This is a genomic window from Antarctobacter jejuensis (assembly GCF_052266595.1).
Lineage (GTDB): Bacteria > Pseudomonadota > Alphaproteobacteria > Rhodobacterales > Rhodobacteraceae > Antarctobacter > Antarctobacter jejuensis.
This window is the reverse complement of record NZ_JBQQXJ010000007.1, coordinates 167432-221459: the sequence shown is the minus strand read 5'-3', so window position 1 is coordinate 221459 and position 54028 is coordinate 167432. Positions and strand designations below refer to the sequence as shown.

Sequence of the window (54028 nt, the reverse complement as noted above, 5' to 3'; positions counted from 1 at the left end):
ATCGCAGCCTGGAAGGAGCGTCTGGCATGAGAGCTGTTGCCATCCTCGCGTTGCTGGCGCTGGCCGCCTGCGGCGCCGACGGCGAACCGGAGCGCCCGCCCGCCAAGACCGGTTTCACCGTGACCGGCACGGCGGAAGTCGGGGTGCAGGTCCGCAACTGATGCTGCGCTGGCTCTGGCTGGCGCTGGCCCTTTGGGGGGCCGTGCATCCGATGGTCTACTTCGTCCGTTTTCTGTCGGCCAACGGCTGGGATCTTGGGGCGCTGATCGACGCGTGGTACGTCAACGACAGCACGCGCGGTCTGACATGGGACCTCACCATCGCCGCCGTTGCCCTGACCATCTGGGTCCTGGCCGAGGTGGCGGTGCGGCGGAACTGGATCGCGCTGCTGGCGATCCCGGCGACCTTTTGCATCGGGGTCAGTTGCGGTTTGCCGCTGTACCTGTGGTTCCGGTCGCGTCCGGTCTGAGGGGGCGGCGGGGTGAACCCCGCCCTACGATTTCAGCCAGTGTTTGAAGGCTTCGGCATAGTCCGGATGCCAGCGTGACAGCGGCGCGCGATTTTCCGTGATGTCCTGCGCCGCCCAGAGGATGCGCTTTTCATCCGTCGCGCGGTCGACGTCATTGTCGGGGCAGAGGATGTAGAAATCCGCCTGCTCCAGCGACTGCAGCAGGAAATCCACCACTTGTTCCGGCGTCCATGCATCCGCCGGTTTTTCGGTCCTGCCCCGCGCGGTCAGCGGCGTGTAGACAAAGCCGGGAATGAACAGCCGCGCCTCGGTCTGGCAGCCTTCGATGTTGCGCAAGGCGTTCTGCAAGGCCTCGGTAAAGGTCTTTACCCCGGATTTCGAGACATTGTAGGCCGGATCGCCGGGCGGGGTGGTGATGCCCTGTTTGGAGCCGGTGTTGATGATTAGCCCGGGGCGGCCAGAGGCGGCCATATCGGGCGCAAAGACCTGACTGGCGCGGATGATCCCCCACATGTTCACGCCGATGATCCTGTCCCAGTTGCCCTCGGTATCGAAGATCGAACTGCCCGGTTGAATACCGGCGTTGTTCATCAGCAGATCCACTGGGCCAAGCGCGGTCTCCACCTGTGACTTGAGCGCCCGCAACTCATCCGCGTCCGACACATCGACACCGATCCCCAGCGCCGCACCGGTTTCCGCCACCGCGCTGGTGAGCGTCTCGCCGGGCAGATCGGCAATGCAGACCTGCATCCCGATCTCCGCCAGCCGGCGCGCCATTTCCCGCCCGATGCCAGAGGCCCCGCCGGTGATGACGGCCACGTTTCCGCGTTTGATGGTCTGATGCACGGGTCCTCTCCCTTTTCTTTGCAGAGTAGGCGTGACCCTTCGGAACCTTCAAGAGGGGGCGACGGATGATCCTTGCCCCCGACGCTTGCGCAGGTCCGAAACCTCCCCATATTTTTCTCAGTTCCCCACCGAAAAGTCCGGGAGACAGAGATGGGCTATGTGAAAACAGCGATGCTTATGGCGGCGATGACCGCGCTCTTCGTGGGCGTTGGTTATCTGATCGGCGGATCGGGTGGTGCGGTAATCGCACTTGTCTTCGCGGCAGGAATGAACGCCTTTACCTGGTGGAACTCGGACCGCATGGTCCTGCGCATGCACAACGCCCAGCCGGTGATCCGGGGTGATCGCATGGGCCTTCATGAACTGACCGCGGAGCTGGCGCGGAACGCGGGCCTGCCCACGCCGAAGGTTTACCTGATCGACACGCCGCAGCCCAATGCCTTTGCCACGGGGCGCAACCCCGCAAATGCCGCTGTGGCCGTGACCTCTGGCCTGCTGCGCAGCCTGTCCAGAGAGGAGTTGGCCGGGGTGATCGCCCATGAACTGGCGCATATTCGCAACCATGACACCGCGATCATGACCGTGACGGCAACCTTTGCCGGTGCCATCTCGATGCTGGCCAACTTCGCGATGTTCTTTGGCGGCTCGCGAGAGCGGATGGGGTTTGTCGGCACATTGCTGATGATGTTCCTTGCCCCGATGGCGGCGGCATTGGTGCAGATGGCAATCAGCCGGACGCGGGAATATGCCGCCGACAAGGCGGGGGCAGAGATTTGCGGTCAGCCTCTTTGGCTGGCCTCGGCGCTGGAAAAGATCGCCATGGGGGCGGCCCGGATCGACAACAATGCGGCAGAGCGCAACCCGGCGACGGCGCATATGTTCATCATCAACCCGCTGCACGCGCACAAACACGACAACCTGTTTGCAACCCACCCCGCGACCGAAAATCGCGTGGCCGCGCTGCGCGCGATGGCGGGGCGCGGCGGACAGACCGCGCGTCCTGTCAGCCAGCCGATGTCGACCAGCCGCATTCCCAAGACCCGGAAAAGCAGAGGGGCCGGGCCCTGGGCCTGACCCGTCACCCCTTACTCAGGACGCGGCGCGGGGGGTCATGTGCGGCGCTGGAACAGGATCACCAGCAGGGCCAGCAGCGACGACCCCAGCATCAACAGCAGCGAGACCGCGTTCAGCAGCGGCGTTGACCCTTCTTTCAGCCGGTCGAACATGGCGATGGTCAGCGGCGCGTCAGAGCCCACCAACATCAGCGTGGTGTTGAAGTTCTCAAAGCTCATCAGGAAAGCGACAACCACCGCCCCGATCATCGCGGGCGCGAGAAAAGGCAGCGTGATCGTGCGCACCGCCGTCAACCGGCCCGCGCCAAGGTTCAGCGCCGCCTCTTCCAGCGTTCGGTCGAACTTTTGCAGCCGGGCCGAGATCACCAGCGTCGCGATGGTGGTGATAAAGCTGAACTGGCCAAGGATCACCAGCAGCAGGCCGGGGCGCAGCGCCTGAATGTCCATCTGGGCCAGATCCCAGATGCCATTGGCCAGCGTCGAGGTGAACACGAGGATCGAGATGCCCAGCACGATGCCGGGGATCACCAGCGGCAAAAGCATCAGCACGTATAGCAGGCCCTTGCCACGGAACTCATACCGGTTGAACAGGAACGCATTCGTGGTGCCGACGCAGACCGACAGCACTGCAACGCAGGCCGCAACAAAGGCAGATGTCCCCACAGCCCGCAGGATGCCGCGTTCGTGGAACACGCCGATCTGCGGGCGTTCGTCCCCGAAGAACCAGTTCCAGGTGAATCCCTCCCACGGCAGAGAGGGGAACTGGCTGTCGTTGAAGGCAAAAACCGCCACCACGGTCAGCGGCAACGCAAGGTAGATGAAGAAAAGCAGGACATAGCCGCCGTAAAGGACGCGAAAGGCGCGGGATTGCGGGATTGTCGGGATCATCCCATCGTCTCCTTCAATGTCCGCCCGGTCAGCCGCAGCATCCCCCAGACAATCACCGACGACAGCACCAGCAGCATAAAGCCAAAGGCCGCCCCAAGCTCCCAATTGGAGCGTACGATGAACTGATTGTAGATCATCTCGGTGAACCACAGGCTGTCCTTGCCGCCCAGCATGGTCGGCGTCAGGTAGTTGCCCAAGGACAGCATGAAGACCACGATGCAGCCCGAGACGATACCGGGCATGGCGTGGGGAATGATGATCTCTCGCAGCACGGACAGGCCATTGCCGCCAAGGTCATAGCCCGCCTCGACCACGCTGTCGTCGAGGCTTTCAAGCGTGGTCACCAGCGGCACCACCATGAACAGCATCGAGGTGTAGACAAGGCCGACCATCATGGTCGCATCAGTGTAGAGCAATTCGACCGGCTGATCGGCGAGCCCCACCCATTGCAACAGGTTCGACACGATGCCGGTCTCGCGCAACAGGATCATCCAGCCAAAGGTGCGCACCAGTTCGGAGACGTAGAAAGGGATCAGGCACAGCATGAACAGCACCTGCTGCAATCGTCCCTTCGCCATCTTGGCGATGTAATAGGCCACCGGAAAGGCGATGAGCAGTGTGATGGCGGTGGCCAGTATGGACATGATCGCCGTGCGCCAGAAGGTCCGCAGATACAGCGGCTCTGTCAGGGCTTTTTCGTATTGCGCAAGGCTGGGTTCATAGACGCCAAAGCTGATGCGTTCACGCAAGCTGATCAGAGCCATGTCGATATGCGGAATGATAATCAGCAGGCCAAGCCACAGCACCAGCGGGGTCAGCAGCAGAAAGAACGCGATGCGGGACTGATGGCGCATCACGCGCCCCCGAAACAAGTGGCCTGACCGGCGGCCCAGCCGATATGCACCGTGTCGCCGCGTTTCAGCGCATCGAATTCGCCCGACTGCGGCAGCGTGACCTCCAGCGTTTCGCCCACGTCGTCCTGAACCAGCACGCGGCTTGCCGCGCCGTTGAACAGGATGCTGGTGACGGTGCCTTTCAACTGGTTGTCGAAAGGCGAAAGCGCTTCGGCGCTGGCGGCAAGACGGATCGATTCCGGGCGGACAAAGATCTCTGCCTTGGCACCCTCGGCCAGACCCGCGCCGCTGGCGCGCATGGGCAGACCGCTATCGGTGCGCAGTTGCATTGTGCCGCCCTCGGCGCGTTCGATACGGCCTTTCCAGCGGTTCGATTCCCCAATGAACCCGGCCACGAAAGGCGTATCGGGCCGGTAATACAGGTCCTGCCCGGTTCCGACCTGCTCGAACCGTCCAGCGTTCATCACGGCGATCTGGTCGGACATGACCAGCGCCTCTGACTGGTCGTGGGTGATGTAGACGAATGTGGTGTCGAATGCCGCCTGCAGCGCCTTCAACTCGACCTTCATGTGTTCGCGCAACTTCAGGTCCAGCGCGCCCAGCGGTTCATCCAGCAACAGCACGTCCGGCTCCAGCACCATGCAGCGGGCGATGGCCACGCGCTGCTTTTGCCCGCCGGAGAGTTCGTCCACCTTGCGGCTGCCGATCCCCGGCAGGCCGATGCGGTCCAGCGCCTCGTCCACCTTGCGGGCAATGTCGCCTTTGGCCATGCCGCGACGGCGCAGCCCGTAGCCGATGTTTTCGGCAATCGTCATCATCGGGAACAGCGCCAGATGCTGGAACACCATGTTCACGGGGCGCTTGTTTGGCGGGGTGTCCAGCACCGACCCGCCCTTGATCCGGATATCGCCAGAGGTCGGATCCAGAAAGCCCGCGATCATGCGCATTATCGTGGTCTTGCCGCAGCCCGACGGTCCGAGAATGGAAAAGAAGCTGCCCGGCGGCACCGCAAACGAGACATTGTCGACAGCCGTCGTTTCGCCGAACCGCTTGACGAGGTCGACGCATTCCAGATCAGGGGTCATGTGAAATCCGTAAAAAGGGGCGGCACCCGGCAAGGGGTGCCGCCCGGATGGTCAGTTGGCGGCCTGAACGCGGTCCAGCACTTCGCCTTCGATGGCTTCCAGCCCGGCGGGGACCGGCGGATACCACTTGATGTTGTCGATGGCCTCCTGCGGGAAGCTGGCCTGATACTTGGCCTTCAGCGCATCCTCGGCGAATTCATCCGCCCCGGCGGAGGCGGTGAAGTTGCCGGCCGCTGCGGTGATCATGGCCGCGACTTCGGGCTGCATGACGAAGTTGATCCACTCATAGGCCACATCATCGGCCTGACCCTTGGCGGGCAGAACAAAGGTGTCGATCCATCCCAGCGCACCGGATGCGGGCGCGACAAAGGTGATGTCGGCGTTGTCGTCGTTCAGCTTCCAGCCGCCGGTGTCCCAGGCCATCGACGCGGTCACCTCGCCGGAGCGGACAAGGTTCATCAGCTCGTCGCCGCCACCCCAGTAGGTTTTGACGTTGGCCTTGCACTCGACCAGCTTGGCCTCGACCTTGCCCATGATTTCCTTGTACTTCGCCTCGTCACCGTAGGCGGCAAAGGGGTCTTCGCCCATGGCGAAAGCAAAGCCGATCAGGGTCGGACGCTTCAGGCGGTAGGAGACCTTGCCCGCCACTTCGGGCGCGCACAGGTCGGTGTAGTCCTTTACCACGGCACCCGCCTCTGCGGTGTTCATCACAAGGCCAGAGGTGCCCCAGACATGCGGCACGCCGTAGACCTCACCGTTCACGGTCGTGTTCGTCATCGTGGCCATCAGCATCGACGGGATGAACAGGTCCTGGTTCAGTTTCGAGATGTCCATCGGCTTGTAGATGCCGAATTCCATCTGCGGGCCCATCACGCGGTCCTGGCTGGGCTGCACGAGGTCAAAGCCGCCGCCGCCGGTGGCGCGCAGCTTGGCGATCATTTCCTCGTTGTTGGATTTCGTCACTTCGACGGTGTGGCCGGTCTGTTTCTCGAACATCTCCACCACGTCATCGGGGGCGTAACCGCCCCAGGTCAAAAGGCGCAGCGTGTCGGCCTGGGCAATGGAAGCGAGCCCTGCCAGCAGGGTGCTGGCAAGCAAAATCGTTCTGGTCATGGGATGTCCTCTCTGTTGTGTCGTCTTTTTTCCGGTTCAGAATGCGCGCGTCGGACCAATTGGTCAAATTTTTGTTCGACGCGAAACGCGTCATTGTCACCCTACATTACGAAACCTCTGTGACAGACGGGAAAATCGCTGACCGCCCTGCGCCAGCTTGCGGGGAATTTGCGCAAGGCAGGAAAGGGGGCTCTGCCCCCGTCCTTGAGGGTCTCCCCCGAGGATATTTGGAAAACCAAAGAAGCAGGGCAGCACCCTGTCCGGATGTCATTCCCATTCCATCTTTTCATAGACTGTCTGCGCATTGCGGCGCGCCAGCGAATCAAACTGATCAAGATAGGAAAAGGCGGATTGGTCAATTTCGACCGAGCCGATGATGTCGCCGCCCTCATCAATGTAGAGGCGCATCCTGTCGCGCAGGTTGGACAGGTAGTCGCGCGTGTCCTTTTGCGCGGTGACAAGGTCGGTGGTCGGGCCGTGACCGGGTACGATGTGGGTCGGGTTCAGAGCTTCGATTTCGGCGAAGGCCTCCAGCCAGTGGGCGCTGTCCGAGACGGCGAGAATCCCGAGAACGCGGCCGATATAGACCACGTCGCCGGTAAAGAGCGTCCCGCTCTGCGGCAGCCAAACAAGGCTGTCGCCGGGAGTGTGGGCGGGACCCACGTGGCGGATTTCGATCCGAGTGCCGCCCAGTGTCAGGTCGTGGCGGTTGGCAAAGATCACGTCGGGGCGAGTGATCTCCGTGCGGGCGAGGTTGTCAGCACCGATCAAGCCGTTCAGGGCCGTCAATTGCAGCGCGCCGCGTGCCTGCTGATCCGCGTAGGCCGCGGCGGAGGTGAGGATATGGGCCCCCTGCGCCTGCCAATACCCGTTCCCAAGCCAGCGATGATCCTGTCCGCCTGTGTTGATCACATGCGTGACCGGGGTGTTGGTCAGGCCGCGAATGACTGCGTGCAGCGCCTCTGCTCCTTTCCAGCTGCCGCCGGGATCCACCAGAACCGCGCCGTCGGCGGTTTCGATCAGCCCGAAGGTCGCGTTGTTGCCAAGGTTCTGCGGATCGCGTTGCGTGGCGGGCCCGACAATCGCCCAGATCCCGGGGGCGACCTGTTGCGGCATCAGGATTTCGGCGGCCAGCGCCAGTGGCCAGAACAGGAAAGCCGTGGCGAGGGCGGCAAGGCGGGTCATGACACTCTCCGATACACTTTTTGTTTCTAAGGCGATGCAGGCTAGTCGGCCTTACGTGGTCTTGGAAAGGGTGAGCGCTGCGGCGCATCGCCCCTGCGTGTTTGGGCGAAAGCCCAGGGGCTGTTACACTGACGGCATTGCACAGGAGAGGTGTCCATGCCGCTGGAACTCAAGGACGAAGTCACGACACGCGCCCATCTGCGCCGGATCCTCGAACCTTGGGAGGGTAATTCGAGCCGAAAGGATCTGAACCATATCAACGCGGTGGGCCGTGCCTTTATTGCGCGGTCGCCTTTTGTGGTCCTGTCCTCTGTCGGGGCGGATGGACGGCACGATCTGTCCCCCCGCGGGGATGCTGCGGGCTTTGTCGAGGTGGTCGACGACCAGACGCTGATTATCCCGGATCGGTTGGGCAATCACCGGCTGGATACGTTCGAGAACCTTTTGACAAACCCGGCGCTTGGGCTGTTTTTCCTGATCCCGGGCTACAAGGAAACGCTGCGGGTGGCGGGGGCGGGGAGGATTGCGGCGGATGAGGACCTGCGGCAGCGCCACGCAGTGAACGGCAAGGTGCCGGATCTGGTGCTGGTCGTGACAGTTGAGCAGGCGTTCATGCACTGTTCGAAATCCTCGGTCCGGTCGCGGTTGTGGGTGCCAGAGTTGTGGCCTGATCTGGACGGGGTGCCGACGCTGGCCGATTGGGTCATGGCGGCGGCAGAGACCGAACAGTCGCTGGAGGAGGTTCAGCAGGTGCATGACACCGACGCCGCGACCCGGCTTTACTGAGGATCGCTGTCGGGCTCGGGCGGATCGTTGGGGAGGACCCTTTCGTTTTCCAGAAACCGCTCGAAGTCATCGAGGTTCACGGCCTCGAACTGTCCGAAGCCCTGCATCCAGATCGAGGCGTCCCGCAGCGCGTCGGGTTCCAATTTGCACCATTTCACCCGGCCGCGTTTTTCCTGGCTGATCAGGCCGGAATTCGTCAACACGGTGAGATGTTTGGAGATGGCGGCCAACGACATCTCGAAAGGCTCGGCCACATCGGTCACGGCCATGTCGTCCTCCAGCAGCATCGACAGGATGCGGCGGCGCGTGGGGTCCGCGAGAGCGGCAAAGACGGTGTCGAGGCGTTGCTCCATCCGGAGGGTTTGCGGCCCGGCCAGAGAAAACTCAACCGAAAAGTTGAATTTGCATTTGCAGCGATTTCAACCCTGTACGCGCCTGCGGCGGAATGACCGGTGGATATGGGGTGCGGATTTTTTCGAAATTAATCAAATGGTTGTCGCTGGTTTGGGGTCGCTTCCAAGCGTGTTGACTCAAACACCGGCGCGGCATAGCACCATGACAAACCTGAATGGAGCCTTCTCACACGTGAGCGACCAAGATCCCAAGCGCAAGCTGGACGACCTGGACGCCAAGCTGTCCGCCTACAAGGCGGGGCAGAAACCAGAGAAGGCCCATCAGGAGGAGCACTACAGTCAGGCCAATATTGCCTGGCGGATGGTGACGGAAATGGTTGCCGGTCTTGGGATCGGCTTCGGGGTCGGATACGGGCTCGATTACCTTCTGGGGACCACTCCGTTTCTGATGGTGGTGTTCTCATTGCTGGGCATCGCTGCGGGCATCAACGTGATGCTGCGGACGGCGAAAGAGATCCAGGCGAAACAAGCCTCCGCAGGGGGCACGGACACGAGCCCCGACGGGGGCAGAAAAGACAGCGCCCGGGGCACCGGCGCGGATGAGGGGAAAAGAGATGGCGACTGAAAGCGCAGATAAGGCAGACGGCGGCCTGGTGTTCCACCCGATGGACCAGTTCATCGTCAAGCCGCTGTTTGGCGACGGCGGTTCGGTGGGCATGTTCACCATCACCAACGTGACCCTGTGGCTGTTCCTTGCCATCGTCGCGGTTGTGCTGCTGATGGTCGTGGGCACCTCCAAGCGCGCCATCGTACCGTCGCGCAGCCAGTCGATCGCTGAACTGGCTTACGGTTTTGTCTACAAGATGGTCGAGGACGTGACCGGCAAGGACGGGCTGAAGTACTTCCCCTACATCATGACCCTCTTCCTGTTCATCGTCTGCGCCAACTTCCTTGGTCTGCTGCCGATGAGCTTTACCACGACGTCGCATTTTGCAGTGACCGTGGTGCTGGCCATGGCCGTGTTCCTGACCGTGACGATCCTGGGCTTCATCAAGAACGGCGCCGGTTTCCTGAGCCTGTTCTGGGTGTCCAGCGCGCCGCTGGCGCTGCGCCCGATCCTGGCGATCATCGAACTGATCTCTTACTTCGTGCGTCCGGTCAGCCACAGCATTCGTCTTGCGGGCAACGTCATGGCCGGTCACGCAGTGATCAAGGTTTTCGCGGGCTTTGCCGCCATTGCAGCGATCTCGCCGATCTCGGTTCTGGCGATCACCGCGATGTACGGTCTGGAGATCCTCGTGGCCTTCATTCAGGCCTACGTGTTCACGATCCTGACCTGCGTCTACCTCAAGGACGCGCTGCACCCGCATCACTGACACGGTTGCCGGGCTGAAGCCCGGCCTACCAACTGAACAACCCGAAATACCAACTTCCAATCGTAAGGAGAATTCACATGGAAGGCGATCTCGCACACATCGGCGCAGGCCTGGCAGCAATCGGTTCCGGCGCAGCCGCAATCGGTGTGGGCAACGTGGCAGGCAACTTCCTGTCCGGCGCACTGCGCAACCCGTCGGCAGCCGCCGGCCAGACCGCGACCCTCTTCATCGGCATCGCATTCGCAGAAGCGCTGGGCATCTTCGCCTTCCTCGTTTCGCTGCTGCTGATGTTCGCCGTCTAATCCACGGAACTTAACGATCCTTACGCGCGGGCGGTCAGGCACGCCTGACCGCCCGATGTAGAGACAAGTTCCGACGGAGGACAACATGGCGACCGAAACTCACGGGGCCGAAGCAGCCGTCAGCACCTGCGTCGACTCTCACGGCTCTGCCGTCGGGATGCCGCAGCTCTGCGGTGACTGGATCGGCAACCAGGTCTTCTGGCTGGTGATCACGCTGGTCGTGATCTATTTCGTTCTGGCCCGTATCGCCCTGCCGCGCATCGCGGCGGTTCTGGCGGAACGCCAAGGGACCATCACGAACGACATCGCCGCCGCCGAAGATCTGAAGCGCAAGGCCGAAGAGGCCGAAGGCGCATACCAGAAGGCGCTTGCCGATGCCCGGGCCCAGGCCCAGACCATCGCGCAACAGGCGCGGGACGAAATCAAGGCTGACCTCGACGTCGCACTGGCGAAGGCCGATGCGGACATCGCGGCCAAGGCTGCTGAATCGGAAAAGGCGATCGCCGAAATCCGTGACAGCGCGATGGCCAACGTCGAGGTTGTGGCCAAGGATACCGCTGCTGCCATCGTGGCCGCACTTGGCGGATCCGCAGACGACGCAAAGATCGCCGCAGCGGTCGACGCGCAGCTGAAGGGGTAAGGACATGACCAAATTCATCCTTCCCGCTCTTCTGGCTGTTGCCGCCTCACCGGCGGCGGCTGCCTCGGGGCCTTTCTTCTCGCTGGGCAATACCGACTTCGTGGTGACGCTGGGCTTCTTGCTGTTCATCGCGGTGCTGATCTACTTCAAGGTGCCCGGTATGCTGGGTGGCCTGCTGGACAAGCGCGCGACCGGCATTCAGGACGAACTGGACGAAGCACGCAAGCTGCGTGAAGAGGCCCAGTCGCTGCTGGCCAGCTATGAGCGCAAGCAGCGCGAAGTGCAGGATCAAGCGGACCGCATCGTGGCCCACGCCAAGCAGGAGGCCGAGCTGGCCGCCGAGCAGGCCAAGGCCGAGATCGAAGCCTCGATCACGCGCCGTCTGCATGCTGCCGAAGGTCAGATCGCATCGGCCGAGGCCGCCGCGATCAAAGACGTGCGCGACCGCGCCGCTGCTGTTGCCATCTCGGCAGCGCGCGATGTGGTGGCCGGTCAGATGACGGCGAACAGCGCTGGCAAGCTGATCGACGACGCGATCGCCGAAGTGGGCGCCAAGCTGCACTGAGGCCGTCCGTAAGGACAGTGGAAAGGCCCGGCCAACGTGCCGGGCCTTGCGCGTTCCGGATCGGAACAGGATCGCGACAAGACGGAATTAACGGACCGCAGGGCAACATGCGGCTTTCCAGGGGAATGGGGCAGGGACGTGGCGCATATCATCGTCGTTGGGAATGAAAAGGGCGGCGCGGGTAAGTCGACCATTTCGATGCATGTGGCGACAGCGCTGGCGCGCATGGGACACCGGGTCAACGCATTGGATCTGGACCTGCGGCAACAGAGCCTTGGGCGGTACCTTTCGAACCGCCGCGCGTGGCTGAAGAAAGAGGAAAAGGATCTGCCCGTGCCGGGCTATCTGCCCCTGCCAGAGGCCGATCCCAATGCCGTTTCCGCCGGTGAGCAGGCCCCTGACAACCGGCTGCGTCGGGCGGTGGCGCGGCTTGAGGAAAGCTCTGATTTCATCGTGATCGACTGCCCCGGCGCCTACACGCGGCTGGCGCAGGTGGCGCATTCTCTGGCCGATACGCTGATCACCCCGCTCAATGACAGTTTTGTGGATTTCGACCTGCTGGCGCGGATCGAGGGGGACGGCGAAAAGATCCTTGGCCCGTCGGTGTACTCGGAAATGGTCTGGTCGGCGCGGCAGTTGCGGGCGCAGGCGGGGCTGAAGCCGATGGATTGGGTGGTGCTGCGCAACCGCATCGGCTCTCAGCAGATGATCAACAAGGCCAAGATGGAAAAGGCCGTCGCCGCTCTGTCCAAGCGGATTGGTTTCCGCGTGGCGCCCGGGTTTTCGGAACGGGTGGTCTTTCGTGAGTTGTTTCCGCGTGGTCTGACATTGCTGGACCTCAAGGACATCGGCGTGCGCAGCCTCAGCATTTCGAACATCGCGGCGCGTCAGGAATTGCGTGACTTGGTCAAGGCGCTGGACCTGCCAGGGGTAAAGGTCAAGTTCTGACATGGTTTAGGCCGGACCCGAAGGTCCGGCCCACTTCCCGGCCAAACAGTTTTGGAGGAGTTACTCAGCCGGAATTGCGGTCGCCGTGTTGCGGGCAAAATGCTGACGATTGAGCCGCAGGACCAGCGCGATGGCGACCATTTGCGACGCGATGGCCAGTCCGGTGACACCCCAGTAGGCAAGGTCGAACTTGTCAACGACGCCGGCGGCAACAAGCCCCTTGTTGGCGAAGAAGTGGATCATCACCGACAGCGCGACAAAGGGGCAGACCAGCGCGTAGGACCCGGGCGAGGTCTTTTGGCCGATCACGAAATCCTGCAGATAACCCTGCGCTTTCAGCACCACGGCCCCAAGGCCAAGGAAAGCAAACTGGATCGCCAGCAGGCGGGTCAGGAAGACCAGTGTTTCACCGGCATTGCCATGCGCCTCGAATGTGGTGTGCAAGCCGTGATCCTGACGGATGAACATGATGCCCAGAACGGTGACGATGGGCACGATGATCATCAGCGTCGGCCCGGCCTCACGCGCGGTGCCATAGTGAAGCATCGAGGCAAAAGCGGTGATCGCGGCAATGGCGGCATAAACGATGGCGATGGTGCCAAGGATGGTCGAGATCACCAGAGCCGCGCCGACGGTGGTCGGGTTTGTGCTCATGGCAGCAGGGGCCGAGAACCCTACGGCAATCATCGAAACGGCGAAGGCGGGCGTCAGCTGCGCAAAGGAGTTGTGCGCGGTGACATCAAAGATCCCACCCGTGGACAGCACGCGGCCAAGAAAGGCACCGATCATGCGAAAGGCCAGCACTGCGATCAGACCAAAGGCGACCATGGCGAGGGGAAAGAGGTATTCGACCACGGTCCAGAGCTGCGGCACGAAAACAAGGCCAAGGATAAAGCCGACGTTGACCGTCATCGCCATGGCCAGCGGCATGGCCAACAGCGTGGACTCGCCGTTCGAGGTGCGCAGTGCCTCAAAGGCCGGTGTCTTTTTGAACGCTGCGTAGGATTGCAGGTTCCAGATCAGCGACTTGATGTTCAGGAATGAGAAGAAGGCAATCCCCGCAACGGCGATCGTAATGGCCGCCTGCAGCGCGGGTGTCCCGGTCGACCAGGCGGCCATGATGTCTTCGAAGATCGGCACGGGCTGGCCCTTGTGCGGGACCCAGAACATCAGGAACATGAAGAAGGTGACGGCGATGCCCCCTGCGCCCAACGAGGCAAGGAAATAAATGGGGGAATAGTTGTCGGCGGGGCGGTGCGATTGTGTGGCCATGGGGGGCCTCCTGTGTGACTCGCTTTGATATTCTATAATTGGAATGTAATATACATTCCGAAACACGAATGTAAAGCGAGTTCTGCGTCGCGCCTGTTAACTATCCGATAACCTTGTTCGGGCAGGCTGAGCCCATGCGTTGGTTTCCTATTGTATTCCTTATCGGCCTCGTCGCGTGCGATACGGCGGGGCCGGGCTTTTTGGGGGCGGAGAAGGCGACGCAAGAGGTGGAGGGATCGCGCTTTACCCTGCGATTCAGAGGGGACGTGGCCGAAGCTGTGCGCACCTCCCCCGAGTGGTTGCCCCGATTCGAGGTCATTGCCCGCCGCGCCGGAATCGCCGCGCAGATAGAAACGGGGTGCCGGGCGGCCTGGGTCGAAGGCGATCCCGCGATGATGTGGGTCGGTCTGTCCTGCGACGGCAAGCGTGCCCCCAAACGACCCCGTCGCCCGCGCACTCTTTTCTGTGAAATCAGCGACCTGCGGACCGGCGCGCATTCCGCAGACGCGACGCTCAGTTGCCTCAAGCTGCATCGGTGAGTCCGCAATATCTTGTGGACAACAAGCGCCGTGCCGCCATATCGGCCATGCCCTCCTTGACTCAAAGGGGGCGGAGCGCGCAGTTTGAGGGTCCCTGATGGAATCGGACCGGACCGTTGCGCTTTACCAAACTCAGACTGACCGGCTTCAAAAGCTTCGTCGATCCGACGGACCTGATCATCAATCCCGGCCTCACCGGGGTGGTCGGGCCGAACGGCTGTGGCAAGTCCAACCTGTTGGAGGCGCTGCGCTGGGTCATGGGTGAAACCCGCGCCAAGGCAATGCGCGGCGGCGGGATGGAAGACGTAATCTTTGCCGGGGCTGCCTCGCGCCCGGCTCGCAACTTTGCCGAGGTCAGCCTGCAGATCGACAACGGCGACCGTCTGGCCCCGGCCGGGTTCAACGATCAGGACACGCTGGAAATCGTCCGCCGGATCACCCGCGACGTCGGATCTGCCTACAAGGTCAATTCCAAGGACACGCGCGCCCGTGACGTGCAGATGCTGTTTGCCGATGCCGCGACGGGGTCAACCAGTCCCGCGCTGGTGCGGCAGGGGCAGATTTCGGAACTCATCAACGCAAAGCCGAAGAACCGCCGCAAGATCCTTGAGGATGCGGCGGGCATTGGCGGCCTGTACCAGCGGCGGCACGAGGCCGAGTTGAAGCTGAACAGCGCGGAACAGAACCTGTTGCGCGTCGATGACGTTGTCGAACAACTTGCCGGGCAGCTGGCGGCACTGGCCAAACAGGCGCGGCAGGCGGCGCGGTATCGGGCCATCGGAACGGAACTGCGGCAGGCCGAGGGCATGTTGCTTTACCGCCGCTGGCGCGAAGCGGATGATGCGCGCGCCACGGCAGAGGCCGCGCTGCGCGAAATGGTGACTAACGCCGCGCGTGCAGAAACCACCGCCCGCCAGGCAGAGAAACTGCGCGGAGAGCGCGAAGAGACCCTGCCGCCGCTGCGCGAGGAAGAGGCCATTGCCGCCGCCGTCCTGCAAAGGTTGATCGTGCAGCGTGACACGCTGTCGGATCAGGAAAAGCAGGCCGTCGCGCGCATCGACACGCTGAAGAACCGGATTACCCAACTGGCCCGCGACATGGAGCGCGAGGCCGGTCTGAACCGCGATGCCGGCGAAACCATCGAACGGCTGGAATGGGAAGCGCGCGAGCTTGAGAAAGCCTCGGAAGGGCATGACGAAAAGCTGGCCGAGGCGCATGAGGCCGCGCGTGAGGCCGCGACGATCCTGCAGGCGCGCGAAGCCGATCTGGCCCAGCAGACAGAGGATGTGGCCCGTCTGGCGGCGCGCCACCAGTCGGCGCAGCGCTATCTTGCGGATTGCCGCAAGACGGTAGAGCGGAACGAGGGCGATGCCGCCCGCGCACGTGAGGCCGTCTCTGCGGCCCAAGAGGCGCGGGAACGGTCGTTCGAGGCAGCAGAGGCGGCCCGCGAGCGTCTGGAAGAGGTCCACGAGGCCGCCGAAGAAGCCGAAGCGGCGCTGATGGAGGCGGAAACCGCCCGCGCCGACACGCAGGCGCGCGAAGCCGAGGCGCGTGGCGAACGCTCCGAGGCCGAAGGCCAGATGAACGCCCTGCGGGCCGAGGTGACGGCACTGGCCCGCCTGCTGGATCGCGATACCGCCGAAGGGGGCCAGATCCTTGACCGCCTTCAGGTGGAGCAGGGCTATGAAAAGGCGCTGGGTGCCGCATTGGCCGATGATCTGCGCGCGCCGCAGGTTGAGGGCGACGGGCCAACCGGCTGGGTCGTGCTGCCAGCCTACGACGTGACTCAGCCGTTGCCGCAGGGCGCAAGCCCGCTGGCGGGTCATGTTTCGGTCCCGGATGTGTTGGAGCGGCGGCTCAGCCAGATCGGTCTGGTCGAGGCAGAGGACGGCGCGCGCCTGCAACCGCTGCTGAAGCCGGGGCAGCGCCTCGTCACGCTCGAAGGGGATCTTTGGCGTTGGGACGGCTATCGCGCATGGGCCGAGGATCAGCCTTCGGCTGCCGCCTTGCGTCTGGAGCAGTTGAACCGGCTCGAAGGGCTGAAGCAGGAGATGGCCCGCGCTACCGCCCAGATGGAGGGCACGCAGGCCGCGCATGATGCGCTGGTCCGGCAACTGCAGGATCTGACAGAGGCCGACAAGGCCGCACGGGCCGCACGGCGCGCCGCCGATCAGGCGGTGACAGAGGCTGCGCGGGCGCAAAGCCGCGCAGAGGCAGACCGCGACATGGCCGAGGGCAAGCTGGAAAGCGCCAGCCTGTCGGTCAAGCGCTACGAGGATGAAGCCGGCTCGGCCCGGGCTCAATTGCTGGAGGCGGAGCGCGCGATTTCCGGGCTGGAAGACCTCGAAGAGGCGCGGATAAAGGCCGAGGACGTCAAGATGACGGTCGAGGCGGCGCGCATGACCATGATGGCACGTCGGTCCGCCCATGACGAATTGCGCCGCGATGGCGAGGCCCGCAAGGGTCGCGGGCAGCAGGTGACCAAGGAACTGTCCGGCTGGCGGCACCGTCTGGAAACCGCGGAAAAGCGCGCTTCGGAACTGGCGGAGCGCAAGGCCGAGACCGAGGACGAACTGGCCGAGGCGATGGAACGCCCCGAAGAGCTGGAAACCCAGCGCGAGGAGCTGACCGCCGCCATGGAGGGCGCGGAGGCGCGCAAGGCTGCGGCCAGCGACGCGCTGTCTGCCGCCGAAACCGCGCTGCGCGAGGCGATCACCGCAGAGCGCGACGCCGAGCGGCTGGCCGGGGAGGCACGTGAGGCCCGCGCCCGCGCCGAGGCCCGTGCCGAAGCCGCCCGTGAAACCGTGGCGGCGGCGGTCGAACGAATCTCGGACGAGCTGGAGACCACGCCACAGGCGCTGTTGGAGCAGTTGGACTCCGATCCCGATGAAATGCCCTCCTCGGACAAGATCGAGGCGGAGGTGTCACGCCTGAAACGGCAACGCGATGCTCTGGGTGCCGTGAACCTGCGTGCCGAGGACGACGCCAAGGAAGTGCAGGAAGAGCACGACGCATTGGTATCGGAAAAGGCTGACCTCGAAGAGGCGATCAAGACCCTGCGGTCCGGCATTGCCAGCCTCAATCGCGAAGGACGGGAACGCCTGCTGACCGCCTTCGAGCAGGTAAACAGCAACTTCACCATGCTGTTCACGCACCTCTTCGGCGGCGGTGAGGCCAGCCTGATGATGGTCGAAAGCGATGACCCGCTGGAGGCCGGTCTGGAAATCATGTGCCAGCCGCCGGGCAAGAAACTGTCGACCCTGTCGCTGATGTCCGGTGGAGAACAGACGCTGACCTGTCTGGCGCTGATCTTCGCGGTCTTCATGGCCAACCCCTCGCCGATCTGCGTGCTCGACGAGGTGGACGCGCCGCTGGACGACGCCAACGTGACCCGGTTCTGCGACATGCTGGACGAGATGTGCCGCCGGACCGAGACGCGGTTCCTGATCATCACCCACCACGCGGTGACGATGGCGCGTATGGACCGGCTGTTCGGCGTGACCATGCAGGAGCAGGGTGTATCACAGCTGGTGTCGGTGGACCTCAAACGGGCGGAGAGCCTTGTGGCCTGAGGTGTAGGGGGCGCTTATCGGCCGGTGTTTGCACCCACAGAAGGAACTTGGGTTGCTCCCCGCTCGAGCGCGTTGCCCATCACATGCTGACGCCAACTTTCTGAAATTGAAGTGCCAACGGGTGGCTGGGGCAAACTGCTCGCAGACTTGACGAGCAGGAAGAGCCCCGTGAAATCCATTTGGTTGCGATCTCGGAGTAGTTCGGCAAGGGCGTAGGCGGTTGTTTGCTGCGGCTACAGTTCGGCGCCGCGCCTCTGCGCAACGGATATTCATCCAGCTATCAACCAGCTTCATGGCCGCACCGCGGACGCGGGAACTTTTGACGCGCGCTTGCCGGATCCGCTCCCCGGTCGCGCGACTGATTGCCCGCAAACCCACCTTGGCAAACCGATTCCATCGGTGGCGGCGGTCACATCGTCAAATCCGAAAATACCCTGACGTATAGGCGCGCTAACCCGCGGCGTCGCAGGTTATCCCGAATCCCCGAAGATATATTTCAGGAGACATTTTAGAAAGTAGTCAGAAAAACCGTGCCTTAGCGAGTGAGTGAAAAGTGATCAATATTGGGTATCTAAATGTCACGCGTTCAACTGCGGTTATCCGAATTGATTCAGTCGATAAAGCCCGATGTCCATATAATGGCTACCGCCATTCGGTGTTTGGCGAACGGCCGCCTGGCAATAACCGATCCAAAGAAAAGGATTTGGGTGAATTCCGGATAAAGGGCGATGAGCGTGACCTGGTCTGTTCTCTGTTTGAGCGCGGAAGGGCAGATCCCACCAATACGGACAATACTTCGCCACCCTCGCTTCTATCTGTTTTCACGGCCGTTTTCGCGATGGTCGACATCGATGGAACAAGCCCAGTTACAGAGACGAAACATGTGAATTCCCGCTCTGTGAATTTGTGGAACTAGGCGGATGACACGTGCTGCAATGCGCTTCTCGGAAAGAGTTCGGAACCCCATGAAATTTAGTAACGTTCGCCATGCGATGTGCGTGTGCATGTTGGCTATTTTGTCTGCCAATGTTTCAGCGGCTCAAACAGCTTTTCAGCACGTTAGTTCGCCGACGACCTGGCAGTCGATTTACCGATCTGTTGATGATCCAACCATGACCATCACAGTGTCGGGGTCGCCCGAGGCTGCATGTGTGAACACGGACGAAGGTTCCGCCGGGCGCTGGCGGTTGCATGTCGAAGATGACGGTCGTTATCCGGCAGTTTGTATCGCATCAATGATCCTGACATTTGAAACCAGTGGTTTCGATATTGATCAGATATCCTTTTCGGGAATTGACGATTTTGATGCGAGCGACACGCGTGATGTGGCAGATATTGACCAGCCTGGTAGCTGGACGCCTCTGGGCGGCACGTTGACTGTTGGCAGCCTTGCGTCGCCGCCAGCTGGGTTTAATGCTATCAACAACCTCATTGCGAGCGGCGGTCAGGGCGACTTTCTTTACGGGACAATCAATAACCCGGTTGGTGATGCTGCGCGATTTGATTTTGTTTCGCCGACGTCCACGTTCAATTTCGTCTATGACGATGCCATTGAAAACGGCGCCGAAGGCCGCGGCGCACTCACTCGTATCGATCTGGACGGCATGATCATCCGTATCGTGACGATCACTCCTATTGCGGCGGTGGATGACGCGCCTGCGCCGGTGAGCGGCGCGGTGGAGAGCGTGCTCGCCAATATCGTGGCCAATGACAGCCTGAACGGGGCGACGGATCCGGCGCTTGGGACGGCGGTGACGCTGACCACGGCGGCGCTGGCCGGGGATGGCAGCGCGCTGGGTCTGGTCTCGGCGCCGGCGGCGGGGGCAATCACCCTGGATGCCGCGACGGGCACGCTGACGGTGGCGGCCGGGACGACGGCGGGCAGCTATGACTACCGCTACGAGATCTGCGAGACGGTGAACCCGGGCAATTGCGCGGTGGCCACGGCGCGGGTTGTGGTGACAGCCCCGGCGATCGCGGCGGTGGATGACGATCTCACGCCTTTGGTCGTCAATAGTGCAATTGGCGGAGAGATTGGCACGGTTCTGGATAATGACACAATCGGCGGCAGACCTGTTGCCAAAGATGGGTCAGACACCTTCATTGTCGTAATGGCCGATGGCGGCATTGCCGGCGTCACCATCCGCGATGACGGAACAATTTCCATCCCCAAAGGCACAGCACAGGGGGATTACACACTGGAATACAGACTGTGTTCGGAGTTGAACCCAGCCGTTTGTGACACCGCCTTGCTGAATATCAAGGTTTTGGAACCCTCCTTGCTCGATGAAATCGAAACGGATTTGATAGCCATCCTGGCAGAAGACCGCTCGATCGCAATTGAAAACCAGATGCGGGCAGCGGATGGCTTTGCCAAAGATGCGCTGCAACGCTTGCGGAAGCGGTCGGGCAGCCAATGCCAGGCAGCCATTGCCGGTCGGTTGGCAGAAGAGAACATCCTGTTTGCACCTGACAGCACGGTCATCCTTCAGGCAAGCTTTGACACGCTTGATGACATCGCGCGCATTCTGGACTCGTGCCTCGGCACCCGGTTTGAAATAGCGGGTCATACCGACAGTGATGCATCGGAGGCGTACAATCTGGATCTGAGCCAGCGCCGGGTCGAAGCGGTCATGCGTGCCCTGGACGCGCGCAACGTGAACACGAGAGGCTTTGTCGCACGTGGTTACGGTGAGAGCCGTCCTGTCGCGAGCAAAGCGACCGCGGCAGGTAAGGCGAAAAACCGGCGCGTGGAGTTTGTCCTGCTCGATGGGTCTGCCATTGATCAGCCGTGTCACGACACGGACCGGCTGGAGCGCAGCTTTGACCTGTCGGAAAACAACACCGACATTACTGCAGACGGCTCTGTCCTTAGCCGACGCCACCATTGTGGCTCGGGTATTACCAGCACGTTTGAGGGATACTTCAACGTCTTCGAGTCCGCCAAAGGGCTTTCACATAAGCAGTTGAACCTCTCGTACCGACGTGACCGTTTCGTGGGCGAAAACGCCATCAGCGGTTTCTTCGTTGGCCTTTATGGCAGCCAGAATTCGGTGGGTGGCCGCGCAGATGGCGAAATCTCGGGCCTGGGTGTCAATGCTGGGGTGTATGGCGCAAGAGGTTTCGACAACGGACTGTTTGTCGACTACTTCCTTGGCGTTGCCGCGGGACGACATGAGTTCGATCTCGATTTCGCCAGAACGCTTGGCACGATCAATGCAAAGGGTAACTACACCTACTTCGCTGGTTTCGCAGGCATCGGCCTGTCGGGTACCGTGGATTTCGAGACCTATTCGCTGTCGCCGCGGGTTGGCATTAACTATGCCTACTCCCCGTCAGCTGATGTTGATGTGGTGACCTCGCTCGGTGCCATCCAGCAGTCGGATATCGCTCAGCTTGGCTCGTTGAGCAGCACCCGCCTGTTTGCCGAACTCCGTTTCGAGACCGGTGTGAATGCGGGGGCGTCGATGTTCGCCTTCACGCCTCGCATTTCCTGCTACAGCGAACTCGCCGGGTCTGGGAAGGCCTGTACTGGCGGTGCGTCAATCGAATTCGCCAGCACGGACAAAAACGCAGACCTGACTTACTCCTTCGGTCTGGACGGTGATTTTGGTCGCGACTTTTCTGCGTCCACAGTCTCGGCCTCAGTTTCCCGCCGCCTGCAAAATGGTCGTTTCAGAGCCGATCTCGGCCGTAGTGGCAATGGTTCCTTGATCTTGGGGAGTTCGCTGGAGTTGGAGTTCTGAGAAGCAAGACTCGCCGGGTCCGGGAAGGGAATAGACTGGTTTTTATCTGCGCCTGATATGGGCTTTGGGCCAATGATGAATGACTATATCCGCTTTCCGGGGGCTCTGCTCCTGTCTCCCTGCGGTCGACTCCCCCGAGGGTATTTTCACAACCAAAGACGCAGGAAGGGCGCCTCGCGCGAAGGTGAGGCGCGGGTGATCCGCCGTTCCGCTAGGTTGCGGTCATGCGTATCCTTTTTGCCCTGCTGATTGCCGGTCCCGTGTTTGCCCAAGGCTACACCCTGCGGGAAGGTGACCAGCCCTTTGGTGCCGAGGCGCTGGAGGGACGGCTGTCCGGGCAGGTGCTGGTCTTTTTCGACGACGGGCAATCCGAGTATTATCCGGACGGTCGCTACACCTACACCTACGCCGGCGATGGCGGGACAGCCTATGGGTACTGGCGGGTGACCGGGGCGGGCGAGGTCTGCGTGGATTATGTGAATGGCTTTTCCCGCTGCGATCTTTACGTCATGAATGGCGGGCGGCTGTTGCTGCTGGATGACAAGGGCGCGCGGTATCCGGTGCGGCCCTGAAACGGGAAAACCGGAGGCCCGATGCGCCTGTTTCTGTTGATTGCCCTGACCATGGTGGCCTTTGCCGCCAATTCCGTGCTGAACCGGGCTGCGTTGACCTCGGGCGGGATCGACCCGGTGAGTTTCGGGACGATCCGGCTGTGGTCCGGTGCCCTGATGCTAGTCCTTCTGGGGGTGGTGTTGCGGCGGACTGTGGTTCTGGGCGGGCCCGGGCGGGTGGCCGGGGTGCTGGGGCTCTTGCTGTATATCTACGGGTTCTCCGTCGCCTATGTGGTTCTGGACGCGGGGCTGGGGGCGCTGATCCTGTTCGGGACGGTGCAGGTGACGATGTTCGGCGGCAGCCTGTTGGGGGGCGAACGTCCGCCGGTGTTACGCTGGGTTGGGGCGGGGTTGGCCTTTGCCGGGTTGGCGTGGCTGTTGTGGCCGGGCGGGGGCGTTGAGCTGAGCCTGATCCATGGCACGGCGATGGTTCTGGCGGGCGTCGGCTGGGGCGTCTATTCGCTGGCCGGGCGCAAGGCGAAGGATCCGCTGCTGGCCACGGGGGCGAATTTCGTGCTGGCCGCGCCCCTTGGAATCCTGTTGGGGCTGATGCTGCCGGTCAGTCCCGAGGCGGTGGCGCCGGAGATGGCGGGCGTGGTGCTGGCGATGGTTTCGGGGGCGGTGACATCGGGCATGGGCTATGCCCTTTGGTATCATGTCCTGCCGCATTTGAAGGGCAGCGTGGCGGCGGTGGCGCAGCTGACCGTGCCGGTCATTGCGATGGCGGGCGGGATGGTTTTCCTGGGCGAGACGCTGACCGGAGATTTTGTGATAGCGGCGGCCGTGGTGCTGGGCGGTGTGGGGCTGTCTGTTCTGCGGCGCTGAGGGGTGTCCACGCGTGGACAGCTTAGGGGGAATGCAGAATCAAGGGGTTACGAGGGCGTTTTTACGCCTTCTTAAGAAACGCGCCGCCCGGCGTTACCGTTTGATCGGCTCGAGCGGGTCATAAAGCAGCCCCGCGCCCCAGGCCGCGCCGGGCAGGCTGGAGGGTTTGAGGTTGAGCCTCTGGACCTCATCCCGGGCGAAAAACCGGCGCTTGTGCACCACGCCTTCGGGATCGCGCCAGTCGTCTGACAGCTCTCCTCCGGTGATGGTCGCGCGAAAGAAGACCTCGACCTGGTGGAAGGTGCCGCGCGGATCGTGGAATTCGTTGATCAGGCAGGGCGCGCCGATGCTGACCGAAAGGCCGCATTCCTCATGCACCTCGCGGGCGAGGTTGTCGGGCAGGCTGCTGCCGCGTTCGACGCCGCCGCCCGGCGCGCACCACAGATCGGAGCGGTGGCCGGGCCATGCATTGACCAGGAGCAGGCGGTCGTGATGCAGGATGACCGCGCGGGCCGCGAGGCGGGGGCTGGGCATTGGGGGGACTCCTTTGCATCTTTTCTAGGGCAGGGCGGAGGGGTAAGCCAGTGGCATGAAATGGCTCCTGTTCTGTTTGCTCTGCCTGACCCCCGCCGTTGCGCGTGCGCAGGCGGATTGCGTGATCCTGCTGCATGGACTGCTGCGGACCGAATATTCCATGACCGTTCTTGGCCTTGTGCTGGAGGCGCAGGGTTACAAGGTGATCGCTCCCGGATATCCGTCAGCCGAGGACCGGGTGGAGCGGCTGGCCGAGGAAACCCTGCCGCAGGCGGTGGCCAGTTGCGGCGACCGCGATGTGCATTTCGTCACCCATTCGATGGGCGGCATCCTGTTGCGGCACTGGTTTGCGGACAACCGGCCCGAGCGGCTGGGCCGCGTGGTGATGATGGGACCGCCGAACGGCGGCAGCGAGTTGGTTGATCTGCTGGACAGCTGGGAAATCGTGGTCTGGATCCACGGCCCGGCCTTTGAACAGTTGGGGACCGGGCCAAACAGCCTGCCGGTGCGGTTGCCGCCGGTGGATTTCCCGCTGGGTGTGATCGCGGGCAACCAGTCCCTGAACGCCGTGGCGAGCGTGCTGATCCCCGGGCCGGACGATGGCAAGGTTTCGGTGGAATCGACGCGGGTGGAGGGCATGGCGGATCACATCACCCTGCCGGTGACGCATACCTACATGATGCAGGCCCCCGAGGCGATGATCCAGGTCGTGAGTTTTCTGCGCGACGGGCGGTTCGATCCCGATGCGGACTGGACCGAATTGCTGGACGAGAAACTGTTGGACTGTGCGCTGGGGCGGTGTGATGACAATTGATCTGGACCTGCAGGGCGCGCGGGTGATGCGGCCCGGCGGGTGGGACAGCGGTGCGCTGTCGCTGGCGGGTGGGGTGATCGTGGACGGCACGGCGGGGCGTGCCGTGGACCTGTCGGGATACGATCTGCTGCCCGGCATCGTCGACGTGCATGGCGACGGGTTCGAACGGCACATGGCTCCGCGCCGGGGCGCGCTGCGCGAGCGTGACGCGGGCATGGTGGCCTGCGCCGCCGAGCTTGCCAGTTGCGGCATAACCACCGCCGTGCTGGCGCAGTTCTGGTCATGGGAAGGCGGGATGCGCGGGCCGGAGTTCGCGCAGGAGGTTTTTGCGTCGGTGGCCGAGGTGCGGGAAACGGTGCCGGTGGACCTGCGGCTGCAGATGCGGCTGGAGACGCATTACCTAGAGGCCCTGCCCGAAGCAGAGGCGGCGCTGGACCGCTGGGGCATCGGTTACGTGGTTTTCAACGATCATCTGCCGCATGTGCGTCTGGACGCGGGGCGGCAGCCCAAGCGTCTGGTCGGGCAGGCGTTGAAATCCGGGCGCAGCCCCGAGGCGCATCTGGCGCTGATGCAGCGGTTGCACGCGGCGGGGGATGAGGTGCCTGCGGCGCTGGACGCGGTCTGTGACAGGCTGGCGGCGCGCGGCGTGCGTATGGGCAGTCACGATGACCGCAGCGCCGAGGTGCGGGCCGAGTGGCGTGCACGCGGCGCGCGGGTGTCGGAATTTCCCGAAACGCTTGACGCGGCAGAGGCGGCGCAGGCGGGCGGCGATGCGGTGGTCATGGGCGCGCCCAACGTGGTGCGCGGGGCGAGCCACGAGGGCAATGTGTCCGCGCTGGAGCTGATCGGCGCGGGGCTGTGTGATGCGCTGGCCTCTGACTATCACTATCCGGCCCCGGCGCGGGCGGCCTGGCGCTGTGTGGAACTGGGCCTGCTGGACGAGGCGGGGGCCTGGGCGCTGGTGTCCGAGGGGCCGGCGCGCGTTCTGGGCCTGACGGATCGCGGGCGGTTGCTGCCCGGATTGCGCGCCGATGTGGTGGTCATGGACCGCGAGACCCGCCGGATCGCGGCGGTGATAGCCGGTGGGCAGGTGGCGTTCATGAGCGGGGCGGTGGCGGCGCGTTTTGTGACCTAGCGGGGCGCTGGCGCGCGCAGGTTGGTTTGCGTTCAGGCCACGCAGGCCTTGAGGAGGGCGCTGCCCTCCTCAAACTCCACCCGAGGTATTTTCAGCCCAAAGAAGCGGCGGGTCAGCCCTGCGCAATGAGGAAGTTGGCGTGGCCCATCTTGCGGCCCGGCTTGGTCTCTGCCTTGCCGTATAGGTGCAGCGCGCATTTCGGGTCTGCGGCGAGGGCGGGGACGCGATCCATGTCATCGCCGATCAGGTTTTCCATGCGGATGTCGCTGTGGCGCTGGCCATCGCCCAGCGGCCAGCCCGCGACGGCGCGGATGTGCTGTTCGAACTGGTCGGTCATGCAGCCATTCTGTGTCCAGTGGCCGGAATTGTGCACGCGCGGGGCGATTTCGTTGATGACGAGACCGCCGGGGGTGACGAAGAATTCCACGCCGAGGACGCCGACATAATCGAGCGCGTTCAGGATTTTGCCCGCCATCAGCACCGCGTCGGTCAGCAGGCGATTGGGGACGGCGGCGGGGATCGTGGTGGTGCGCAGGATGCCGCCCTCATGCACGTTCTGGCCCGGATCGAAGGCGGCGACGCGGCCGTCTGTTCCGCGCGCGGCGATGACCGAGATTTCGCAGCTGAAGTCGATGAAACCTTCGAGCACGGCGGGGGCGCCTTGCAGGCTGTCGAGCGCCTCTGTGGCGTCTTCGGGTTTGGTGAGGCGGGCCTGTCCCTTGCCGTCATAGCCGAAGCGGCGGGTTTTCAGGATCGAGGGGGTGCCGATGGTCTGCAGCGCCGCGTCGAGGTCTGCGGCGCCGGTGATGTCGGCGAAGGGGGCGGTCTGCAGGCCGAGGTCCTGCAGGAAGGTCTTTTCGGTCAGGCGGTCCTGGCTGATCCGCAGCACCTCGCGGCCCGGGTGAATCGGGCGCAGCCGTTCGAGGATGTCGAGCGCGGAGGTCGGGATGTTTTCGAACTCATAGGTGATGGCATCGACGGAATTGGCGAATTGTTCCAGTGCCTTGGCGTCGTCATAGTCGGCCCGCAGGTGGTGGTTGGCCACATGCGAGGCGGGGCAGTCGGCGCCGGGCTCATAGATGCAGGTCTTGAAGCCGAGGCGGCTGGCGGCGACGGAGAGCATGCGGCCGAGCTGGCCACCGCCTAGGATACCGATGGTGCTGCCGGTGGGGAGGGGGGCGGTCATGGGCGTACCTGCGGATTGTGGGCTGTCTTGGGGTGTGGTCCCGGGGGGCCTTGGGGTCAGTCGCGGACCGGTTCCTCGGCGATGGAGGCGGAGAGGTCGGCGCGCCATTGATCGAGGCGGGCGGCGAGGTCCGGGTCCTGCAGGGCGAGGATGCCAGCGGCCATGAGGCCCGCGTTTTTCGCGCCAGCCGCGCCGATGGCCATGGTGGCGACGGGAAAGCCGCGCGGCATCTGGAGGATGGAATAGAGGCTGTCGACGCCGTTCAGGGCGCGGGTCTGGACCGGAACGCCGATCACCGGCACGCGGGTTTTGGACGCCATCATGCCGGGCAGGTGGGCGGCGCCGCCCGCACCCGCGATGATGACCTGAAGGCCGCGCGACACTGCCGTCTTGCCGTAGTCCCAGAGCCGGTCCGGCGTGCGGTGGGCCGAGACGATGCGGGCCTCATAGGGCACCTGCAGTTCGTCGAGGATGTCGGCGGCCTCGACCATGGTGGGCCAGTCCGACTGACTGCCCATGATGATGCCGATGCTGGGGCTGGTCATTTGCGCCTCCGGATACGTGAGCGTCCGTTATACGGGATGCGCCGGGCGGTGCAATGGGCCGGACGGAGGGGGAGGTCAGGCGATGATGTCGGGGGTCAGACGGTCCTCGATCAGGGCGATCTTGTCCTTCAGCAGCAGCTTTTTCTTTTTCAGCCGTTGCAGGGTCAGTTGGTCGGCGGTGCCGCGTTCCTGAAGCGCGCGGATCGCATCGTCCAGATCGCGGTGTTCGCGTTTGAACACCTCCAGTTCGACCCGCAGAACATCCTCGCTCTTCATGGCGATATCCGTGGGCGCGTTCATGAGCCTGTCCCTTGATGACCTAACAGAGCGCCAACATAACAATTTACCAGCCCACGGCAAAGCCCCTTGCGCGCCTGCGGGCAGGTGCCCATATTTCCATGGAGCCGCGTTGCCTTTTGGGACGCGGATGTGACGGTCGCTTGTGCAAAGGACGTGTCGATGACCAAACTTACCCTGGGGTCCTATCCCCATATGCTCGGGTTTGAGCAATTGGAACGGCTGCTGGAACGAACCGCGAAGACCAGTGAAGGGTATCCGCCGTTCAATATAGAACAGACTTCTGACCAATCTTACAGGATCACCCTGGCCGTGGCCGGATTCCGGCAGGAAGACCTGTCGATCACCGTCGAGGACCGGCAGCTGGTGATCCGTGGCCGACAGCGCGATGACGGGGCGGAACGCATATTTCTGCATCGCGGCATTGCCGCGCGCCAGTTTCAGCGCACATTTGTTTTGGCGGATGGCGTCGAAGTGGGGGAGGCTGTGATGGAGAACGGCCTGTTGCACGTGGACCTGTCGCTGAGTCGTCCCGAAACCGTCGTGCAGACCATTCAGATCAGAAAGGGGTAAGACCAATGCATGCCAAGTATGATTTCGACAAGCTGGTCGAAGGCCGTACCGTCTATGTGCGTCCTGTGAAAGCGGCGGACCTGCCGGACGATCTGCGCCGTCAGGTGGCCGGGCGTGACACGCTCTATGCCGTGCACCGTGCCGATGGAGAGCGTCTGGCGCTGGTCAAGGACCGGTCGCTGGCCTTTGTGCTGGCGCGGCAGAACGATTTGTCCCCGGTGACTGTTCACTGACCTGCCGGGTTAGCCTGGGCGCGATGCGCCCAGACCCCGAACAGGACAGGCCAACGAAAAAATTTGGGTTCGGTATCCTGACGGGTGCCGGGCCCTTTCATTTGGGCAGGTCGGGCCACAGCCCGAAACGGCTGTTTATGAGAGCCGCGGCCTGAGCGTTGTCCTGCGCGCGGTTAGTTTCGTGCTGGAGGGCGGCGGGCAGGTCCAGCGGCGTCACTCTTTCCCGCGCTGCCGGGGCAAGGCGGAGCGGTGTGCCGCCAAGGGCCAGCATGGCGGACAGCCAGATGTCATCGACCATGCGGGCCTGATTCGGCGGGTCAAAGACCTGCGGGGCAAACATGCCCCGGGTGACGCGGACACCGGAAAATCCCTGCGCGATATCGGTAAAGGGCCACTCTGCGCCCTGCCGTTTCAGGCGGGTGACGGACCAGCCGGAGGCGGCGGTGGCCTCACCCGGGCGGGCGGCGGCGCAGAGGGAGTCCAGCCAGCCGTCAGCATAAAGGCAATCATCGTCACAATAGGTGACCGGCGCATCCGCGAAGGCGCGCAGCGTTGGCAAAAGCTTGGTCGCCGGACCGTCATCCCTGTCCGCCCACAGGAGGGTGACGCCCGCGGGCAAGGGGGGCGGCGTGACGGGACCGGGAAAGCGACGATAGCTGCGCGGCAGGCAAAGCACCACGCGGGCCGCCCCCTGTCGGGTGAGGCTGTGCAGGACGGGGCCAAGCCCGCCGAATCGCGGCGGGATGGAGGTCAGGCTGAGGATTGTCTGGGCGGGGTCAGAAATTGAGATTGTATTTCATCCGCAGGCGCAGGTCGCGCGTGTCTTCGAGGACGCGCCCGCCGTCGAGATCCAGCGAGAGGTTGCCCCGGCCTGTGTCATAGCTGAAGCCGGTGCCGAGGCGGGGGCTGGTATAGCTGGTTTCGCTGCCAAGACCGTCGTCGAAGCGGGTGAAATCCGCGCCGACGCTGACATAGGGGGCCAGCGCGGTGCCGGTCTGAAAGGTGGCGCGGGTGCCGATGGCCCCGGTGACAGAGCTGATGTCGCGGGCGGCAAGGCCCCCTGCCGCCGGGTGATCCTCTGAAAAGCCGGAGACGCCGATGAAGGAGCGGATGTTGGCACTGCCCCATGTGTAATCGGCATTGGCGTTGAGTCCGGCGGCGCGGCGTTCGGCCTGATAGGAGAGGCTGCCGACGTTGTAATCGGGCCGCGCCCAGAGCGCGTAGCCGGTCAGCGTGTAACGGTCGCCGAAGCGGGTCTTGAAATAGGGGCCAAAGCTGATCGCCTCACTGTCGACGTCGACCCCGTTCACCCTGAGGTCCGCGCGACCGGCAGAGAGGAAGAGGCCAAGGCGGGTGTCTGCGCCGACCTCGAAATCCATGCCGAAGGTCAGTTCGCGCGATGTGCCGTCCACATCGCCATCGTACCAACCGCCCTGCAGCGCCGCCCAGCCGATCATGCCGGACCCGGCGTCGCGGCTGGACAGGAACAGCCCGTCGCGCGTGACCGCCGCCGGGGCGCTGCTGCCGAGGGTGTTGTTGATCGCGCCGCCGATCATGCGGGTCGAGCCACCCGCCGCGACGAAGGCGCCGGTCCCCTGCGCCGCGGCCGTGCCGCCCGTGACGACCCCTCCGCTGCAGGTCAGGCTGAAGGTGTCGCCCGCCGTGGTGAAGGCATCGACGACATAGGGGCCGGTCCGTTGCGCGGTGTGGCTGAACCCGTCGCAGGAGGTGGCGGGGTTGCACAGGCTGTCATCCGTGCCGCCGGTGCCGGTGAATTCGGTCGAGACGGCAAGCGTACCGGCATCCGGGGTCGAGATCGTCAGCGTCTGACCCGCCTGCAGGGACACCGAAACGCCAGTTGGCGCCGTGTGCGTAACACCCGCGACGGTTGCGCAGTCAAGGGCGGCCAAGGCCGGCCCGCTGCCCGGCAATAGCGCCGTGATGGCAAGGAGGCGGTAAAGAAACATGGCACCATTTTAGCACGTAAATGCCTTAACAGGCTATCAACGGCATCGATTCCGGCCAACGGCGGTTTCGGGGTCCGCAGGCTTGACAGGTGACGGGGCAAGAGGCGTCAATACCGGGATATTGCACGCGGATTGGAGGGACGGATGCTGAGAGCAGTGGGTGTTGCAGCCCTGTCGCTTCTGTTCTGGCTGCCCGGTCTGCGGGCTGATGCGGCGGATGACCACGTGGCCTGCGTGCAGGGGCAGTTGGCTGCACTGGGCTTTGATCCCGGGCCGATGGATGGGTTGAGCGGCCCGCGAACCCGTGCCGCCTTGCGCGCCTATCTGGAGGGGGTGACATCGGCAGAGGATCGGGCTGTTTTCGACCGGTTGCCGGATTTCGTCGAACGCTCTGCCGTGGGCTGGTGCCGGGAGATCGGGATGCGCGCGCCGGAGGCGGCGGCGCTGATGCCCTCGCGCACGCCGCCGCAGGTGTTCGTGGGCGCGGATGTGCACCCCGAGCTGGAAGCGCATGTGCGGGTGGCCTTTCAAGAGGCGGAGGATTTCCTGCAGCGGCGCTACGGCGTTCAGGTCGCTAGTCAGGTCCGGATCATCCTCGCCACCAATGTCGAGGACTGGCACGATCTGGTGGGCAAGGCGGGCACGATGAGGTTGCAAAGCTGGGGTGAGATCCGCGCGCGCGGCAAACGGGACTGCGAGACCGAGTTCGGGCTGGGGGCAAGTGCCTCGCGCGACGGATTGTCGTTCTGCGGCAAGGTATTGGCGCTGAAGGAACCGGCGCTGGCAGAGCTGTACCGGCTGGTGCTGTCGGTGACGATGACGCATGAGATGGTGCACAACGCGCAGCGCGAATTCACCTTTGACAAGGTGGCGCGCTGGGTCACCAACCCCGATGCGGTGCGCCCGCGCATGGGGCCGGCGTGGATGGTCGAGGGATCGGCGCAGGTGATCGAACAGGCCTTCATGAAGGACCGGTACGGGCGCGGGCAGCCGACGCTGGACGGGATGCAGGCGCTGGCGGCGGCCTCGGAGCTGGACCTGCGCCAGATCCGGCTGGCGCGCGAGGTCCGGGTGGCCGAGGCCTATGACGTCTCTGCCTTTGGCGTGGCGCTGCTGATCGACCGCTTTGGCGAGGAAACGCTGTTCCGCTACTGGCGCGAGGTGGGGGAGACGGACAATTGGTTCACGGCTTTCCGAAACGTCTATGGCATGTCGGTCGAGGAGTTCGAGACGCTCTACCCGATGCTGCGCGACGATCAGACCGCGCGGGCGGAATTCATCGAGGACCGGGACGTGAATGGCGACCGGGCGCTGGCGCACCGGCCCCTGACAGAGGCGGAATTGATGGGCGGTCAGCCGGGACGGTGAGCCGGATTTTCCAGGTAAGGCTGCCCTTACTTGCCCGATTCGCCAAATTTCGGTCTCATATGCGTGAAATCCTGAGCCGGAGTTCAGCGCCATGCAATTGAAAACCGTGATCCTTTCTCTTGGCCTCGGCCTTGCGGCGGCTGCCGGACAAGCGGCGGCTTCGGATATGCATGTGACCTGTGTGCAGCGTCAGCTGGCCGCGCTGGGCTATAATCCCGGTCCGGCGGACGGGCTGGACGGGCAGGATACAAGGCAGGCGCTGTCGGACTTTGTAAGCGGGGTCATAGAGGACAGCGCGCGGAAGGTTTTCGACGGGCTGCCCGATTTTTCGCGCCGCGCCGCCGTTGGCTGGTGCCGCGAGATCGCCGCCTACAAGCCGGACGTGAAGACGTTGACGCCCGCGTCAGAGCCGCCGCTGATCCTGACCTCTGACAGCGTGCCGCCAGAGATTCGCAGCTATGTCGCGCGCTCCTACGAAGAGGCGCGCCGGACCTTTGCCGAGGAATGGGGGATCGAGACCGCCAGCAAGCCGGTTCTGATTGTCGCCTTCAATCGCGACGATCTGGAAGAGCTGCTGAAGCGCCCGGTGCCGGGTATTCCGGACCTGTCACCCAGCGCGGCCCGCGATACCGCCGATGACATGTGCATCGGGGTCGAGCGGGTGGAAGGCAGCGCCTATCGGCACCGCGTTTCGTTCTGCATGCCTCAGGAACATCAGCAGGCCATCACCTCTTACGAGATGTGGAAGAGCCGCTATCAATACGTGATGCTGCATGAGTTCATGCACCATGTTCAGCGTGAGATGAGCTACGACAAGGTGGAATACGACGAATCCGGCCGCCGCCGCATGGGGCCTGCATGGATGGTCGAAGGCACCGCCTACCTGGCCGAAATCAAGGCGCGCGGGACGTATAATCAGAAGGTCTCCATCCCCATGCTGTCCGCCCTGCGGGCGGGGGATGAGGATGATCCGCTGGAACTGGAATGGATCCGCAAGAAGCAGTCGGTGCGCAGCCACCGCGAATATTCTGCCTCCAACGTGGCCACCTCGACGCTGGCGATGCGCTATGGGGAGGACAGGATTGTCGATTTCTGGCGCGCCGTCGGAGAGTTGGACGATTGGGACCGGGCGTTCGAACAGACCTTTGACATGGAGTTGGAACAGTTCGAAGACCTGTTCGAAGAGCTGCGCACGGACAATGCCGAACTGGTCAAGTTCGCCACCGGCAAGGCCCCCTATGAGATCGGCAAGCCGCTGTTTGCGGTGGTCGACACCAATCGAAAGGGCCATGCGGCGCGGGGGCTGTTGCGCAGATGAGGGCGCGGCAGGCTTTGCGTTTCCGGTAGTCGGGAAGTTTTGTCTATCTGAACGAAGAGTGCCTGTTTGTTCGGACAGCGCAGGCCGGGTCAGGCAGGAACAAGATTTTCTTTCGGAATCGTTGCGTCTGATCGGCGGATGTGGGTTGCTGCTGCGTATCATCCTTGGAACGCATCAATTCCAAGGACCTTTACCATGACCTTCAAACGTCTCCTCATCGCGCTGGCCGTCACGACGGCTTCGGTTTCATCAATGATCGCGTTGAGGGTCGTCGCTCAGGAGTACACTCCGGCGGACACGTTTTATGACCTCAGCGAAATGCCCGCGACCGGCATGTATCCGCAGGGAGGGCCGAAACCCGGAGAGGGCAAACCTTCTGGTCCGCCGCCGCAACAGGAGGCTGTTCCGTCGCAGGATGTGGTCGTCGGCCCGGCGACGTTCACCGTCAACTACCCGATCTTCGCGGATTTCGCCTCATTGCCCGATGACGTGGTCTATGTCCGCCAGCCGATCCAGAGCTTTGAGCGTCCGGACGGCGACACCAACTATTACGAGGTCGTGTATGTCGAGAGCATGAACATCAGCTGGGTTCAGGCGGCGATCCTTGCGGAAAGCGAGGGCGGCTACCTTGCCTCCCTGACGACGCCCGAGGAAAATGCCTTTGTCTTCGGGCTGGTCGATGACGACAGGTATTTCTGGGAGTTCCCGGACGACTACACACCCGACAGCCACTACCGTATCAAGATCGGCCCGTTTCTGGGCGGTGTGCGCGTTTCGGATACAACGGAATCCCTTGAGGGCTGGCAGTGGCTTTCTGGCGAGCCGTGGGGCTACACCAACTGGGCACAGAACCTTGACGACGGGATCACCGACCGTGACCCGCGCAACAACACGCAGCCGAACGGCGGTGGCAGGCAGAACGTCATGGGTTTTGGCGAGTTGAACGTGCCCGTCGCCACTTGGGGCGACTATTGGGAAACGGTGTCCCAATACGGCGCGCGCCCCATGCCGTCGGGCTACAACATGGGCTTTGTCATCGAATACGACGAGATGCCCGGGTAACTGGCCAGTAGGCGTTACAACCATGAAAAAAGGCCGGGCGACTTGCCCGGCCTTTCGTTTGTCTTGCTGGTCCGCTTATTGCGCGGCGATCAGGCCCATGGATTCCAGCTTGAGCAGGACCTGGTGGGCGCAGTTGTCGACATCGACGTTTTCGGTTTCGACCACCAGTTCGGCATTTGTCGGGGTCTCATACGGGTCGGAGATGCCGGTGAATTCCTTGATCTTGCCTTCGCGCGCCAGCTTGTACAGGCCCTTGCGGTCACGGCGTTCGCATTCCTCCAGCGAGGTGGCGACATGGACTTCGCAGAAGGCGCCGTATTCCTCGATCATCTCACGCACGGAGCGGCGCGTCGCGGTGTAGGGCGCGATGGGCGCGCAGATCGCGATGCCGCCGTTCTTGGTGATCTCGGAGGCGACGTAACCGATCCGCTGGATGTTGATGTCGCGGTGCTCCTTGGAGAAGCCCAGTTCCGACGACAGGTGTTTCCGCACCACGTCACCGTCCAGCAGCGTCACCGGGCGACCGCCCATTTCCATCAGCTTGACCATGAGCGCGTTGGCGATGGTCGACTTGCCCGAACCGGAAAGGCCGGTGAAGAAGACGGTAAAGCCCTGCTGCGAGCGCGGCGGCTTGGTCTTGCGCAGTTCGGCAACGACCTCGGGGAAGGAGAACCACTCGGGGATTTCCAGACCTTCGGCCAGACGGCGGCGCAGTTCGGTGCCCGAGATGTTCAGGATCGTGACGTTGTCCTTGTCGGCGATCTCGTCATTGGGCTCGTACTGGGCGCGTTCCTGAACGTAGACCATGTGTTTGAAATCGACCATTTCGGCGCCGATTTCGGACTGGTGTTCACGGTACAGGTCCTGCGCGTCGTAGGGGCCGTAGAAATCCTCACCGGCAGAGTTCTTGCCGGGGCCGGCGTGGTCGCGGCCAACGATGAAGTGGGTGCAGCCGTGGTTGGCGCGGATCAGGCCATGCCAGACGGCCTCACGCGGGCCGGCCATACGCATGGCAAGGTTCAGGAGCGACATGGTGGTGGTGGACTGCGGGTACTTGTCCAGAACCGCCTCGTAGCAGCGCACGCGGGTAAAGTGATCGACGTCGCCCGGCTTGGTCATGCCGACGATGGGATGGATCAGCAGGTTGGCCTGCGCCTCTTTCGCGGCGCGGAAGGTCAGTTCCTGGTGCGCGCGGTGCAGCGGGTTGCGGGTCTGGAAGGCCACGACCTTGCGCCAGCCCAGCTTGCGGAAGTAGGCGCGCAGTTCGTTCGGAGTGTCGCGGCGACCGCGGAAATCATAGTGCACGGGCTGCTGGATGCCGGTGACGGGACCGCCCAGATAGACCTTGCCCGCCTGATTGTGCAGGTAGTTGACCGCCGGGTGTGCAAGGTCATCGGCGCCAAAGACCTTGGCCGCCTCGTTGGCCTTGTTCGGCACGTATTTGTCGGTGACGGTCATGGTCCCGAGGATCACGCCCTCCTGGTCGCGCAGCGCGATGTCCTGACCCAGTTCGATGGTCTCGGCGAATTTTTCCGACACGTCGAGGGTGATCGGCATCGGCCACAGCGTACCATCGGCAAGGCGCATGTTTTCGACGACGCTGTTGTAGTCCTCTTCCGACAGGAAGCCCTTGAGCGGGTTGAAGCCGCCGTTCATCAGCAGTTCCAGATCGCAGATCTGGCGCGGGGTCAGATCGTGCGAGGTGAGGTCACCCGCCTCTACCTTGAGCTTTTGCGCGCTGTCGTAGGACACGTACAGCTCGGGGATGGGGGCCAGATTGTTCTGCATGAGGCTGCTCCTGTATTTAAGCGGGATGAGATCGCTGGCGGATCCGGTCAGTTCGGCGTGCAGCGATTGGTATTCGGCGAATTTGCGGGCGAGAAAGGCATCGATGAGGTGGTCCTTGCGGGCCTTGCCTTCGGGGGTGAGCGCATAGGCAAACCGCTGGCGGCGGTCGGGACCTGTGCGGTTCGTGATCTGCACAAGCCCGGCCTCTGCCGTGGCGCGCAGGATGGTGTTGAGCCGCCCAAGCGAGATCCCCAATGCCTCTGCCGTTGCGCGCTGGGACGCGTCCGGGGCGCGTTCAAGCTGTCGCAGCAGCAGGAAAAGCTGATTTTCGTCAGGCAGGGACATGCGGGACTGGCGACTTTCATCAATCGCGACTCAAAGTGTGTTCACGGGTGAACGCATGTCATTCTTTTCCGGTTCGGAAAACCCCGGATTTGGCCCTTGTGCGGGATGTTGCCGAAAAACCTCGGCTCTGGCGGGCGTTCGGGAACAGAAAAGGCCCGATGCGCGGGGCATCGGGCCTGTGATCCGCGAGTCCGCGCCGGTCAGGCGCTTGCGGGTTCGTTCGCCACGTCGGGTGCCGGTTCGCCAGCGGCGTCCCGTTCGGCCAGCCAGCGCTCTGCCTCCAGCGCGGCCATGCAGCCCATGCCCGCCGAGGTGACAGCCTGCCGGTACTTGTGATCGGTCAGGTCGCCCGCCGCAAAGACGCCGGGGATCGAGGTTTCGGTGCTGTCGGGCTTGGTCACCACATAGCCGCCCATGTGGGTTTCCAGCACGTCCTTGACCAGTTCGTTGGCAGGGGCGTGGCCGATGGCGACAAAGACGCCGGCGCAGGGGATCTCCGTGATCTCGCCGGTCTTGACGTTCTTCACCTTCACGCCGGTCACGCCCTTGGGCATGTCGTCGCCGACGACCTCTTCAAGCTGGTGGAACCACAGCGGCTCGATCTTGGGGTGTTTCAGCAGGCGGTCCTGCAGGATCTTTTCGGCGCGCAGCTCATCCCGCCGGTGGATCAGCGTCACCTTGGAGGCGAAGTTGGTCAGGAACAGGGCCTCTTCGACTGCCGTATTGCCGCCGCCGATCACCACGATTTCCTTGCCGCGGTAGAAAAAGCCGTCACAGGTGGCGCAGGCCGAAACGCCGAAGCCCTTGAACGCCTCCTCGGACGGCAAGCCCAGCCACTTGGCCCGCGCGCCGGTGGCGAGGATGATTGCATCCGCCGTGTAGGTGGTGCCGCTGTCGCCATGCGCCACAAAGGGGCGCTTGTCGAACTCCACCGACGAGATGATGTCGCCGATGATCTCGGTCCCCATGGCGCGGGCGTGGGCCTCCATCCGGACCATCAGGTCGGGGCCTTGCACTTCGGTGTCTCCGGGCCAGTTTTCGACGTCGGTGGTGGTGGTCAGCTGGCCGCCCGGTTCCAATCCCTGCACAAGGATCGGGTTCAGCATGGCGCGGCTGGCATAGACACCGGCGGTGTACCCGGCGGGACCGGACCCGATTATGAGAACCTTGGTATGGCGTGGCTCGGACATGTCTGGATTTCCTCAAAAGCAGCGGTTCCGCATGCATATAGCGATGCACGTGCGTGCAAGAAACCCCGTCAGTCATCATGGCGGCTGTGCCGCACTTTGCCGTGATATACTGTCTGCATGGCCGGGGAACTCTGATAGAGTCGTGCCGTGAAACCTGAAAAGGATTTGTCATGATGGTTAAAACACAGAGATTTACAGGGCTTGCAGCACTGTTGGGTTTGGCCGGTTTGGCCACGGGCGTCATGGCGCAGGATCAGACCGATCCGGTGGTTGAAACCGCGGAACCCGCCTGCGAGCTGAAGGGCGAAAACGGCATGGTCAGCATGTTGCTGTGTCCGGCGGGATTGGATTCAGCGGCCTATGCCGATGAAGGTCGGATCGCCTGCGAAGCACGCGCGCCGTGTGGGGCCTGGATCTGGATCAACGCCGACGCCGTTCCCGAAGAGGCACCCGATGCGCATGACAAGCTGCCGAAGGAAAGTGTGCGACAGGCCGTTGCGATCTGGATCAACGACAAGCAGGAGTTGATGGTTCTGAAGAAGGAAGCGGCGAACTGAGCCGGGACGCCAGAACCGATACTGAATCGAAATGGCCCGCCAAAGATTGCTCGGCGGGCCATGGTGTTCAGAGGTTCAAGAGGACGCATTCACGCCTTCTTGCGGCCCCGCAGGCGCAGCGCGCCAAGCGCGCCGAGGCCAAGCGCAATCAGCGGCAGGCCAGCAGGCAGCGGAATCGGGTCCGGGGTCACAATTTTTTGGACCTTGGCCGAGATCGCATCGTCGTAGGCTGTGCCGAAGTCGGATACCGACAGCACGAAGGATGCGTTCAGTGGGTCGGAAATCAGCGATGGATCGCCGAAAATCGGCTGCGCTCCCATGCCTGCGGTATCAAAGGCCAAATCGCTCAAGCGGCCTTCGGCGGCAAGGTCCAGATCGACGGCCTCAAAACTCAACGAGTCCCAGCCTGCGGTCTTGAGGGCATCTCGAGCGGTGATCGCCGCGGCCTGCGCCGTCGCGACCGAAGCGAAGGCATCTCCAATAATTGCGTTCGGGTCGCCGTCCGTCATCATGTTGATGATGCTGAAGTCACCTGATGCCGACGCGATCGAACCGAGCAGATCAAATGCACACTCATAGCAGGTTCTGCCATCTGTGGCGGTCGGAGCGGTATCGATAGCTGATACGACAGCGGCAAGATCGGCCGCGCTGTCCACGACCACCTCGTCGACGATGACATTGGCAGGATCCGTCGCCGTGGACGAAAAGCTCACGACGGAGATCGTGTATACGTCGGGCCCGCTTGTGGGAATGCTGGAGCTCAGCGCAGACGCCAGAGAATCCATGGCGGATTCGTATTCCGAATCAGAGATGCTGCCCGAGAAGTCCATGATAAAGGCAAGGTCGTATGTTGCCGCACTTGCGGCGCCCGTCATCACGCCTGCTGAGGCAACCACTGCGGCTGCCATGTTTCTAAGTCTCATTTCTGATCCCCCTACCTGTAAATTGATCAAAATCTTTAGGCCCGCTGACTAAAAAATGGGCCAACGCCAGATCTTCATATTCGAAAAATGCGATTCTGGCAAATTGTGGTTAACGTTTCGTCAATGATTTGACGGATTGTCCGCGGTTTGTGAACAGATTGCCGTCATCGCCCCTACTGTTTTTGATTCTTGCGCGACTGCGAAACATTATTGCGTGTCCGCGCTTGTCTGTTATAACAAACGCAAATTTGGCGGGGGAAACGCATGCCTGGTCACCGGCTTGATCCGATCGATCGCAAGATTCTGGCAGAACTGCAAGCTGACGGGCGGATGACAAATGTCGAATTGGCCCGCCGGGTCGGCATATCAGCCCCGCCCTGTCTGCGCCGCGTCCGCGTACTGGAAGAGCAGGGCTATATCAAGGGCTACCATGCCGATGTGGACAGCCGCGAACTGGGGTTCGAGGTGCAGGTCTTTGTCATGGTCGGGCTGCAAAGCCAGGCGGAGGGTGACCTGTCCGCCTTTGAAGAGCGTTGTCGCGCTTGGCCCTTGGTGCGTGAGTGCCACATGCTGAACGGCGAAGTGGATTTCATCCTGAAATGCGTCGCTCCGGACCTGTCGACGTTCCAGAGCTTTTTGACCGGCGATCTGCTGACCACGCCCAACGTGGCCAGCGTCAAGACCTCACTGGTGATCCGCGGCGCCAAGGATGAACCGGGCGTGCCGTTCGAGGTTCTGGAAGAACGGCTGAGCCGCAGCGCCTGACACCGACTGCACGGCGCAACGGCTGTTGCGGCCCGATCGGGTCAGAACGAGTCGTCACCAGTCAGCGCAAAATCCAGGATTGCGGCTTCGCGAATAATCGGGTCGCTGCTGTCGTGTTGATCCAGGTTCTCACTGCGGACGGAGGCGAGTGTCGCATTGATTAGTTCGATCTTGTAATAGGCGTCGCCGTCATCGGGTGTTTCCGCTGCGGACAGGTCATAATCGAACGTATCCTCGTCGCCGTCAAATGTGCCGCGCTTCATGGTCAGATTGCTGAAATCGGTCATTTTGAAACCCTTTGATGTGGCTGCGGTCCGGCATCAAAAGTGCCGCATGTTCTGTGAATAACAGGACACGGGGCGATGGCGCAGTCTGCGATTCCTGACCATCCGGAGACCAGGGCGAGGCGCGACAAGGGGTCAACGGGCAAAAAGGACTGGCCGTTGGGGCGCGCCGGGTCAGGTGCGGCGCGTGACGTTTGGTGAATTGCGGGTGCCCGGATCGGTCTAGATGTCGATCAGGCTGTCCACAACCTCTCGCGCGGTGCGTGTCATGCTGACCTGACCGAAATCGTCCAGCGCCGAGATGTTGGGGAACATGCTGAGGAACAGCGCGCGCATGTTCTGGCCCAGCGTCGCACCGGCCGTGTTGCCCGGATGATAGGTTTCAAGCTCGACCCCGCCGACCCGGATCGTCGTGTGGCGCTGCACCATGAAGTGATACAACTGCACGGTGCCCATCGGCGCGATCTGCAGGAACCGGTCGCCATCGGCGTAATCCGACACCTGTGCCAGAACGCAGTCCTGCCCCAGCAGCGTTTCCAGACGCGGGTGACGCACCACCATGCGCGCGGCAGGGCCAAGCAGCAGGTCCATTGGCGGCTGCCCCATGCCGAACGCATCAGAGGTGATGCGGGTCATGTGGGTCAGTGTCGTGTCCTTGTCGTCATGACCGGGGACATAGGTGGTGGACCCGATCCACGTAATCGGTTCGGACCCATTCGCCGTTTCGATGTAATCACCGGGCACCAGATCCTCGACCGCGACAGGGCCACGCAGCGTATCGATCAGCGTGCCGCGGGCAAAAGCGGTGGCGCAGGCCTCGAAAAACTCGGACGCGGGGGCAATGTGCTGGGTGAAGGACACCGTGAGGTCCGGCAGCAGTGCGGCGACCTCGTATTTGCGCATGAGAGAGTGCGCACGCCGAGGCCGCCCATCAGGAGAGAGTGCGGGATCCGAATGGTCCGGCTGAGAAAGAGCCGGATTGGCCGCGGGAGTCATCCCGGGCAGGTCACGATGGAGGCGCGTCATGTGAACACCCTGAAATTCGGGTCACATCCGTGTTGGCCCCCACCAACAACGACAGAAGGACGGTTAAGGAACGCATCTGTACTGATGACGATTTGCTCCTAATTGAACCGCAAAGTCAAAATTGATGTGATTGCCGCGCCGGGTCGTATGACAATCCCCCGTCACCCGGTCGGATTGTCTGGGTTGGGTGAACGAAGCTGCCATATTTGGCGCGTTGGAGCCGAATCGCAGCACCGTCATCTTCGGGCACGCCAAAGGGGCGCAAGCGTGAGGGAAACGCTTGCGCCCCGTTCGGCGGCTGGTTGGTCAGGCGCTCTTGGCGTAGGGCAGGGTTTGCGGTTTTTCCTGCGCGGAGATGCGGCGGGCGATCATCGCCGCACGCGCTGCCCCGCGTTCGAAGGGAAGGCGCGGGATCTCTGTCTTGGCGGTTGCCGTGATCGACGCGATGAAACGGTTTTGGGATTTCATTGTTTGGGCCTCTGCTCTGCCTCTGGTGTGCCTGCCTGACTGAATGGCGGTGAATTGCGGCGGGTCTGGGCAGAGAATTGGACAATCCTGAGGAATTGCGCAGATTGTTTCCCGAAGGCTTGGCGAAGCCCCAGCGGTCAGAGGCGGATGGCAGAGATCAGCCGCCCATAGTCCGCCTCTTTCGCATGGGTCGTGCGGCGGTAGGAGTAAAACCGCTCCGGATCGGAATAGGTGCAATGGCGCGTCCATTCGGCCTCTATCCCGGCCTCGCGCAGGCGATGCAGCCCGTAGGCGGGCAGATCGAAATGCATCCGGTCGCCATCGCCGCCCGCGAAAAAGCGGGTGTTGGCGTGATCCTCTGCAATGAAATCCTCAAAGAACTCCGGCCCGACCTCATAGGCGCGCTGGCTGATGGTGGGGCCGATGACGGCGCGCAGACCTTCGCGGGTCGCGCCAAGGGCCAGCATGGCGTCCACCGTCGCCTCCAGCACGCCATCGCGCGCGCCGCGCCAGCCCGCATGGGCCGCGCCGATCACCCCGGCCTCAGGATCGGCCAGCAGGACCGGCTGGCAATCGGCGGTGAGCACTGCAAGGGCCACGCCCGGCGTGGCAGTGACCAGCCCATCGGCCTTTGGCCGCGGATCGGGCAAGGGGGCAGTCACGGTGATGACCTCTGCCGAATGCACCTGATGCACGGTGGTCAGCGAATCGGTCGCGACCTCCATCGCCTGTGCAACGCGGGCGCGGTTGATCGCCACGATCTCGGCCTGATCGGTGGACCCGGGGCCACAGTTCAAGCCGGAAAAGATGCCCGAAGATGCGCCGCCCCTGCGGGTAAAGAACCCGTGACGCAGCGGTGAAAGGTTATCAGATGTGATGATTTCGAGCGTCATGGGACGGGTCGAAGCTCCAGGCCGGGCGGGGGTGGCGCGCCCCGTGGCAGCAGGGCGAGCGTCTTGAATAGTGATCCCATTTCATCGGGGTGCGTCAACCGGCGATGTGCAGCGATATGGCTGTCCAGCGCTTCACCGCTGAGCCCGCGGGCCAGGGCCTGGGCGCGTTGCGTGATGCCAAGGCGTTCGAGGAACACGCCCTGCGGGGTCAACAGCGTGTAGGTGGCCGGGGCCGCCCCGCGTGCGATGGGTTCGAAATCCACATGCGCCGTCAGGTCGGCGGCACCGGGCGTTTGCAGCGGATCGACGGGGCTGTGCCCCTTGAGCGCCTGCAGGGTATCGCCAAGAGAGTGCCAGCCGCCGTAATCGACGATCAGGGCCAGCCCGCCATGGCGGGCAAGGCGCGCGCCAAGGTCCGCCGCGATGGTCCGCGCCGGGGCGCAGGTTTCGACGATGTCACCGTCCTTGGTGTCCTGCAGCCGGTCGGAAAGGCCCGGCTGCACCGATGGCCCTCCAAGGCCGATTCGCAGGGTCTCGCCCTCCAGCCCGACGACACGTTCGCGCCACGCCTCGCCATCGCGCTGAAACTGGCGGATCGGGAGCGCGTCGAAGAATTCGTTTGCGATCAGGAACAGTGGTAATTCCGGCAGGGTTTCGACGCTGTCGTGCCAGCGCGCATTTGGCAGGCGTTTGCCCTGTTCGGCGCGCAGGGTCGGCGAGGTTTCGACTAGGTGCACCTGAGCGGCGGTGTGAAAGCCGGGCACCCGGGCCGTGGCGCGCAGGATATCCGCCATCAGGGTGCCGCGCCCGGGGCCAAGTTCGGCCAATGCAAAAGGAGCGGGCGCGCCCTGATCCATCCATGCCTGCGCAAGGCAGAGGCCAATGACCTCACCGAACATCTGGCTGATTTCCGGCGCGGTGGTGAAATCGCCCGCCGCGCCCAGCGGATCGCGGGTGCTGTAATAGCCATGCGCCGGGTGCATTAGGCAGGCCGCCATGTAATCGGCCAGTGTCATCGGGCCGGTGGCGGCGATCTGCCGGGAAAGGATATGGTGCAGCGGGGTCAAGATGTCCCTGTCGCGCCGTTCGGCAGCGCGCGGGCGCGCCTCTGCGCGTACCGGATCGCCAGCGCGCCGCCGATAATCATCGGCAGGGTCAGGATCTGGCCCATGGTCAGCCCGTAGCCGTTCACCTGCAGGGCAAGGCCCAGCGGGTTGCCGTCGGACTGAAATTGCGAGTCCGGCTGGCGAAAGAATTCGACGATGAAGCGGCTGATACCGTAGCCCATGAAGAAGGTGCCCGCGACCGCGCCGGGCCGTTTCAGCCAGCCACGGGACACCATCCACAGCAGGACGATCAGCAGCAGCAGACCTTCGAGCGTGGCCTCATACAGCTGTGAGGGGTGGCGGGCGCACAACTCTCCGAAAGGCTGGCCGCAGTCCTGCGCCAGCTGACCGGGAAATATCACCGCCCATGGGACGTCCGACGGGCGGCCCCACAACTCGGCATTGATGAAATTGGCGATGCGACCCAACAGCAGGCCCGCCGGCGTTGCCAATGCCAGCATGTCAGCGGCAGAGGCCAGCGGGATGCGATTGCGGGCGCAGAAGATCCAGACCGCGCAGACCACCCCCAGCAAACCGCCGTGAAAGGCCATGCCGCCCTGCCAGATCATCGGGATTTCCAGCGGATGGCTGAGGTAATAGCCCGGCATGTAGAACAGGACGAAGCCCAGCCGCCCGCCAAAGATGATGCCAAGGATGACCCATGTCAGCAGATCCTCGATCTGGCGCGGGGTCATGGGCGGCGTGTCGTTGGCCCAGAGATGGGCGCGCCTGACCGTCCAGACGGCCAGCCGCCAGCCGATCAGGATGCCTGCGATATAGGCCAGCGCGTACCAGCGCAGCGCAAAATCGAAACCAAAGAGAGAGATCGAAAAGACCTCGGATGAGAGGTCGGGAAAGGGGATGGCGGCCTGCATGCGTCCTGTTGCCTCTTGTGGCGCGGCGAAGTCAACCTTGAGGGTTGCCTCTTTGGCACCCATATAGGAACCGAATGCAACGCCGGAGTGACCCATGCAGACGCGTAACAAGGTTTTCGACGATATCAGCCAGCTGATGACCAACGCCATGGGCGTTGCACAGGGGGCGCGGGAAGAGGCCGAGACGGCGATGAAGTCGATGATCGACCGCTGGCTGGCGGATCGCGACTTCGTCACCCGCGAGGAATTCGACGCCGTGCGCGCCATGGCCCAGAAGGCGCGTGAAGAGAACGAAGCGCTGAAGGCGCGCATCGAGGCGCTTGAAGACAAGTAAGGGACGGGGTCGGACGCTCGTGTCCCTGCGGGCCACATCGCCCCGCCCACCGTCCCGTAGGGCGCCGTTCGGATGCGCCTTGGGGAAATTTGCGCCGGTCTGAAAGGCCGATGAGAGAGCCGGTTCAGTCCGGCTCTTTTCGTTTGGGCCGCCTGACCTGATGTTCAGCCAAGGATTTGCCTCAGGTGCCGCACGGCCCGGTCAGCCCGTTCGCGGCAGAAGACGTCGGAGGGGGTGGGCATGCGGCCAATGACCCGCCGGATCTGCAGGTCGCCCACCAACAGGTCGAGATATAGCCCGACGGCCTCTCCCGGATCCTGAAAGCTAAGTTGCCCTTCGTCGCGGGCGCGCTGCAGCACCTGCACCAGCAAGGGGAACACCGCGTCGCGCCCGGCCTGTGACAGGGCCGCGCCAAGTTCACCGCTGCTGTCGGCGGCGGCCGCACGGTTCAGGGCGACGGCGCGGTCGCCGGTCAACAGGCCAAGCAGCTTTGGACCCAGCGACGACAGGATCGACAGCGCGTCGTGATCTGTTTCCAGTTCCGCTTCGAGATGTGCTTTCACCTCGGCGGCGTTCCGGGTGACCAGCGCCCGGAACAGTCCCTGTTTGTCGCCGTACCAGTTGTACAGGGTTTCGTTCGACGCCCGCGCCCTGCGCGCAATGCCCAACATCGACGTCCCGGCGTAGCCTTTGCTTTCCAGCAGGTCATAGGCGGCCTTTTCGATCTGCTGTTGGCGGAGCGTCCGTTTTTCTTCGCGCATTTTTCTCTCCGGAGTGTTGACAGAATCCGTAACTAAAATTACGGATATGCGCAACCGTAACCGAAATTACGCTTTTGGAGATGCCTCATGACTCAATACGACCGGCAGGCAATCGCTGCCCTTGCCACCCTGATCCTGTTGCAACTGATCATGCTGTCCGCGCTCTATTCCGGCATCCGCCCGCATCCCCCGGTGGCAACGCCGCTCTTCGGGATTGCGCCCTTCCTGGGGGCGTCCATGTCGATCGCGCTTGCGGCGATTATCGTGCAGCCGCTGACCACTGCCACGGGCCGCGTTCTGGGCGTTCTGGCGGCGCTGATGGCGCTGGTTTCCTTCGGGCCGCAGAAATACTTCGATGCGCAATTTGCACTGATCTGGCCTGCGGTGATCCTGGGGCAGGTGTCTGCCTTGGTGATCATCCTGCGTGTGGGGCAAGCAGTATCCCGGGGGGACGAAAGGACCCATGTGGCCCCGTCCTGCGCGGGGCAGGCGTGATGGACCTGCCGCTGCTGACATTTGCGGCGATGGTGCTGGTCATCGTCGCGACGCCCGGACCCACGGTTCTGCTCGCCCTGTCCAACGGGTCCCGCTACGGCGTGGCAAGGTCCAGCTATGGCATCGCGGGGGCGGCGCTGTCTGATGCCGTGCTGATGGCTGCCGCGGGCCTCGGGCTGGGCGCGGTGTTGGCTGCTTCGGCGCTGATCTTCAGCCTCGTGAAATGGGTGGGGGTGGCCTATCTGGTCTGGCTTGGGGTGCAGATGGTGCGCTCATCGGGCGTGGTGGGGCCCGTCGCGCGTGAGACCGGGTGCGATACAGGCGCTGCCTTCCCGATCTTCCGGAAAAGCTTTCTGGTGGCGGTGACAAACCCCAAGGGATACTTGTTCTTCACCGCTTTCCTGCCGCAGTTCATCGACCTGTCCGCGCCATTGCTTACGCAATACCTCGTCTTGGCGCTGGTCTTTATCGCCGTCGATGTGGGCGTGATGGCGGCCTATGCGGGGCTTGGGGGGCGGGCCGTGCGCTTCTTGACCAACCGGGGGGCGATGTGGGTTGACCGGACCTGTGGCGTGACCCTGATTGCGCTTGGTGGGGCGCTGGCCTTTGTGCGACGCGGCGCGGCCTGAGCAATCCGTCATCGCCTTGAGGTTTGACAGCCCGCTGCCTGTTGGTATTCGTTAGCGCCAACGAGGGAGGCGGGCGATGTACCTGGGACTGGATTTGGGAACCTCAGGGCTGCGCGCTCTGCTGGTCGATGGCGACGGCGTGCCGGTGGCAAGCGCCACCCGCGCCTATCAGGCGCAGCATCCGCACCCCGGCTGGTCAGAACAGGATCCGGCGGAATGGGTCCGGGCCGTGGATGGGGCGCTGGGCGAACTGGCAGGGTCACATGCTGCGGATATGGCGCAGGTGCGCGGGATCGGCGTGTCCGGCCACATGCACGGCGCCTGCCTGCTGGATGCAGAGGGCGCGGTCCTGCGGCCCTGCATTCTGTGGAACGACACCCGCAGCGCGACAGAGGCGGCGGAACTGGACGGCACGGAGCATGTGCGCGACCTGTCGGGCAATATCGTCTTTCCCGGCTTCACCGCGCCCAAGCTGCTGTGGGTCGCGCGGCATGAGCCAGAGGTCTTTGCCAAACTCGCCACCGTCCTCTTGCCCGCCGCCTACATGAACTTTCACCTGACCGGAGCGCGCTTTGCCGACATGTCGGACAGCGCAGGCACCTCTTGGCTGGACGTGGGGGCGCGCGACTGGTCGGCGCATCTGCTGCAGGTCTCCGGCATGTCGCGGGATCAGATGCCTCGGCTTGTTGAGGGCTGTGAGCCGGGGGGCGTGTTGCGCCGCGATCTGGCGGACCGATGGGGGATGACAGGCGAAGTCCAGATCGTGGGTGGCGCGGGGGACAATGCCGCCTCTGCCTGCGGAGTGGGCGCGATGCGCGAGGGGACGGGATTTGTCTCTCTGGGCACCTCGGGCGTGGTTCTGGCCGGGCGCGACGGCTATGCGCCTTTGCCGGCCTCTGCGGTGCACACATTCTGCCACGCGGTGCCGGGGCAGTGGTATCAGATGGGGGTGATCCTGTCGGCCACGGACAGCCTGAACTGGCTTGGCCGGGTGACGGGAGAGACCCCAAGGGCGCTGTCCGAGGAACTGGGCGATGTGCTGGACGGGCCGGGCAGCCTGCGGTTCCTGCCCTACCTTTCGGGCGAACGGACGCCGCACAACGACAGCCGGATCAGAGGTGGCTTTCTGAACCTGAGCGTCGGGACTGAACGCGTGGACATGACGCGCGCGGTCATGGAGGGCGTCGGTTTTGCCCTGCGCGACTGTGCCGAGGCGTTGAAGGCCTCTGGCGCGCGGCTGGAAACGCTGTTGGCGATCGGCGGCGGCGCGCAGTCGCGCTATTGGGTCGAACTGCTGGCCACCCTGCTGGGCGTGCCGCTGTCCCTGCCCGACAAGGGCGATTTCGGCGCGGCGCTGGGCGCGGCGCGGCTGGCCATGGTGGGCTGCGGTGCGGGCACCGTCGATGAGATCATGACCGCCCCGCCGATCCGCCAGACCATAGAGCCGAACACCCGGCTGGCAGGCGCCTATGACGCCGCCTACGAGGCTTGGCGAGAGATTTATCCAGCAGTGAGGGGGCTGACATGAGCACAGGATTTTTCGACGGCATCGCACCGGTCCGTTACCAAGGGCCGGACAGCGACAACCCGCTGGCCTATCGCCACTACAACCCTGACGAAGAGGTCATGGGCAAGCGGATGGAGGACCACCTGCGCTTTGCCGTGGCGTGGTGGCACAGCTTTGCCTGGGAGGGCGGCGATCCGTTCGGCGGGCAGACCTTTGTCCGGCCGTGGCATCCGCAGGACGACATGGGCCGCGCCAAGATGAAGGCGGATGTGGCCTTCGAGATGTTCGAAATCCTTGGCCAGCCGTTCTACTGCTGGCACGACGCGGATATTCGGCCCGAACAGGGCAATTATGCCGACAACCTCTCGACGCTGGAGGAGATCACCGATTACATCGGCCAAAAGCAGGACGGCGCGAAGGCAAAGCTGCTTTGGGGCACGGCAAACCTGTTCTCGCATCGGCGCTGGATGTCCGGCGCGGCAACAAATCCCGATCCGGACGTCTTTGCCTATGCCGCCGCCACGGTAAAGGGCTGCATCGACGCGACGCACAAACTCGGCGGTCAGAACTACGTGCTCTGGGGTGGGCGAGAGGGCTATGAAACCCTTCTGAACACCGATCTGGGGCGCGAGGCCGACAACATGGCGCGCTTCCTGTCGATGGTGGTCGAGTACAAGCACAAGATCGGCTTCGACGGTCAGATCCTGCTGGAGCCGAAGCCGCAGGAACCGTCCAAGCACCAGTATGATTACGACGTGGCCACCTGCATCGGCTTCCTGCGCAAATACGGGCTGCAGGATGAGATCAAGCTGAACATCGAACAGGGCCACGCGATCCTTGCCGGGCATTCGTTTGAACACGAACTGGCGCTGGCCGCGTCCGAGGGGATGCTCGGCTCCATCGACATGAACCGCAATGATTACCAGTCCGGCTGGGACACGGACCAGTTTCCGAACAACGTGCCAGAGGTGGCTCTGGCCTATTACCAGGTACTCAGGATGGGTGGCTTCACCACGGGCGGCACCAATTTCGATGCCAAGCTGCGCCGGCAGTCGCTCGATGCCGAGGACCTGATCGCTGCCCATGTGGGCGGGATGGACATCTGCGCGCGGGGCCTGAAGGCCGCAGCCGCCATGCTGCAGGATGGCGGGCTGGAAGAGGCGCTGGCCGACCGCTACGCCGGTTGGAATACGCCCGAGGCGAAGCAGATGCTGGACAGTGGTCTGGATGCCATTCAGGCGCGCGTGCTGTCCGAGGGGATCAATCCCGAACCGCGCTCCGGCCGTCAGGAACGGCTGGAAAACTGGATCAATCGCTTCGTCTGACCGCTATCGCTATGCACTTGGTTTGCACTCGGCCGCGGGATGAGGCAGGGGAAGGGCGCGAAATTCAGGAGGTGTGCCAATGGCGGACGCGATCTCGGCAGAGGATGTAACGGCGCTGTTCACGCGGTCGGACGGGAGCTATCTCTGCGCCCGCTGGGGCCGCCCGATTTCGCCCATCGTCTTTGGCGTCGAGGATGCGACCCTCAGCGTCGTCAAAGGCGCGTTCGAGGCGGTCTGTACCCTTGCCGGGCACCAGATGGCCGAGACGGACCCGGAACTGGGCTGCAACGCGATGGTGTTCTTCTTTCGCGACTGGTCCGAACTGCGCGAGGTGCCGGACCTCGGGCGCATGATCGAGGGGCTGGACCCCTTGGTGGACCGGCTGCAGGCGGCAGGGGCGAACCAGTACCGCGTGTTCCGGTTTGATCCTGACGGCGGGATCCGTGCCTGTTTCGTCTTTCTGCGCATGGGTGAGGAATTGTCCAAGGTCCCGGCAGAGACTTTGGCGCTGAGCCAGGTCGTGCAGTCGATCCTGCTGTGGTCGGACAAGGCCTTCAGCGATCGGTCCCCGTTGGCGCAGACAGAGGCCGGGCGGGTAATCCTGCGCCCCGATGTCGCCGATGTGATCCGCGCCGCCTATGATCCGGTGCTGCCCGTGGCCGCGCAGGACCCGACCCATGCGCTGCGGGTGGCGGCCCGGATCGCCGCCGCGCACGGCACCTGAAACATCTGCAAGGCGCGCAGCCCGCGCCTGTGGCATGATAGCCAGAGGGAGGGGCGCCGCATGTCAGTGACCTATGACGAAAACGACGAAACGCAGGTGGTGGAGTTCACCGTCGACGGGCATCTGTCACGGGCGGATTTCGACAGGCTGTCCGGCCGGATGCTGGACTTTGCCGACCGCCACAGCAAGTTCCGCATGATCGAGGTGGTGCGCCGCTTTCCCACCTTCGACCCGTCGATCCTGCTGCCCGGTATCCGTTTCGACCTGCGCATTCTGGGCAAGATCACCCATATCGCCGTGGTCACGGACCTTGAGTGGATCAGCCCGTTCGTCAGTTTTGCCGGGATGGTGACCCCGCCAAAGATGCGGATGTTCAAGTATTCCGAACTGGAAGCCGCGCGCATCTGGGCGGCGCAGGCGGACCGCCCGGACTGAGCGCCGCACCATCCGTTGTCGATCCGGCGGTGAGTGGCCAACGGCTGGGCCACCGAAACCGTTCGCAGGTCGCGAGGCCGTTGTGCCCAAACACGGCAGTGCCACCCGTATACAGGCAGTGGAATTTGTAGTAGTCTACCGTTGCGGTGCTCGCGGGTCCTTTCACGCTTGAGGAACACAGTTTCAAGAAACGCGGATTGAGCGACAGCGCGTGTTCCGCCGGAGGTCCGCTGCACAATTGAGCTTTGGACGGCAATGAATTTTCTGGGGGACGATATATGAGACTACTTGCAGCAGCCTTTGCGCTTTGTGGCGCGTTGATCGCGCAGAGCGCATCTAGCGCCACCATCACCACGTCGGTGAATGGGACCGACAACATCTACTTCACGAACTGGGGGTCGACGAACAACGGTATCAATGCTGATGTGACCGGCAGGGGAAATGACGTAACCGCGGTTTCTGATTTGTCCGGTGCCATCAATTTCGCAACCCTCGGTCCGGTGATGAGCATCGCGACAGGGTCCGTTGTCGATGCCGGTCCAACCGCGACAGACGCGGATGGCGGTGTGGGCCTGTTCAATGGGCTCACTGTTTACTCCCTGATCGGTGTCTGGAGCTCGACTTCGGGGTCGATCACGTCGATTGGCGATTCCTTCTTTGTCGGCAAATCGGCCACCCTGATCGTCCCAACCGCAGTCAGCGCATACCTTTTCCTTGGCGAGAATGACGGCATTTTCTCGGACAACTCGGGTGCCTACTCAGTGGCGATCGACTACGCATCGCCGGTGCCGCTTCCTGCCGCGCTTCCGCTGATCCTTGCCGCTCTCGGGGGCTTGGGCATCGCGGCGCGCCGTCGCAAGATCGGCTGATCAACGGAACGCCATTCTGTGACACGAAGTATGCGGGCGCCATCGGGCGCCCGTTTTGCTGCGGGACAATTCGGCCCTGCAAGCGGATCTGGCCCATGCAGAGCTGCCGCGACAAACGTCACCCCAAACAAGTCGGGCGGACCGCGCAGGCGATCCGCCCCGCTGTTTCAGCGCACCATGCCGACGATTTCGTAGGTCTTGGTCAGGATCGGCGCGGCGATCTCACGCGCGCGGTCGGCGCCGCGGCGCAGGATGGCGTCGATCTCATCCGGTTCCTGCATCAAACGCTGCATCTCGGTCGAGATCGGTTCCAGCTTGGCCACCGCCAGGTCCGCCAGCGACGGCTTGAAGGTGCCGAACTGCTGACCCGCGTGTTCCGCGATCACCTGCTCCACCGTCAGATCGGCAAGGGCGGCGTAGATGTTCACCAGGTTGCGCGCCTCGGGACGTTCGGCCAGGCCCTCAGCCGTCTCGGGCAGCGGTTCCGGGTCGGTCTTGGCCTTGCGGATCTTCTGCGCGATGGCATCGGCGTCATCGGTCAGGTTGATGCGGCTCATGTCCGACGGATCGGACTTGGACATCTTCTTGGACCCGTCGCGCAGGCTCATGACGCGCGTGGCCGCCCCTTCGATCACCGGTTCGGTGATCGGAAAGAAATCCACGCCGAAATCATTGTTGAACTTGATCGCGATGTCGCGGGTCAGTTCCAGATGCTGTTTCTGGTCCTCGCCCACCGGAACGTGCGTCGCGTGGTAGATCAGGATGTCGGCGGCCATCAACGCGGGATATGCGAACAGGCCGAGCGAGGCGTTCTGCGCGTTCTTGCCGGCCTTGTCCTTCCACTGGGTCATGCGCTGCATCCAGCCCATGCGGGCGACGCAGTTGAAGATCCACGCCAGCTGCGCGTGCTCTGCCACCTGACTCTGGTTGAACAGGATCGATTTTTCCGGATCGACACCCGAGGCGATGAAACCGGCGGTCAATTCCCGCGTCTGCCGTTTCAGCGCGGCGGGGTCCTGCCAGACGGTGATGGCGTGCATGTCGACCATGCAATAGATCGATTCGATCCCTTTTTCCTGGCTGTCGGCAAAGCGTTTCAGTGCGCCAAGGTAGTTGCCCAGCGTCAGACCGCCGGACGGCTGGATGCCCGAAAAGACGCGCGGGGTGAAGGCGGAGTTGGGCTGACCGTCGGACATGTGCACTCTCTTGGTGGAAATCGTCGCGCGGCTGGCTTACCGATGCCACCGGACACCGTCAAGGAAGAGGCAGGTAATGACGCATCCCCATAATGAGGCCCCGGTCCACCCGCTGCCGCCCGTGGTGGCGGCACTGTTCCTTGTGCTGGCCGGGATCGAACTGACATTCTGGCTGGGCGCGCAGGGCTTGGTCGGCGGTCCGCAGGCCGTGGGCTGGCGCACCGGCGCAATCGAAACCTATGCCTTTTCCGGGCAATTGTTCGACTGGATGGTGGAAACGGGACAGTGGCAGGTCAAACATCTGATCCGCTTTGTCGCCTATCCCTTCCTGCACGCAAACTTCACCCATTCGCTGTTCGCGATGGTGATTCTGCTGGCCATGGGCAAGATCGTGACAGAGGCGCTGGGCTCCTTGGTTTTTCTGGCGATCTTCTTCGCCTCGGCCATCGTGGGCGCGCTGGCCTTTGGTCTGCTCAGCGATGATCCGTGGCTGGTGGGGGCCTATCCGTCGGTCTACGGGCTGATCGGCGGCTTCACCTTTCTGCTCTGGGTGCGGCTGGGCGACAGCGGCGCACCGCAGGTGCGGGCGTTTTCGCTGATCGGGATGCTGTTGGCGGTGCAACTGGTGTTCGGGGTGCTGTTCGGCAGCGGCATGGACTGGATCGCCGAGGTGGCGGGCTTCATCACCGGGTTCGGCCTGACGATGCTGCTGGCGCCCGGCGGCATGCAGGGGGTGATGACGCGTCTCCGGCGCCGCTGAACCTCAGAACAGGTCGTCGGGCAGGGCGCTGCGCGCGCTGGCGGTCTGGCCGGTGTCCAGTGCCTTGCAGGTCGCGCGCCAGATCGCGGCGTCGCGCATGTTTGCAGGTTCGGTCCCCTGACCAAGATACGCAGCGCCAAGCCCGTCCATGATCGCCGCCGCCAGCCCCGCGTCCCCGACCAGCGCGGAAACCTCCGTGTTCCAGCGGCAGGCGCGGCGCGTCAGGGCGGCCGATCCGACGACAGCGGCCCAGTCGTCGACCACCACGGTGGTCGTGACGGTCCCCGGCGCCTCGACGCAGGCAAGGCGGTTCCCGAAGGCCGCGCTCAGCGCCTTTAGGGTCTGCGCCTGCAGGGTGGCGGCGCGCGGACCGTCCCAACTGTGGATGTCTTTTGGCGGCAGCAGCAGGATCACCTGCAGGTCCGGTGACTGTCCGGCGGCCTCGATCAGCGCCTTGGCCAGCCCGTCATGCCGAAAGGCCCGCGTGCGGACCAACACGCTGTGACGCGCGTCGCGGAACAGCCGCTCCAGCGCCGCCTCATGATCCGTGCCCAGCGGGCGCGGACCGAAACCGGGGGCCGGGCGGGAAAAGCCACGCAGCAGGCGCAGGTCTGCCCGGCTTTGCGCGCGGCGCGGGGTGTCCAGCACTGCGGCCGGGGCGGCCAGACTTTGCGCCCCTCCCGATAGCGCCGC

60 protein-coding genes (2 of these 60 cut by a window edge) are annotated in these 54028 nt (G+C 63.4%); 34 read left to right on the top strand and 26 right to left on the bottom strand.

Annotation, left to right across the window (positions count from 1 at the left end):
• The 3 genes in view from argH to ACTXGA_RS12370 are tightly spaced (each overlapping or abutting the next) and all read left to right on the top strand, a layout consistent with a single transcriptional unit that may run on beyond the window.
• On the top strand, positions 1-30 hold the end of the coding sequence (gene argH / locus ACTXGA_RS12380; RefSeq protein ID WP_443394066.1) for an argininosuccinate lyase. It extends 1362 nt beyond the left edge of the window; 30 of the gene's 1392 nt are visible here — the last part of the coding sequence; its start codon lies beyond the left edge, outside the window; the stop codon is at positions 28-30.
• On the top strand, positions 27-161 hold the full coding sequence (locus ACTXGA_RS12375; protein ID WP_443394064.1) for a hypothetical protein: 135 nt from the start codon (positions 27-29) through the stop codon (positions 159-161). Before argH ends, ACTXGA_RS12375 begins: the two co-directional genes overlap by 4 nt.
• Positions 161-469, top strand: coding sequence for a DUF2834 domain-containing protein (locus ACTXGA_RS12370; protein WP_443394062.1), 309 nt, complete (start codon positions 161-163; stop codon positions 467-469). Before ACTXGA_RS12375 ends, ACTXGA_RS12370 begins: the two co-directional genes overlap by 1 nt.
• A gap of 24 nt (positions 470-493) precedes the next feature.
• Here the strand turns inward: ACTXGA_RS12370 and ACTXGA_RS12365 are convergent, their stop codons facing one another.
• Positions 494-1315, bottom strand: a complete 822-nt coding sequence (locus ACTXGA_RS12365) for an SDR family NAD(P)-dependent oxidoreductase (protein ID WP_443394060.1) — start codon at positions 1313-1315, stop codon at positions 494-496.
• Positions 1316-1465: 150 nt separating this feature from the next.
• On the opposite strand from ACTXGA_RS12365, the gene htpX reads away from it, so the two are divergent.
• A complete protein-coding gene (gene htpX, locus ACTXGA_RS12360) occupies positions 1466-2389 on the top strand; it encodes a zinc metalloprotease HtpX (RefSeq protein WP_443394059.1) in 924 nt (307 codons plus the stop codon).
• 35 nt (positions 2390-2424) lie between these two features.
• Here the strand turns inward: htpX and ACTXGA_RS12355 are convergent, their stop codons facing one another.
• The 5 genes from ACTXGA_RS12355 to ACTXGA_RS12335 all read right to left on the bottom strand — a co-directional run bounded on the left by ACTXGA_RS12355 (position 2425) and on the right by ACTXGA_RS12335 (position 7513).
• Positions 2425-3276 carry an ABC transporter permease gene (locus ACTXGA_RS12355; RefSeq protein ID WP_443394057.1) on the bottom strand — a complete coding sequence of 284 codons (852 nt, stop codon included), beginning with the start codon at positions 3274-3276 and terminating at the stop codon, positions 2425-2427.
• Positions 3273-4130 carry an ABC transporter permease gene (locus ACTXGA_RS12350; protein ID WP_443394055.1) on the bottom strand — a complete coding sequence of 286 codons (858 nt, stop codon included), beginning with the start codon at positions 4128-4130 and terminating at the stop codon, positions 3273-3275. The genes ACTXGA_RS12355 and ACTXGA_RS12350 overlap by 4 nt, the downstream gene beginning before the upstream one ends.
• Positions 4130-5215, bottom strand: coding sequence for an ABC transporter ATP-binding protein (locus tag ACTXGA_RS12345; RefSeq protein WP_443394053.1), 1086 nt, complete (start codon positions 5213-5215; stop codon positions 4130-4132). The genes ACTXGA_RS12350 and ACTXGA_RS12345 overlap by 1 nt, the downstream gene beginning before the upstream one ends.
• Positions 5216-5266: 51 nt before the next feature.
• The gene (locus tag ACTXGA_RS12340; RefSeq protein ID WP_443394051.1) at positions 5267-6328 is read right to left on the bottom strand and encodes an extracellular solute-binding protein; all 1062 of its coding nucleotides are present in this window, start codon (positions 6326-6328) and stop codon (positions 5267-5269) included.
• Between the two features lie 267 nt (positions 6329-6595).
• Positions 6596-7513 carry an MBL fold metallo-hydrolase gene (locus ACTXGA_RS12335; RefSeq protein ID WP_443394049.1) on the bottom strand — a complete coding sequence of 306 codons (918 nt, stop codon included), beginning with the start codon at positions 7511-7513 and terminating at the stop codon, positions 6596-6598.
• Positions 7514-7669: 156 nt separating this feature from the next.
• Here ACTXGA_RS12335 and ACTXGA_RS12330 point away from each other — a divergent pair, with 156 nt between their 5' ends.
• Positions 7670-8299 (top strand): MSMEG_1061 family FMN-dependent PPOX-type flavoprotein, encoded by a 630-nt coding sequence (locus ACTXGA_RS12330; protein WP_443394047.1) that lies wholly within the window; start codon positions 7670-7672, stop codon positions 8297-8299.
• Here ACTXGA_RS12330 and ACTXGA_RS12325 read toward each other — a convergent pair.
• A complete protein-coding gene (locus ACTXGA_RS12325) occupies positions 8293-8652 on the bottom strand; it encodes an ArsR/SmtB family transcription factor (protein WP_443394045.1) in 360 nt (119 codons plus the stop codon). The two genes, ACTXGA_RS12330 and ACTXGA_RS12325, sit on opposite strands and share 7 nt — an antisense overlap.
• Positions 8653-8854: 202 nt before the next feature.
• Between ACTXGA_RS12325 and ACTXGA_RS12320 the strand changes: the two genes are divergently transcribed.
• The 6 genes from ACTXGA_RS12320 to ACTXGA_RS12295 all read left to right on the top strand — a co-directional run bounded on the left by ACTXGA_RS12320 (position 8855) and on the right by ACTXGA_RS12295 (position 12483).
• Positions 8855-9277, top strand: a complete 423-nt coding sequence (locus ACTXGA_RS12320) for an AtpZ/AtpI family protein (RefSeq protein WP_443394043.1) — start codon at positions 8855-8857, stop codon at positions 9275-9277.
• Positions 9267-10028 (top strand): F0F1 ATP synthase subunit A, encoded by a 762-nt coding sequence (locus ACTXGA_RS12315; protein WP_443394041.1) that lies wholly within the window; start codon positions 9267-9269, stop codon positions 10026-10028. Before ACTXGA_RS12320 ends, ACTXGA_RS12315 begins: the two co-directional genes overlap by 11 nt.
• 77 nt (positions 10029-10105) lie before the next feature.
• Positions 10106-10330 carry a F0F1 ATP synthase subunit C gene (locus ACTXGA_RS12310; RefSeq protein ID WP_089276753.1) on the top strand — a complete coding sequence of 75 codons (225 nt, stop codon included), beginning with the start codon at positions 10106-10108 and terminating at the stop codon, positions 10328-10330.
• Between the two features lie 85 nt (positions 10331-10415).
• Entirely contained in the window at positions 10416-10970 is a 555-nt protein-coding gene (locus ACTXGA_RS12305) for a F0F1 ATP synthase subunit B' (protein WP_443394039.1), read from the top strand.
• A 4-nt stretch (positions 10971-10974) separates the two neighbouring features.
• Positions 10975-11535, top strand: coding sequence for a F0F1 ATP synthase subunit B (locus tag ACTXGA_RS12300; RefSeq protein WP_443394037.1), 561 nt, complete (start codon positions 10975-10977; stop codon positions 11533-11535).
• 138 nt (positions 11536-11673) lie between these two features.
• On the top strand, positions 11674-12483 hold the full coding sequence (locus tag ACTXGA_RS12295; protein ID WP_443394035.1) for a division plane positioning ATPase MipZ: 810 nt from the start codon (positions 11674-11676) through the stop codon (positions 12481-12483).
• A gap of 60 nt (positions 12484-12543) precedes the next feature.
• On the opposite strand, the gene ACTXGA_RS12290 is transcribed toward ACTXGA_RS12295, so the two are convergent.
• Positions 12544-13755: a TsoY family (seleno)protein gene (locus tag ACTXGA_RS12290; RefSeq protein WP_443394033.1), complete on the bottom strand. Its 1212-nt coding sequence runs from the start codon at positions 13753-13755 to the stop codon at positions 12544-12546.
• Positions 13756-13889: 134 nt separating this feature from the next.
• Between ACTXGA_RS12290 and ACTXGA_RS12285 the strand changes: the two genes are divergently transcribed.
• The 5 genes from ACTXGA_RS12285 (at position 13890) to ACTXGA_RS12265 (ending at position 23048) form a co-directional block, all read left to right on the top strand.
• A complete protein-coding gene (locus ACTXGA_RS12285) occupies positions 13890-14294 on the top strand; it encodes a hypothetical protein (protein WP_443394032.1) in 405 nt (134 codons plus the stop codon).
• Between the two features lie 116 nt (positions 14295-14410).
• Complete coding sequence (locus ACTXGA_RS12280) at positions 14411-17866, top strand: chromosome segregation SMC family protein (protein ID WP_443394030.1); 3456 nt, start codon at positions 14411-14413, stop codon at positions 17864-17866.
• Positions 17867-18831: 965 nt separating this feature from the next.
• Positions 18832-21612: an OmpA family protein gene (locus ACTXGA_RS12275; RefSeq protein ID WP_443394028.1), complete on the top strand. Its 2781-nt coding sequence runs from the start codon at positions 18832-18834 to the stop codon at positions 21610-21612.
• A 224-nt stretch (positions 21613-21836) separates the two neighbouring features.
• Complete coding sequence (locus ACTXGA_RS12270; protein WP_443394027.1) at positions 21837-22184, top strand: hypothetical protein; 348 nt, start codon at positions 21837-21839, stop codon at positions 22182-22184.
• 21 nt (positions 22185-22205) lie between these two features.
• On the top strand, positions 22206-23048 hold the full coding sequence (locus ACTXGA_RS12265) for a DMT family transporter (RefSeq protein ID WP_443394025.1): 843 nt from the start codon (positions 22206-22208) through the stop codon (positions 23046-23048).
• A 93-nt stretch (positions 23049-23141) separates the two neighbouring features.
• On the opposite strand, the gene ACTXGA_RS12260 is transcribed toward ACTXGA_RS12265, so the two are convergent.
• Positions 23142-23582 carry an NUDIX domain-containing protein gene (locus tag ACTXGA_RS12260; protein ID WP_443394023.1) on the bottom strand — a complete coding sequence of 147 codons (441 nt, stop codon included), beginning with the start codon at positions 23580-23582 and terminating at the stop codon, positions 23142-23144.
• Between the two features lie 55 nt (positions 23583-23637).
• Between ACTXGA_RS12260 and ACTXGA_RS12255 the strand changes: the two genes are divergently transcribed.
• Positions 23638-24396, top strand: coding sequence for an alpha/beta fold hydrolase (locus tag ACTXGA_RS12255; RefSeq protein WP_443394022.1), 759 nt, complete (start codon positions 23638-23640; stop codon positions 24394-24396).
• Positions 24386-25531: an alpha-D-ribose 1-methylphosphonate 5-triphosphate diphosphatase gene (locus ACTXGA_RS12250; protein WP_443394020.1), complete on the top strand. Its 1146-nt coding sequence runs from the start codon at positions 24386-24388 to the stop codon at positions 25529-25531. The genes ACTXGA_RS12255 and ACTXGA_RS12250 overlap by 11 nt, the downstream gene beginning before the upstream one ends.
• A gap of 112 nt (positions 25532-25643) precedes the next feature.
• Here ACTXGA_RS12250 and ACTXGA_RS12245 read toward each other — a convergent pair whose 3' ends face one another.
• The 3 genes from ACTXGA_RS12245 to ACTXGA_RS12235 form a co-directional block, all read right to left on the bottom strand.
• A complete protein-coding gene (locus ACTXGA_RS12245) occupies positions 25644-26717 on the bottom strand; it encodes a 5-(carboxyamino)imidazole ribonucleotide synthase (RefSeq protein ID WP_443394018.1) in 1074 nt (357 codons plus the stop codon).
• 56 nt (positions 26718-26773) lie between these two features.
• Complete coding sequence (purE, locus tag ACTXGA_RS12240) at positions 26774-27262, bottom strand: 5-(carboxyamino)imidazole ribonucleotide mutase (RefSeq protein ID WP_443394016.1); 489 nt, start codon at positions 27260-27262, stop codon at positions 26774-26776.
• Positions 27263-27337: 75 nt separating this feature from the next.
• Positions 27338-27562, bottom strand: coding sequence for a YdcH family protein (locus ACTXGA_RS12235; protein WP_443394014.1), 225 nt, complete (start codon positions 27560-27562; stop codon positions 27338-27340).
• A 159-nt stretch (positions 27563-27721) separates the two neighbouring features.
• Here ACTXGA_RS12235 and ACTXGA_RS12230 point away from each other — a divergent pair, with 159 nt between their 5' ends.
• Together ACTXGA_RS12230 and ACTXGA_RS12225 are read left to right on the top strand one after the other, a co-directional pair.
• A complete protein-coding gene (locus ACTXGA_RS12230) occupies positions 27722-28132 on the top strand; it encodes an Hsp20 family protein (protein WP_443394012.1) in 411 nt (136 codons plus the stop codon).
• Between the two features lie 5 nt (positions 28133-28137).
• Positions 28138-28365, top strand: a complete 228-nt coding sequence (locus ACTXGA_RS12225) for a DUF1150 family protein (protein ID WP_443394010.1) — start codon at positions 28138-28140, stop codon at positions 28363-28365.
• 97 nt (positions 28366-28462) lie between these two features.
• Here the strand turns inward: ACTXGA_RS12225 and ACTXGA_RS12220 are convergent, their stop codons facing one another.
• Positions 28463-29044 carry a hypothetical protein gene (locus ACTXGA_RS12220; RefSeq protein ID WP_443394008.1) on the bottom strand — a complete coding sequence of 194 codons (582 nt, stop codon included), beginning with the start codon at positions 29042-29044 and terminating at the stop codon, positions 28463-28465.
• Positions 29045-29141: 97 nt separating this feature from the next.
• Positions 29142-30332 (bottom strand): autotransporter domain-containing protein, encoded by a 1191-nt coding sequence (locus tag ACTXGA_RS12215; RefSeq protein ID WP_443394006.1) that lies wholly within the window; start codon positions 30330-30332, stop codon positions 29142-29144.
• 144 nt (positions 30333-30476) lie between these two features.
• On the opposite strand from ACTXGA_RS12215, the gene ACTXGA_RS12210 reads away from it, so the two are divergent.
• The 3 genes from ACTXGA_RS12210 to ACTXGA_RS12200 all read left to right on the top strand — a co-directional run bounded on the left by ACTXGA_RS12210 (position 30477) and on the right by ACTXGA_RS12200 (position 34080).
• Positions 30477-31700: a peptidoglycan-binding domain-containing protein gene (locus tag ACTXGA_RS12210; protein WP_443394005.1), complete on the top strand. Its 1224-nt coding sequence runs from the start codon at positions 30477-30479 to the stop codon at positions 31698-31700.
• Between the two features lie 91 nt (positions 31701-31791).
• The gene (locus tag ACTXGA_RS12205; RefSeq protein WP_443394004.1) at positions 31792-33018 is read left to right on the top strand and encodes a peptidoglycan-binding domain-containing protein; all 1227 of its coding nucleotides are present in this window, start codon (positions 31792-31794) and stop codon (positions 33016-33018) included.
• Between the two features lie 195 nt (positions 33019-33213).
• A complete protein-coding gene (locus tag ACTXGA_RS12200; RefSeq protein WP_443394002.1) occupies positions 33214-34080 on the top strand; it encodes a C-type lectin-like domain-containing protein in 867 nt (288 codons plus the stop codon).
• 75 nt (positions 34081-34155) lie between these two features.
• Here ACTXGA_RS12200 and ACTXGA_RS12195 read toward each other — a convergent pair whose 3' ends face one another.
• Complete coding sequence (locus ACTXGA_RS12195; RefSeq protein ID WP_443394000.1) at positions 34156-36213, bottom strand: bifunctional sulfate adenylyltransferase/adenylylsulfate kinase; 2058 nt, start codon at positions 36211-36213, stop codon at positions 34156-34158.
• A 200-nt stretch (positions 36214-36413) separates the two neighbouring features.
• Positions 36414-37403: a thioredoxin-disulfide reductase gene (gene trxB, locus ACTXGA_RS12190; protein ID WP_443393998.1), complete on the bottom strand. Its 990-nt coding sequence runs from the start codon at positions 37401-37403 to the stop codon at positions 36414-36416.
• A 170-nt stretch (positions 37404-37573) separates the two neighbouring features.
• Between trxB and ACTXGA_RS12185 the strand changes: the two genes are divergently transcribed.
• Positions 37574-37960, top strand: a complete 387-nt coding sequence (locus tag ACTXGA_RS12185; RefSeq protein ID WP_443393997.1) for a hypothetical protein — start codon at positions 37574-37576, stop codon at positions 37958-37960.
• Between the two features lie 89 nt (positions 37961-38049).
• On the opposite strand, the gene ACTXGA_RS12180 is transcribed toward ACTXGA_RS12185, so the two are convergent.
• On the bottom strand, positions 38050-38868 hold the full coding sequence (locus ACTXGA_RS12180) for a DUF1194 domain-containing protein (RefSeq protein ID WP_443393995.1): 819 nt from the start codon (positions 38866-38868) through the stop codon (positions 38050-38052).
• A gap of 279 nt (positions 38869-39147) precedes the next feature.
• On the opposite strand from ACTXGA_RS12180, the gene ACTXGA_RS12175 reads away from it, so the two are divergent.
• Positions 39148-39648 (top strand): Lrp/AsnC family transcriptional regulator, encoded by a 501-nt coding sequence (locus ACTXGA_RS12175; RefSeq protein WP_443393993.1) that lies wholly within the window; start codon positions 39148-39150, stop codon positions 39646-39648.
• A gap of 41 nt (positions 39649-39689) precedes the next feature.
• Here ACTXGA_RS12175 and ACTXGA_RS12170 read toward each other — a convergent pair whose 3' ends face one another.
• The 6 genes from ACTXGA_RS12170 to lgt all read right to left on the bottom strand — a co-directional run bounded on the left by ACTXGA_RS12170 (position 39690) and on the right by lgt (position 44300).
• Complete coding sequence (locus ACTXGA_RS12170; RefSeq protein WP_443393992.1) at positions 39690-39935, bottom strand: hypothetical protein; 246 nt, start codon at positions 39933-39935, stop codon at positions 39690-39692.
• A gap of 219 nt (positions 39936-40154) precedes the next feature.
• Positions 40155-40835 (bottom strand): Hint domain-containing protein, encoded by a 681-nt coding sequence (locus ACTXGA_RS12165; RefSeq protein WP_443393990.1) that lies wholly within the window; start codon positions 40833-40835, stop codon positions 40155-40157.
• A gap of 429 nt (positions 40836-41264) precedes the next feature.
• The gene (locus tag ACTXGA_RS12160) at positions 41265-41426 is read right to left on the bottom strand and encodes a hypothetical protein (protein WP_443393988.1); all 162 of its coding nucleotides are present in this window, start codon (positions 41424-41426) and stop codon (positions 41265-41267) included.
• A gap of 137 nt (positions 41427-41563) precedes the next feature.
• A complete protein-coding gene (gene pgeF, locus ACTXGA_RS12155) occupies positions 41564-42319 on the bottom strand; it encodes a peptidoglycan editing factor PgeF (protein ID WP_443393986.1) in 756 nt (251 codons plus the stop codon).
• Positions 42316-43386, bottom strand: coding sequence for a class I SAM-dependent methyltransferase (locus tag ACTXGA_RS12150; RefSeq protein ID WP_443393984.1), 1071 nt, complete (start codon positions 43384-43386; stop codon positions 42316-42318). Before ACTXGA_RS12150 ends, pgeF begins: the two co-directional genes overlap by 4 nt.
• Entirely contained in the window at positions 43383-44300 is a 918-nt protein-coding gene (lgt, locus tag ACTXGA_RS12145; protein WP_443393982.1) for a prolipoprotein diacylglyceryl transferase, read from the bottom strand. The genes ACTXGA_RS12150 and lgt overlap by 4 nt, the downstream gene beginning before the upstream one ends.
• A 94-nt stretch (positions 44301-44394) precedes the next feature.
• On the opposite strand from lgt, the gene ACTXGA_RS12140 reads away from it, so the two are divergent.
• Positions 44395-44634, top strand: coding sequence for an accessory factor UbiK family protein (locus ACTXGA_RS12140; RefSeq protein WP_443393980.1), 240 nt, complete (start codon positions 44395-44397; stop codon positions 44632-44634).
• Between the two features lie 164 nt (positions 44635-44798).
• Here the strand turns inward: ACTXGA_RS12140 and ACTXGA_RS12135 are convergent, their stop codons facing one another.
• Positions 44799-45395 (bottom strand): TetR/AcrR family transcriptional regulator, encoded by a 597-nt coding sequence (locus ACTXGA_RS12135; RefSeq protein ID WP_443393978.1) that lies wholly within the window; start codon positions 45393-45395, stop codon positions 44799-44801.
• A gap of 87 nt (positions 45396-45482) precedes the next feature.
• Between ACTXGA_RS12135 and ACTXGA_RS12130 the strand changes: the two genes are divergently transcribed.
• The 7 genes from ACTXGA_RS12130 (at position 45483) to ACTXGA_RS12100 (ending at position 51379) form a co-directional block, all read left to right on the top strand.
• Positions 45483-45890, top strand: a complete 408-nt coding sequence (locus ACTXGA_RS12130) for a hypothetical protein (protein WP_443393976.1) — start codon at positions 45483-45485, stop codon at positions 45888-45890.
• Positions 45890-46519, top strand: coding sequence for a LysE family translocator (locus ACTXGA_RS12125; RefSeq protein WP_443393974.1), 630 nt, complete (start codon positions 45890-45892; stop codon positions 46517-46519). Before ACTXGA_RS12130 ends, ACTXGA_RS12125 begins: the two co-directional genes overlap by 1 nt.
• Before the next feature lie 76 nt (positions 46520-46595).
• The gene (gene xylB / locus ACTXGA_RS12120; protein ID WP_443393972.1) at positions 46596-48047 is read left to right on the top strand and encodes a xylulokinase; all 1452 of its coding nucleotides are present in this window, start codon (positions 46596-46598) and stop codon (positions 48045-48047) included.
• Entirely contained in the window at positions 48044-49351 is a 1308-nt protein-coding gene (xylA, locus tag ACTXGA_RS12115; protein ID WP_443393970.1) for a xylose isomerase, read from the top strand. The genes xylB and xylA overlap by 4 nt, the downstream gene beginning before the upstream one ends.
• A 79-nt stretch (positions 49352-49430) precedes the next feature.
• Positions 49431-50075 carry a hypothetical protein gene (locus ACTXGA_RS12110; protein ID WP_443393968.1) on the top strand — a complete coding sequence of 215 codons (645 nt, stop codon included), beginning with the start codon at positions 49431-49433 and terminating at the stop codon, positions 50073-50075.
• Positions 50076-50135: 60 nt separating this feature from the next.
• Positions 50136-50510 (top strand): SpoIIAA family protein, encoded by a 375-nt coding sequence (locus ACTXGA_RS12105; RefSeq protein ID WP_443393966.1) that lies wholly within the window; start codon positions 50136-50138, stop codon positions 50508-50510.
• 278 nt (positions 50511-50788) lie between these two features.
• Complete coding sequence (locus tag ACTXGA_RS12100; RefSeq protein WP_443393964.1) at positions 50789-51379, top strand: VPLPA-CTERM sorting domain-containing protein; 591 nt, start codon at positions 50789-50791, stop codon at positions 51377-51379.
• Between the two features lie 167 nt (positions 51380-51546).
• On the opposite strand, the gene trpS is transcribed toward ACTXGA_RS12100, so the two are convergent.
• Positions 51547-52575 carry a tryptophan--tRNA ligase gene (trpS, locus tag ACTXGA_RS12095; protein WP_443393963.1) on the bottom strand — a complete coding sequence of 343 codons (1029 nt, stop codon included), beginning with the start codon at positions 52573-52575 and terminating at the stop codon, positions 51547-51549.
• 76 nt (positions 52576-52651) lie between these two features.
• Between trpS and ACTXGA_RS12090 the strand changes: the two genes are divergently transcribed.
• Complete coding sequence (locus ACTXGA_RS12090) at positions 52652-53335, top strand: rhomboid family intramembrane serine protease (protein ID WP_443393961.1); 684 nt, start codon at positions 52652-52654, stop codon at positions 53333-53335.
• Between the two features lie 3 nt (positions 53336-53338).
• Here the strand turns inward: ACTXGA_RS12090 and ACTXGA_RS12085 are convergent, their stop codons facing one another.
• Positions 53339-54028, bottom strand: the 3' portion of a protein-coding gene (locus ACTXGA_RS12085; RefSeq protein WP_443393959.1) for a phospholipase D-like domain-containing protein. It continues 597 nt past the right edge of the window; 690 of the gene's 1287 nt are visible here — the last part of the coding sequence; its start codon lies beyond the right edge, outside the window; it ends in the stop codon at positions 53339-53341.

Coding starts and splice junctions, on each gene's coding strand:
- ACTXGA_RS12180 (WP_443393995.1), bottom strand. CDS start 38,868: ATGGCAGCCGCAGTGGTTGCCTCAGCAGGCGTGATGACGGGCGCCGCA.
- ACTXGA_RS12260 (WP_443394023.1), bottom strand. CDS start 23,582: ATGCCCAGCCCCCGCCTCGCGGCCCGCGCGGTCATCCTGCATCACGAC.
- ACTXGA_RS12205 (WP_443394004.1), top strand. CDS start 31,792: ATGCAATTGAAAACCGTGATCCTTTCTCTTGGCCTCGGCCTTGCGGCG.
- ACTXGA_RS12265 (WP_443394025.1), top strand. CDS start 22,206: ATGCGCCTGTTTCTGTTGATTGCCCTGACCATGGTGGCCTTTGCCGCC.
- ACTXGA_RS12130 (WP_443393976.1), top strand. CDS start 45,483: ATGACTCAATACGACCGGCAGGCAATCGCTGCCCTTGCCACCCTGATC.
- ACTXGA_RS12305 (WP_443394039.1), top strand. CDS start 10,416: ATGGCGACCGAAACTCACGGGGCCGAAGCAGCCGTCAGCACCTGCGTC.
- ACTXGA_RS12135 (WP_443393978.1), bottom strand. CDS start 45,395: ATGCGCGAAGAAAAACGGACGCTCCGCCAACAGCAGATCGAAAAGGCC.
- ACTXGA_RS12300 (WP_443394037.1), top strand. CDS start 10,975: ATGACCAAATTCATCCTTCCCGCTCTTCTGGCTGTTGCCGCCTCACCG.
- trpS (WP_443393963.1), bottom strand. CDS start 52,575: ATGTCCGACGGTCAGCCCAACTCCGCCTTCACCCCGCGCGTCTTTTCG.
- ACTXGA_RS12275 (WP_443394028.1), top strand. CDS start 18,832: ATGAAATTTAGTAACGTTCGCCATGCGATGTGCGTGTGCATGTTGGCT.
- ACTXGA_RS12340 (WP_443394051.1), bottom strand. CDS start 6,328: ATGACCAGAACGATTTTGCTTGCCAGCACCCTGCTGGCAGGGCTCGCT.
- htpX (WP_443394059.1), top strand. CDS start 1,466: ATGGGCTATGTGAAAACAGCGATGCTTATGGCGGCGATGACCGCGCTC.
- ACTXGA_RS12100 (WP_443393964.1), top strand. CDS start 50,789: ATGAGACTACTTGCAGCAGCCTTTGCGCTTTGTGGCGCGTTGATCGCG.
- ACTXGA_RS12245 (WP_443394018.1), bottom strand. CDS start 26,717: ATGACCGCCCCCCTCCCCACCGGCAGCACCATCGGTATCCTAGGCGGT.
- ACTXGA_RS12230 (WP_443394012.1), top strand. CDS start 27,722: ATGACCAAACTTACCCTGGGGTCCTATCCCCATATGCTCGGGTTTGAG.
- ACTXGA_RS12175 (WP_443393993.1), top strand. CDS start 39,148: ATGCCTGGTCACCGGCTTGATCCGATCGATCGCAAGATTCTGGCAGAA.
- ACTXGA_RS12200 (WP_443394002.1), top strand. CDS start 33,214: ATGACCTTCAAACGTCTCCTCATCGCGCTGGCCGTCACGACGGCTTCG.
- ACTXGA_RS12325 (WP_443394045.1), bottom strand. CDS start 8,652: ATGGAGCAACGCCTCGACACCGTCTTTGCCGCTCTCGCGGACCCCACG.
- ACTXGA_RS12185 (WP_443393997.1), top strand. CDS start 37,574: ATGATGGTTAAAACACAGAGATTTACAGGGCTTGCAGCACTGTTGGGT.
- ACTXGA_RS12320 (WP_443394043.1), top strand. CDS start 8,855: ATGACAAACCTGAATGGAGCCTTCTCACACGTGAGCGACCAAGATCCC.
- ACTXGA_RS12270 (WP_443394027.1), top strand. CDS start 21,837: ATGCGTATCCTTTTTGCCCTGCTGATTGCCGGTCCCGTGTTTGCCCAA.
- xylB (WP_443393972.1), top strand. CDS start 46,596: ATGTACCTGGGACTGGATTTGGGAACCTCAGGGCTGCGCGCTCTGCTG.
- ACTXGA_RS12355 (WP_443394057.1), bottom strand. CDS start 3,276: ATGATCCCGACAATCCCGCAATCCCGCGCCTTTCGCGTCCTTTACGGC.
- ACTXGA_RS12160 (WP_443393988.1), bottom strand. CDS start 41,426: ATGAAATCCCAAAACCGTTTCATCGCGTCGATCACGGCAACCGCCAAG.
- purE (WP_443394016.1), bottom strand. CDS start 27,262: ATGACCAGCCCCAGCATCGGCATCATCATGGGCAGTCAGTCGGACTGG.
- ACTXGA_RS12350 (WP_443394055.1), bottom strand. CDS start 4,130: ATGCGCCATCAGTCCCGCATCGCGTTCTTTCTGCTGCTGACCCCGCTG.
- ACTXGA_RS12345 (WP_443394053.1), bottom strand. CDS start 5,215: ATGACCCCTGATCTGGAATGCGTCGACCTCGTCAAGCGGTTCGGCGAA.
- ACTXGA_RS12285 (WP_443394032.1), top strand. CDS start 13,890: ATGCGTTGGTTTCCTATTGTATTCCTTATCGGCCTCGTCGCGTGCGAT.
- ACTXGA_RS12165 (WP_443393990.1), bottom strand. CDS start 40,835: ATGCGCAAATACGAGGTCGCCGCACTGCTGCCGGACCTCACGGTGTCC.
- ACTXGA_RS12255 (WP_443394022.1), top strand. CDS start 23,638: ATGAAATGGCTCCTGTTCTGTTTGCTCTGCCTGACCCCCGCCGTTGCG.
- ACTXGA_RS12335 (WP_443394049.1), bottom strand. CDS start 7,513: ATGACCCGCCTTGCCGCCCTCGCCACGGCTTTCCTGTTCTGGCCACTG.
- ACTXGA_RS12370 (WP_443394062.1), top strand. CDS start 161: ATGCTGCGCTGGCTCTGGCTGGCGCTGGCCCTTTGGGGGGCCGTGCAT.
- ACTXGA_RS12225 (WP_443394010.1), top strand. CDS start 28,138: ATGCATGCCAAGTATGATTTCGACAAGCTGGTCGAAGGCCGTACCGTC.
- ACTXGA_RS12090 (WP_443393961.1), top strand. CDS start 52,652: ATGACGCATCCCCATAATGAGGCCCCGGTCCACCCGCTGCCGCCCGTG.
- ACTXGA_RS12110 (WP_443393968.1), top strand. CDS start 49,431: ATGGCGGACGCGATCTCGGCAGAGGATGTAACGGCGCTGTTCACGCGG.
- ACTXGA_RS12215 (WP_443394006.1), bottom strand. CDS start 30,332: ATGTTTCTTTACCGCCTCCTTGCCATCACGGCGCTATTGCCGGGCAGC.
- ACTXGA_RS12125 (WP_443393974.1), top strand. CDS start 45,890: ATGGACCTGCCGCTGCTGACATTTGCGGCGATGGTGCTGGTCATCGTC.
- ACTXGA_RS12195 (WP_443394000.1), bottom strand. CDS start 36,213: ATGTCCCTGCCTGACGAAAATCAGCTTTTCCTGCTGCTGCGACAGCTT.
- ACTXGA_RS12315 (WP_443394041.1), top strand. CDS start 9,267: ATGGCGACTGAAAGCGCAGATAAGGCAGACGGCGGCCTGGTGTTCCAC.
- lgt (WP_443393982.1), bottom strand. CDS start 44,300: ATGCAGGCCGCCATCCCCTTTCCCGACCTCTCATCCGAGGTCTTTTCG.
- ACTXGA_RS12310 (WP_089276753.1), top strand. CDS start 10,106: ATGGAAGGCGATCTCGCACACATCGGCGCAGGCCTGGCAGCAATCGGT.
- ACTXGA_RS12210 (WP_443394005.1), top strand. CDS start 30,477: ATGCTGAGAGCAGTGGGTGTTGCAGCCCTGTCGCTTCTGTTCTGGCTG.
- pgeF (WP_443393986.1), bottom strand. CDS start 42,319: ATGACGCTCGAAATCATCACATCTGATAACCTTTCACCGCTGCGTCAC.
- ACTXGA_RS12170 (WP_443393992.1), bottom strand. CDS start 39,935: ATGACCGATTTCAGCAATCTGACCATGAAGCGCGGCACATTTGACGGC.
- ACTXGA_RS12250 (WP_443394020.1), top strand. CDS start 24,386: ATGACAATTGATCTGGACCTGCAGGGCGCGCGGGTGATGCGGCCCGGC.
- ACTXGA_RS12105 (WP_443393966.1), top strand. CDS start 50,136: ATGTCAGTGACCTATGACGAAAACGACGAAACGCAGGTGGTGGAGTTC.
- ACTXGA_RS12140 (WP_443393980.1), top strand. CDS start 44,395: ATGCAGACGCGTAACAAGGTTTTCGACGATATCAGCCAGCTGATGACC.
- xylA (WP_443393970.1), top strand. CDS start 48,044: ATGAGCACAGGATTTTTCGACGGCATCGCACCGGTCCGTTACCAAGGG.
- ACTXGA_RS12375 (WP_443394064.1), top strand. CDS start 27: ATGAGAGCTGTTGCCATCCTCGCGTTGCTGGCGCTGGCCGCCTGCGGC.
- trxB (WP_443393998.1), bottom strand. CDS start 37,403: ATGTCCGAGCCACGCCATACCAAGGTTCTCATAATCGGGTCCGGTCCC.
- ACTXGA_RS12330 (WP_443394047.1), top strand. CDS start 7,670: ATGCCGCTGGAACTCAAGGACGAAGTCACGACACGCGCCCATCTGCGC.
- ACTXGA_RS12235 (WP_443394014.1), bottom strand. CDS start 27,562: ATGAACGCGCCCACGGATATCGCCATGAAGAGCGAGGATGTTCTGCGG.
- ACTXGA_RS12290 (WP_443394033.1), bottom strand. CDS start 13,755: ATGGCCACACAATCGCACCGCCCCGCCGACAACTATTCCCCCATTTAT.